The 57,367-nt window shown below is 67.4% G+C and carries 50 protein-coding genes and 1 tRNA gene (1 of these 51 only partly in view); 21 read left to right on the top strand and 30 right to left on the bottom strand.

Translation table 11 applies throughout. The annotated features are described in order from the left end of the window. From selB to KIT25_07065, 5 genes are all read right to left on the bottom strand, one after another. Positions 1–387: the beginning of a selenocysteine-specific translation elongation factor gene (gene selB / locus KIT25_07085; GenBank protein ID UYN96688.1), read on the bottom strand. Its footprint begins 1,512 nt before the window's first position; 387 of the gene's 1,899 nt are visible here — the first part of the coding sequence; its start codon is at positions 385–387; its stop codon lies beyond the left edge, outside the window. A 129-nt stretch (positions 388–516) separates the two neighbouring features. Beyond that, on the bottom strand, positions 517–1,854 hold the full coding sequence (gene selA / locus KIT25_07080; GenBank protein ID UYN96687.1) for an L-seryl-tRNA(Sec) selenium transferase: 1,338 nt from the start codon (positions 1,852–1,854) through the stop codon (positions 517–519). Between the two features lie 161 nt (positions 1,855–2,015). Beyond that, positions 2,016–2,168, bottom strand: coding sequence for a hypothetical protein (locus tag KIT25_07075; GenBank protein ID UYN96686.1), 153 nt, complete (start codon positions 2,166–2,168; stop codon positions 2,016–2,018). 162 nt (positions 2,169–2,330) lie between these two features. Further along, positions 2,331–3,590, bottom strand: coding sequence for a hypothetical protein (locus KIT25_07070; GenBank protein UYN96685.1), 1,260 nt, complete (start codon positions 3,588–3,590; stop codon positions 2,331–2,333). Continuing rightward, complete coding sequence (locus KIT25_07065; protein UYN96684.1) at positions 3,587–5,884, bottom strand: xanthine dehydrogenase family protein molybdopterin-binding subunit; 2,298 nt, start codon at positions 5,882–5,884, stop codon at positions 3,587–3,589. The genes KIT25_07070 and KIT25_07065 overlap by 4 nt, the downstream gene beginning before the upstream one ends. A 159-nt stretch (positions 5,885–6,043) precedes the next feature. Between KIT25_07065 and KIT25_07060 the strand changes: the two genes are divergently transcribed. Continuing rightward, the gene (locus tag KIT25_07060; GenBank protein ID UYN96683.1) at positions 6,044–6,466 is read left to right on the top strand and encodes a putative toxin-antitoxin system toxin component, PIN family; all 423 of its coding nucleotides are present in this window, start codon (positions 6,044–6,046) and stop codon (positions 6,464–6,466) included. Between the two features lie 47 nt (positions 6,467–6,513). Next, on the top strand, positions 6,514–6,708 hold the full coding sequence (locus KIT25_07055) for a hypothetical protein (protein ID UYN96682.1): 195 nt from the start codon (positions 6,514–6,516) through the stop codon (positions 6,706–6,708). 271 nt (positions 6,709–6,979) lie between these two features. Here KIT25_07055 and KIT25_07050 read toward each other — a convergent pair whose 3' ends face one another. Next, on the bottom strand, positions 6,980–7,777 hold the full coding sequence (locus tag KIT25_07050; GenBank protein ID UYN96681.1) for a 5-oxoprolinase subunit PxpA: 798 nt from the start codon (positions 7,775–7,777) through the stop codon (positions 6,980–6,982). A gap of 38 nt (positions 7,778–7,815) precedes the next feature. Between KIT25_07050 and pxpB the strand changes: the two genes are divergently transcribed. After that, complete coding sequence (gene pxpB / locus KIT25_07045) at positions 7,816–8,550, top strand: 5-oxoprolinase subunit PxpB (protein ID UYN96680.1); 735 nt, start codon at positions 7,816–7,818, stop codon at positions 8,548–8,550. Between the two features lie 130 nt (positions 8,551–8,680). Continuing rightward, positions 8,681–9,727 carry a biotin-dependent carboxyltransferase family protein gene (locus KIT25_07040; GenBank protein UYN96679.1) on the top strand — a complete coding sequence of 349 codons (1,047 nt, stop codon included), beginning with the start codon at positions 8,681–8,683 and terminating at the stop codon, positions 9,725–9,727. Between the two features lie 35 nt (positions 9,728–9,762). Here KIT25_07040 and KIT25_07035 read toward each other — a convergent pair whose 3' ends face one another. From KIT25_07035 to KIT25_07020, 4 genes are all read right to left on the bottom strand, one after another. Further along, the gene (locus KIT25_07035; protein ID UYN96678.1) at positions 9,763–10,428 is read right to left on the bottom strand and encodes a hypothetical protein; all 666 of its coding nucleotides are present in this window, start codon (positions 10,426–10,428) and stop codon (positions 9,763–9,765) included. Next, positions 10,425–10,856 carry a helix-turn-helix transcriptional regulator gene (locus tag KIT25_07030; protein ID UYN96677.1) on the bottom strand — a complete coding sequence of 144 codons (432 nt, stop codon included), beginning with the start codon at positions 10,854–10,856 and terminating at the stop codon, positions 10,425–10,427. Before KIT25_07030 ends, KIT25_07035 begins: the two co-directional genes overlap by 4 nt. Positions 10,857–10,920: 64 nt before the next feature. Beyond that, positions 10,921–11,394 (bottom strand): hypothetical protein, encoded by a 474-nt coding sequence (locus tag KIT25_07025; protein ID UYN96676.1) that lies wholly within the window; start codon positions 11,392–11,394, stop codon positions 10,921–10,923. Positions 11,395–12,129: 735 nt separating this feature from the next. Next, positions 12,130–12,657, bottom strand: a complete 528-nt coding sequence (locus KIT25_07020) for an ATP-binding protein (GenBank protein UYN96675.1) — start codon at positions 12,655–12,657, stop codon at positions 12,130–12,132. 116 nt (positions 12,658–12,773) lie between these two features. Between KIT25_07020 and KIT25_07015 the strand changes: the two genes are divergently transcribed. Beyond that, positions 12,774–14,324, top strand: a complete 1,551-nt coding sequence (locus KIT25_07015; GenBank protein ID UYN96674.1) for a methylmalonyl-CoA carboxyltransferase — start codon at positions 12,774–12,776, stop codon at positions 14,322–14,324. Positions 14,325–14,469: 145 nt separating this feature from the next. Here KIT25_07015 and KIT25_07010 read toward each other — a convergent pair whose 3' ends face one another. Together KIT25_07010 and KIT25_07005 are read right to left on the bottom strand one after the other, a co-directional pair. Then, the gene (locus KIT25_07010) at positions 14,470–15,825 is read right to left on the bottom strand and encodes a hypothetical protein (protein ID UYN96673.1); all 1,356 of its coding nucleotides are present in this window, start codon (positions 15,823–15,825) and stop codon (positions 14,470–14,472) included. Positions 15,826–15,834: 9 nt separating this feature from the next. Then, positions 15,835–17,184, bottom strand: coding sequence for a hypothetical protein (locus tag KIT25_07005; GenBank protein UYN96672.1), 1,350 nt, complete (start codon positions 17,182–17,184; stop codon positions 15,835–15,837). Positions 17,185–17,273: 89 nt separating this feature from the next. Between KIT25_07005 and KIT25_07000 the strand changes: the two genes are divergently transcribed. Next, a complete protein-coding gene (locus tag KIT25_07000) occupies positions 17,274–18,080 on the top strand; it encodes a class I SAM-dependent methyltransferase (GenBank protein ID UYN96671.1) in 807 nt (268 codons plus the stop codon). Between the two features lie 12 nt (positions 18,081–18,092). On the opposite strand, the gene KIT25_06995 is transcribed toward KIT25_07000, so the two are convergent. Then, complete coding sequence (locus KIT25_06995) at positions 18,093–18,890, bottom strand: hypothetical protein (protein ID UYN96670.1); 798 nt, start codon at positions 18,888–18,890, stop codon at positions 18,093–18,095. An 85-nt stretch (positions 18,891–18,975) separates the two neighbouring features. Further along, entirely contained in the window at positions 18,976–19,977 is a 1,002-nt protein-coding gene (locus KIT25_06990; protein UYN96669.1) for an SDR family oxidoreductase, read from the bottom strand. Between the two features lie 69 nt (positions 19,978–20,046). Between KIT25_06990 and KIT25_06985 the strand changes: the two genes are divergently transcribed. Continuing rightward, a complete protein-coding gene (locus KIT25_06985) occupies positions 20,047–21,849 on the top strand; it encodes a cation:proton antiporter (protein ID UYN96668.1) in 1,803 nt (600 codons plus the stop codon). Positions 21,850–21,856: 7 nt separating this feature from the next. Further along, entirely contained in the window at positions 21,857–22,543 is a 687-nt protein-coding gene (locus KIT25_06980; GenBank protein ID UYN96667.1) for an endonuclease/exonuclease/phosphatase family protein, read from the top strand. On the opposite strand, the gene KIT25_06975 is transcribed toward KIT25_06980, so the two are convergent. From KIT25_06975 to KIT25_06965, 3 genes are read right to left on the bottom strand one after another with little or no spacing between them, the layout of a single operon-like run. After that, on the bottom strand, positions 22,534–23,940 hold the full coding sequence (locus tag KIT25_06975; protein ID UYN96666.1) for a PLDc N-terminal domain-containing protein: 1,407 nt from the start codon (positions 23,938–23,940) through the stop codon (positions 22,534–22,536). The two genes, KIT25_06980 and KIT25_06975, sit on opposite strands and share 10 nt — an antisense overlap. A gap of 55 nt (positions 23,941–23,995) precedes the next feature. Further along, complete coding sequence (locus KIT25_06970) at positions 23,996–25,327, bottom strand: aspartate aminotransferase family protein (GenBank protein UYN96665.1); 1,332 nt, start codon at positions 25,325–25,327, stop codon at positions 23,996–23,998. Positions 25,328–25,376: 49 nt separating this feature from the next. Then, a complete protein-coding gene (locus KIT25_06965; GenBank protein ID UYN96664.1) occupies positions 25,377–26,372 on the bottom strand; it encodes an oxidoreductase in 996 nt (331 codons plus the stop codon). Here KIT25_06965 and KIT25_06960 point away from each other — a divergent pair. From KIT25_06960 to KIT25_06935, 6 genes are all read left to right on the top strand, one after another. Further along, complete coding sequence (locus tag KIT25_06960) at positions 26,363–29,584, top strand: CesT family type III secretion system chaperone (GenBank protein ID UYN96663.1); 3,222 nt, start codon at positions 26,363–26,365, stop codon at positions 29,582–29,584. The two genes, KIT25_06965 and KIT25_06960, sit on opposite strands and share 10 nt — an antisense overlap. A 34-nt stretch (positions 29,585–29,618) precedes the next feature. Next, positions 29,619–30,458: a TauD/TfdA family dioxygenase gene (locus tag KIT25_06955; GenBank protein ID UYN96662.1), complete on the top strand. Its 840-nt coding sequence runs from the start codon at positions 29,619–29,621 to the stop codon at positions 30,456–30,458. Between the two features lie 56 nt (positions 30,459–30,514). Continuing rightward, a complete protein-coding gene (locus tag KIT25_06950; protein UYN96661.1) occupies positions 30,515–31,198 on the top strand; it encodes a glutathione S-transferase N-terminal domain-containing protein in 684 nt (227 codons plus the stop codon). 20 nt (positions 31,199–31,218) lie between these two features. Continuing rightward, positions 31,219–32,082, top strand: coding sequence for a folate-binding protein YgfZ (locus tag KIT25_06945; protein UYN96660.1), 864 nt, complete (start codon positions 31,219–31,221; stop codon positions 32,080–32,082). A gap of 472 nt (positions 32,083–32,554) precedes the next feature. Then, positions 32,555–34,264, top strand: coding sequence for a gamma-glutamyltransferase family protein (locus KIT25_06940; protein UYN97854.1), 1,710 nt, complete (start codon positions 32,555–32,557; stop codon positions 34,262–34,264). Between the two features lie 13 nt (positions 34,265–34,277). Further along, on the top strand, positions 34,278–35,003 hold the full coding sequence (locus KIT25_06935) for a DUF1028 domain-containing protein (protein ID UYN96659.1): 726 nt from the start codon (positions 34,278–34,280) through the stop codon (positions 35,001–35,003). Between the two features lie 40 nt (positions 35,004–35,043). Here the strand turns inward: KIT25_06935 and KIT25_06930 are convergent, their stop codons facing one another. The 3 genes from KIT25_06930 to KIT25_06920 are packed head-to-tail and all read right to left on the bottom strand — an operon-like array spanning position 35,044 to position 37,545. Continuing rightward, on the bottom strand, positions 35,044–35,610 hold the full coding sequence (locus tag KIT25_06930; GenBank protein ID UYN96658.1) for a GNAT family N-acetyltransferase: 567 nt from the start codon (positions 35,608–35,610) through the stop codon (positions 35,044–35,046). 11 nt (positions 35,611–35,621) lie between these two features. Next, positions 35,622–36,245 carry a GNAT family N-acetyltransferase gene (locus tag KIT25_06925; GenBank protein UYN96657.1) on the bottom strand — a complete coding sequence of 208 codons (624 nt, stop codon included), beginning with the start codon at positions 36,243–36,245 and terminating at the stop codon, positions 35,622–35,624. A gap of 1 nt (position 36,246) precedes the next feature. After that, a complete protein-coding gene (locus KIT25_06920) occupies positions 36,247–37,545 on the bottom strand; it encodes a hypothetical protein (protein ID UYN96656.1) in 1,299 nt (432 codons plus the stop codon). Positions 37,546–37,783: 238 nt separating this feature from the next. Between KIT25_06920 and KIT25_06915 the strand changes: the two genes are divergently transcribed. After that, complete coding sequence (locus tag KIT25_06915; GenBank protein ID UYN96655.1) at positions 37,784–38,743, top strand: LysR family transcriptional regulator; 960 nt, start codon at positions 37,784–37,786, stop codon at positions 38,741–38,743. Here the strand turns inward: KIT25_06915 and KIT25_06910 are convergent. The 6 genes from KIT25_06910 to KIT25_06885 all read right to left on the bottom strand — a co-directional run bounded on the left by KIT25_06910 (position 38,740) and on the right by KIT25_06885 (position 46,611). Beyond that, entirely contained in the window at positions 38,740–39,168 is a 429-nt protein-coding gene (locus KIT25_06910) for an HIT family protein (GenBank protein UYN96654.1), read from the bottom strand. The two genes, KIT25_06915 and KIT25_06910, sit on opposite strands and share 4 nt — an antisense overlap. Then, positions 39,165–40,112 (bottom strand): ATP/GTP-binding protein, encoded by a 948-nt coding sequence (locus KIT25_06905; protein ID UYN96653.1) that lies wholly within the window; start codon positions 40,110–40,112, stop codon positions 39,165–39,167. Before KIT25_06905 ends, KIT25_06910 begins: the two co-directional genes overlap by 4 nt. After that, positions 40,109–42,796, bottom strand: coding sequence for a pyruvate, phosphate dikinase (ppdK, locus tag KIT25_06900; GenBank protein UYN96652.1), 2,688 nt, complete (start codon positions 42,794–42,796; stop codon positions 40,109–40,111). Before ppdK ends, KIT25_06905 begins: the two co-directional genes overlap by 4 nt. 2 nt (positions 42,797–42,798) lie before the next feature. Then, entirely contained in the window at positions 42,799–45,246 is a 2,448-nt protein-coding gene (gene glyS / locus KIT25_06895; protein UYN96651.1) for a glycine--tRNA ligase subunit beta, read from the bottom strand. A gap of 105 nt (positions 45,247–45,351) precedes the next feature. Beyond that, complete coding sequence (locus tag KIT25_06890; GenBank protein UYN96650.1) at positions 45,352–46,257, bottom strand: glycine--tRNA ligase subunit alpha; 906 nt, start codon at positions 46,255–46,257, stop codon at positions 45,352–45,354. Between the two features lie 87 nt (positions 46,258–46,344). Beyond that, positions 46,345–46,611 carry a hypothetical protein gene (locus tag KIT25_06885; GenBank protein UYN96649.1) on the bottom strand — a complete coding sequence of 89 codons (267 nt, stop codon included), beginning with the start codon at positions 46,609–46,611 and terminating at the stop codon, positions 46,345–46,347. A 63-nt stretch (positions 46,612–46,674) separates the two neighbouring features. Here KIT25_06885 and glpD point away from each other — a divergent pair, with 63 nt between their 5' ends. Beyond that, positions 46,675–48,198, top strand: a complete 1,524-nt coding sequence (gene glpD, locus KIT25_06880) for a glycerol-3-phosphate dehydrogenase (protein UYN97853.1) — start codon at positions 46,675–46,677, stop codon at positions 48,196–48,198. 61 nt (positions 48,199–48,259) lie between these two features. Next, complete coding sequence (locus KIT25_06875; protein UYN96648.1) at positions 48,260–48,832, top strand: Spy/CpxP family protein refolding chaperone; 573 nt, start codon at positions 48,260–48,262, stop codon at positions 48,830–48,832. Positions 48,833–48,841: 9 nt separating this feature from the next. On the opposite strand, the gene KIT25_06870 is transcribed toward KIT25_06875, so the two are convergent. Beyond that, a complete protein-coding gene (locus KIT25_06870; GenBank protein UYN96647.1) occupies positions 48,842–49,678 on the bottom strand; it encodes an aspartate dehydrogenase in 837 nt (278 codons plus the stop codon). Between the two features lie 122 nt (positions 49,679–49,800). Here KIT25_06870 and KIT25_06865 point away from each other — a divergent pair. From KIT25_06865 to KIT25_06850, 4 genes are all read left to right on the top strand, one after another. Beyond that, a tRNA-Pro gene (locus tag KIT25_06865) sits at positions 49,801–49,877 on the top strand. Positions 49,878–50,077: 200 nt separating this feature from the next. Beyond that, positions 50,078–51,706, top strand: coding sequence for a twin-arginine translocation signal domain-containing protein (locus KIT25_06860; GenBank protein ID UYN96646.1), 1,629 nt, complete (start codon positions 50,078–50,080; stop codon positions 51,704–51,706). Positions 51,707–51,724: 18 nt separating this feature from the next. Beyond that, positions 51,725–52,675 carry an ABC transporter permease gene (locus KIT25_06855; protein UYN96645.1) on the top strand — a complete coding sequence of 317 codons (951 nt, stop codon included), beginning with the start codon at positions 51,725–51,727 and terminating at the stop codon, positions 52,673–52,675. A gap of 10 nt (positions 52,676–52,685) precedes the next feature. Next, positions 52,686–53,618, top strand: a complete 933-nt coding sequence (locus tag KIT25_06850) for an ABC transporter permease (protein UYN96644.1) — start codon at positions 52,686–52,688, stop codon at positions 53,616–53,618. Between the two features lie 356 nt (positions 53,619–53,974). Here KIT25_06850 and KIT25_06845 read toward each other — a convergent pair whose 3' ends face one another. The 3 genes from KIT25_06845 to KIT25_06835 all read right to left on the bottom strand — a co-directional run bounded on the left by KIT25_06845 (position 53,975) and on the right by KIT25_06835 (position 57,146). Beyond that, positions 53,975–54,973 (bottom strand): dipeptide ABC transporter ATP-binding protein, encoded by a 999-nt coding sequence (locus tag KIT25_06845; GenBank protein ID UYN96643.1) that lies wholly within the window; start codon positions 54,971–54,973, stop codon positions 53,975–53,977. After that, the gene (locus KIT25_06840; protein UYN96642.1) at positions 54,970–55,950 is read right to left on the bottom strand and encodes an ABC transporter ATP-binding protein; all 981 of its coding nucleotides are present in this window, start codon (positions 55,948–55,950) and stop codon (positions 54,970–54,972) included. The genes KIT25_06845 and KIT25_06840 overlap by 4 nt, the downstream gene beginning before the upstream one ends. 431 nt (positions 55,951–56,381) lie before the next feature. Next, entirely contained in the window at positions 56,382–57,146 is a 765-nt protein-coding gene (locus tag KIT25_06835) for a sulfite exporter TauE/SafE family protein (GenBank protein ID UYN96641.1), read from the bottom strand. Positions 57,147–57,367 lie beyond the last annotated feature (221 nt).

The raw sequence follows: 57,367 nt of genomic DNA, 5'->3' as shown, positions 1-57,367 counted from the left end.
GACCTCGGCCATGCGCTCGAGGATCCCGTCGTCGTCGGCGAGGTCGGACTTGGTGAGCGCGACCAGGCCGCGATCGAGGCCGAGCAGGTCGACGATCTGCAGATGTTCCACCGTCTGCGGCTTGATGCCCTCGGCCGCCGACACGACCAGCAGCGCCGCGTCGATGCCGGTGGCGCCGGCCAGCATGTTGTGCACAAAGCGCTCGTGGCCCGGCACGTCGACGAAACCGAGCTGGCGGCCGTCGCCGAGGTCGGAATAGGCGTAGCCGAGATCGATGGTGATGCCGCGCGCCTTCTCCTCCTTGAGGCGATCGGCGTCGACGCCGGTCAATGCCTTCACCAGCGCGGTCTTGCCGTGGTCGATGTGGCCCGCCGTGCCGACGATCATGCCGATCTCCGCAGCATCCTTCTCCTGCCCGCGTCATACGGGGGGAGGTGGCCGAAGGCCGGAGGGGTCGTGACCCCTCCGTCGCGGTTCGACCGCGACACCTCCCCGGCTCCGCCGGGGAGGGACAGGCTATGCGACATCGAGCGTCTCGAGTTGCGCGGCGAATGCGGGCTCGTCGTCGAGGGTGCGCAGGTCGAGGAGCAGCGTGTCGTCCGCGATTCGGCCGATCACCGGAATGGCCAGCCGGCGGAAGGCGTCGGCCAGCTTCTGCAGCCCGTGGCCCCGCGCGGCGAGCGCGAAGGACGGCAGCAGGTCGACCGGCAATGCGCCGGAGCCGATCTGCCCGCGCACCGGCTGGATGCCGGCCTCGAAGCCGTCGCCGAGCGCCGACGCGAAGGCGGGCAGCAGGCGTTCGGCCTGGGCGCGGATATCGGCGGCCGGACGCGCCAGCGCGCGGATCGTCGGCAGCCGGCGCACCAGGCGCTCGGGATCGGCATAGAGACGCAGCGTCGCTTCGAGTGCCGCGAGCCGCACCTTGTCGAGGCGCAACGCGCGCTTCATCGGATTCCTGGCGATGCGGCCGATCAGCTCCTTGCGGCCGACGATCAGCCCGGCCTGCGGGCCGCCCAGCAGCTTGTCGCCGGAGAAGGTGACGACGTCGACACCGGCGGCGATCGCCTCGCGCGCCGTCGGCTCGTGCGGCAACCCCCAGGTCTCGAGATCGACCAGGGTGCCGCTGCCCAGATCCTCGATGACGGGCAAGCCCCGGTCGCGCGCCAGCGGCACCAGCTCGGCGGCCGGGACGGACTTGGTGAAACCCTGGATGGCGTAGTTCGACGGATGCACCTTCAGGAGCGCCGCCGTCTCGGGACCGATCGCCTCGGCGTAGTCGCGCAGGTGCGTGCGGTTGGTGGTGCCGACCTCGACCAGCCGGCAGCCGGCGCGCGCCATGATGTCGGGGATGCGGAAGGCGCCGCCGATCTCGATCAGCTCGCCGCGCGAGACGATGACCTCGCGGCCCCTTCCCTCCTGCCCACCGGCCAGCGCGCCCAGCGCGATCAGCACGGCGCCGGCATTGTTGTTGACGGCGGTCGCCGCCTCCGCGCCGGTCAGCCGGCAGAGCCAGGGCGCGATATGGTCGTCGCGTTCGCCCCGGCCGCCGTCCGCGAGGTCGTATTCCAGCGCGGTCGGCGAGCGCATCGCCTCGACCGCGGCCTCTATCGCCTCCTCGGCCATCACCGCGCGGCCGAGATTGGTGTGCAGCACGGTGCCGGTGAGGTTGAAGACGCGGCGCTGCGAGGGCCGCACCAGGTCGGCCAGCCGTGCCTCGCACCAGCGCGCGCAGGCCGCCTCGTCGGCGACCTCGGGTGAGCCGCGCCGGGCCTCGGCCCAGCCGCGCAGGACCTCGATCACGAGCTTGCGCCCGGCGCGCTCCAGCAGCGGCGCCAGGGCGGGCCAGGCGGCCATGCGGTCGATCGATGGCGGACGCCCAATGGTCGATTGGGCCACGGATGCGCCTTGGGCGCGGTCGGCACGCGACACGGGTTCGATCCCCTCTTCGGAAGCCGGACTGTGGCCCAGCTTCCGCACCGGATCAATCGGCCGGCGTCAGCCGCCGGCGCGGCGCCTCAGGAGGCGGCGACGGCGGTGCCGACGCGCACCAGCACCAGTACGGCCGAGGCCGACAGGCCGATCATGAGGGCGAGCCGGGTCGAGGCGCCGCCGAACTCGTCGGTGGCCAGCACACGGGCAAACGCGAAAGCGCGATCGATGATCGTCATGGAAGACCCCCAATTCCCACCGGCCGGACGGGATCCCTGTCCCGCAAGGCCGCAGACACCCACTCAATTCGTCGGCGGCGTCCGGGACCCCTCCCGTCGGCCGCAACGACGGTATAGGCCAACCGCTTGTATCCGTGGTGTCGCGACGCGCGCGAATTTGTATCAGTTGTTTCCGCTGCGCTCGAGCTTCCAGGTCTGGGCCAGCAGCTCGGCAACGCGCGCCGCCATCAGCCGGTAGCCCTTGCTCTGGCCGTCCGGCGCGCGCGCGAAATGGATGTGGTCGGCATAGATCGTGTCCTTCTCGTTCTCCAGCAGGTCGCCGAGATCGTGGATGGCGAGGCCGCGCTCCCCGAGCGTCAGCAGCCCGCCGACCATGCGCCGGTAGAGGTCGCGGTACGACAGGTCGCCGACCACCTTCTTCTCCTCCTCCGTCAGCGTCTTGCCCCAGGCCGGCATGGGCTGGATGAAGTAGGCAGTCTTCACGCCGTAGTCGCGGCCGATCGCCTCGATGCCGCGCGCATATTTCTGGTAGAGCGCCATCTGGGTCTCGAAGAACAGCTCCCTGTCCTTGCGGATGTCCTCCGGCATGGCGAACAGGCCGGCGAGCGTCGTCTTCTTGGTCGACTTGAAGACGTCCTTGCTCTTGGCCATCGCCTCGATGCCGCGCACGATCATGTAGACGGCGTGGCTGCGGCCGAGCACCGGCGTGATGGCGAGCGTGCCGGCGATGCGGCCCATCACCCAGCCGATGGCGGCGTCGCCGAAATTCTCGTCGGCGACGAAGGGATTGACGTCGATGAAGTTGGAGAGCGGCCGCTCCAGCCGCTCCTGCGTGCCGTGCACGAACATGTAGTGCTCGTTGAAGCCGTCGAGCGTCAGCACCGCGTCGACCGAGGTGGCGTAGAGCGAGAACAGGATGAGCTGCTGCGGCTGCTTCCAGGCGCCGTCGCCGCCGTTCAGCACCAGGAACGGTTTGCCGTTGGGGCTGCGGTAGCGCCGGTTCAGCTCCTCCTCGAGATAGCGCGGCGCCGGCGCGGGCCAGTTCTGGCCGAGCTGCGAGGCGACCGAGCCGCCGACGATCAGCACGGTGTAGCGGTCCTGCCGCTTGAGCGTCGGGAAATCGTCGTTGAACAGGCCGATGTTGTTGACGTTGGGGATGCCGCACGGCGGGTTGCCGTGATGGACGAAGGCGACGTAGGGATGCGGATAGAGCGTGTCGACATAGCGGCAGGCCGAGCCGCGCGTCATGTCGCGCACGTAGGTGTTCTGGGTGCGCTCGAACAGCTCGGAGGCGGGCGTGTAGCGGCCGTCCTCGATCGTCAGCCAGGCGATCGCAGTCACCTCGATGAGCGCCAGCGCCATGACGACGCCGATCAGACCGGAAATCCAGCCGAAGACCCGGCGCTTGGTCGTTTCCCTCACTTGTGCGCGTCCCGAATGGCCTGCCAAACCCGCTGCGGCGTCGCCGGCATCTGGATGTTGCGCACGCCGAGCGGCCACAGCGCGTCCATGATGGCGTTCATCACCGTCGGCGTCGAGCCCACTGTGCCAGATTCGCCCACGCCCTTGGCGCCCAGCGGGTTGGTCCGGGCCGGCACAGAATCGTCGAGCGTGTTGGAAAAGTCAGGGAAGGTGTCGGCGCGCGGCATGCCGTAGTCCATGAACGAGCCGGTGACGAGCTGACCCGAATCGCGGTCGTAGACGTTGCCCTCGACCAGCGCCTGGCCGATGCCCTGGGCGCAGCCGCCGTGGATCTGGCCGAACACGATCGGCCGGTGCAGCGGCGTGCCGACGTCGTCGACCGTGGTGTAGCGCTTGAGCTCGACCAGCCCGGTGTCGGGATCGATCTCGACCTCGCCGACATGGGCGCCGTTCGGCCAGGCGATGCCATCCACCGTGCCGACGTTCTCGATGAAGATGCGCTTGTCGGGCTGCCGCGCGGCCAGTTCGCCGAGCCCGATCGAGCGGTCGGTGCCGGCGATGGTGAAGCGGCCGGCGGCGTAGGCGATGTCCGCCGCGCTCGCCTCGAGTGCGTCGGCCGCCAGGTCCTTGCCCTTGGCGACCAGCTTCTCGCTGCCGCCGAGCACCGCCGAGCCGCCGATATAGGCCGAGCGCGAGCCCATCGAGCCGACGCCGCCGACGCGGTCCGAATCGCCCATGGCGATCTCGATCTTCGAGGGATCGATGCCGAGCAGCTCCGAGGCGAGCTGGGTGAAGGAGGTCTGCAGCCCCTGCCCCATGCCCTGGGTGCCCATCCAGATCGTCACCTTGCCGTCGGCGTCGACCTCGTAGTGCGCCATCTCGTTCATGACGTTGGCGCTGGTCCATTCGACGTAGGAGGCGAGGCCGCGGCCGTAGAGCCGGCCGCGCCTGGCTGCCTCGGCCTTGCGCGCCTCGAAGCCCTGCCAGTCGGCGGCCTCGAGCGTCCTGGTGAGGAAGAGATCGAAGTCGCCGGAATCGTATTTCTCGCCCATCGCCGTGGTGTAGGGCATCTGCGCCGGCGTGACGAAGTTGCGCCGCCTGAGCTCGGCCGGATCGATGCCGATCTGGCGTGCCGCGGTGTCCATCAGCCGCTCGAGATCGAGGATGCACTCGGGCCGCCCGGCGCCGCGATAGGCGCCGATCGTGGCGGTGTTGGTGAGCACGCAATGCAGCCTGAGGTCGACCACCGGCACGTCGTAGGTGCCGGTGCTCACCTTCGGGCCGACGAACAGCGGGATCACCACGCCGGCGCGCGCCGGATAGGCACCGATGTTGGCGAAGGCCTCCATGCGCAGCGCCAGGATCCTGCCGCCCTCGTCGAGCGCCAGCGCGCACTTGTGGAGCTGGTCGCGGCCGGCCGTGGTGGCGGCGAACTCCTCGCCGCGCTCGGCGCGCCACTTGACCGGCCGCTTCAGCATCTTGGCGACCCACACCGCGACCGATTCGTCGGGCTGGATGCCGACCTTCATGCCGAAGCCGCCGCCGATGTCGCGCACCAGCACGCGCACTTTGTCCTTCGGCATCTTGAGGATCACGTCGCAGAGCGTGTCGCGCGTCACCGACGGGTTCTGGCTGCCGATATGGACGACCAGCCGGTCGCCGTCCCATTCGGCCATCACCGCGCGCGGCTCCATGGCGTTGACGATCAGCCGCTGGTGCACGATGTCGAGCGACACGACATGCGCGGCGGCCTTGAAGGCGGCCTCGGCCTTTTCGTGGTCGCCGAAGCGATTGAAGCCGACGCGATTGCCCGGCGCGCCCTTCCACACAAGTGGTGCGCCGGGCGCCAGCGCATCGTCGATCCCGGTGACGGCCGGCAGCGGGTCGTAGTCGACCTCGACCAGCTCGGCCGCGTCCTGCGCCTGCTCGCGCGTCTCGGCGACGACGGCCGCCACCGCCTCGCCGACATGGCGCACCGCCTCGTGCGCCAGCGAGCGGCGCGGCGTCATCTCGGGCTTGCCGCCGTCCTCGTTGGCGAACATGGCCGGGAAGTCGAAGCGGCCGACGCCGTCCTTCTCCATGTCGGCCCAGGTGAACACCGCGACCACGCCCGGTGCCTCGCGCGCCGCCGTCGTGTCGATCCTGGCGATCCTCGCGTGGGCGTGCGGCGAACGCACCAGCACCACGTGGGCCATGTCGGGTCGGGAGAGATTGTCGGTGAAACCGCCGGTGCCGGTCAGCAGCCTGTTGTCCTCGACACGCTTGATGTACTGCGCCTTGCCAAACACCGCCATACGCCACTCCTCGCCGATCCGTACCCTTCAGGTCGGCGCGGACTATAGCGGCGAGAGGGTGGGCGACAAGCGGACTTCCTCGCTCACCAAAACTCACCGGGACTCGGCGCGCCGGCGGTTCAATTGTAATATTTCATATCATATGACATCATATGTAATATGAGATTAGTTCTCGACACGGACGTCATCGTCGCTGGCATGCGAAGTCCGCGCGGGGCTTCGGCGGCGTTGCTCCTGGACGCCCTGGCTGGGCGTTTGACCCTGCTTCTGGGCGTGGCTTTGGCGATCGAGTACGAGGCCACATGCATGCTTGCGGAGCATCGCCTTGCGGCAGGCCTGAGCGAAAAGGAGGTCGGCGTGTTTCTCGATGCGATCGTTGCGCTGGCGGAACCGGTCGAGAGTCACTTTCTATGGCGACCGAGCCTGCGCGATCCAGCCGACGAGATGGTGCTGGAAACCGCAGTCAGCGGCCGCGCAGAGGCGATCGTGACGTTCAACTTGCGCGACTTTGGCATCGCGCCGCGTCGGTTCGGCATTGAGATATTGCGGCCGGCCGAGGCCATGAGGAGGATAAGAGGATGACAGCTACAACCTATCCGCTTCGCTTGCCTCGTTCGGTGAAGGCGGCCGTGGAAAAGCTCGCCAAGGCCGAGGGGATCAGCGTCAATCAGTTCGTGGCGACCGCAGTTGCAGAGAAGCTGGCGGCAATGAACACCGCCGCCTTCTTTGCCGAGCGGCGCGGCCGCGCCGACTTCGCCGCATTCAAGCGGATCATGAAGCGGAAGGGTGGAGAGCCGCCACGTCCGGGCGATGATCGACGCTGAGCTCGGATGACCTGCGAGTCAGCGAGTCCTCGGGCTCTGTGTCTCTGAATGGCAGTCCGAAACGGCGGACCCATTCTTCATGCAAATCCCGCAACGGATCCGGTCCGTCAGATGTGCGGGCATAGTTGTGTGATTTCGCTAGCCAGGCGCTGCGTTGCCTCGATCGACTCCATGTTTCCCATCTCATCGCGAATGCGCTCCGACAAGAAAAGCAACATTTGCTCCAATAGGTGCATGCTTTCGCCCCTTGGTGTCCTCTGTCGCTAGGCAATCAGTGCTTCAGCGTCGGCAGGTCGGGCAGCGGGACGATGCGGATGCCCGCCGTTTCGAGGCCTTGGCGGACGGCCGTGGACACCGTGACGGCGGTCGGACCGTCGCCGTGCACGCAGATCGAATCGACCTGGCACGGAATGCGCTTGCCGCTGGTCGAATAGATCGCCTGCTCGTCGACCATGCGGCGCACGTGCGCGACGGCCTGTGCCGGATCCTTGATCATCGAGTTGGGCTCGCGGCGCGGCGTCAGGAAGCCCTTGTCGGTGTAGGTGCGGTCGGCGAACACCTCCTCGGCGACGCGCAGGCCGAGCTTGCGCGCGGCCTTGCCCTGCTCGGTGTTGGCCTGGGCGAGCACGATGAGATCGCGGTCGACCGCCCTGGTGGCGCGGCAGATCGCCTCGGACATCTCGGCACTCTCGGCCGACATGTTGCCCATCATGCCGTGCACCTTCATGTGGGTGACCTTGGCGCCGTGCAGCGCCGCGATGCCCATCAGCGCGCCGATCTGGTAGGCGATGTTGGTCTCGAGTTCCCTGGTCGAAAGGTTGATCACGCGCCGGCCGAAGCCCTGCAGGTCGGCGAAACCCGGGTGAGCGCCGATCGAGACGCCGTTCTCGACGCAGAGCTTCACCGTATCGGCCATCACCACCGGGTCGCTGGCATGGAAGCCGCAGGCGACGTTGGCCGACTTGACGATCTTCAGCACGTCGGCGTCGTTGCCCATGACCCACGGGCCGAAGCTTTCGCCGAGATCGGAGTTGATGTTGACGTGTCCTGCGTTGGTGCCGGCGGCCATGCGAGACTCCCTTGCTGCGAGCCGTTATCCTAGCAGACGTGAGCGTACGGTACCTCAACTGCGGCGACACGGCCTTTACTGTCGAGTTCGGCAACGAAATCTCGCCTGCGATCAACGGCCAGGTGATGGCGCTGCATGCGGCGATCGGCCAGGCCAAGGCGGACGGCGGCCTGCCGGGCGTGGTCGAGACCGTGCCCAGCATGCGCTCGCTGATGGTCACCTACGATCCGTTGGCGACGTCGCGGGCCGAGCTGCAGCCCGGGATCGACGCCCTGATCGCGCACGGACTGCCGACCGGGAGGGTGACACGGCGGGTGACCATCCCCTGCTGCTACGACGATCCGGAATTCGCGCCCGATCTCGACGAGGTGGCGAAGCGCACGAAGAAGACCCGCGAGCGGGTGATCGCGGACCATCTTTCCTCGGCGTTCAAGGTCTATGTCCTGGGGTTCATGCCCGGCCTCGCCTACATCGCCGGCCTCGAGCCCTCCCTGTATCTGCCGCGCCGCAGCGAGCCGCGCGTGAGGGTGCCGCGTTCCTCGGTCGCCATCGCCATGGACATGACGACCATCTATCCCTTCGAGAGCCCGGGCGGCTGGCACATCCTCGGCCGCACGCCGCTCTGGATGTTCGACCAGCGCCGCGAGCAGCCGGTCTTCCTGGCGCCGGGCGATTCGCTCACCTTCCAGCGCATCGACCGCAAGACGTTCGACAGGATCTCGCGCGACGTCGAAGCCGGGACGCTGGACTGGTCGACGTTGATCAGGACATGACCGCGCCTGACCCCTCCGTCGGCTTCGCCGACACCTCCCCACGTATGACGTGGGGAGGAATAAGAGTCTGCTTCTCCTCCCCATGCGCAAGCATGGGGAGGTGTCGCGGTCATACCGCGACGGAGGGGTCATGACCCCCGCCCTCAAGGTCATCCGCGCCGGCCTGTTCGACACCGTCCAGGATCTCGGCCGCATCGGCTTCATGGCGCTCGGCATGCCGACGGCGGGCGCGATGGACAGGATCGCGCTGACGCTTGCCAACGCGCTGGCCGGCAATCCCGCCAACACCGCGGGGCTGGAGATCGGCGTCATGGGGCCGGACCTGCTGATCGAGGCCGACTCGGTGCGCGTGGCGCTGGTCGGGCCGCTCTCGCCGTCGCTGATCGACGGGCCCGACGCCCAACCCAAGCCGATCGAGTCGAACCGCAGCCATCTGCTGAAGCGCGGCCAGACCTTGCGCGTCGGCATGGTCGAGGGCTCCAGCACCGCCTATCTCGCGATCGCGGGCGGCCTCGCCCTGCCCCCCTTCATGGGCAGCCTCGCGACCTACGCCCGCGCCGGCATCGGCGGCTTCGAGGGTCGCAAGCTCGCATCAGGCGACGCCCTGCCGCTCAGGCTCGGCGCCGCGCCACCGGGCGACGAGCGCAAGCTCGCCGCACCCTTCGACTACGGCAGTGGACCCATTCGAGTCATCTGGGGACCGCAGGACGATTATTTCAGCGCCAAGGGCCGCGCCACGTTCGTCGGCTCGGAGTACCGCGTCTCCAGGGAAGCCGACCGCATGGGCATCCGCTTCGAAGGCCCGACCATCGAGCATTCGGTAAGCGTGGATAAGGGGGGCGCCGACATCATCTCCGACGGCATCGGCCCCGGCGCCATCCAGGTGCCGGGCGCCGGCCTGCCGATCGTGCTGCTCGGCGACCGCCAGACCGTCGGCGGCTATTCCAAGATCGCCACGGTGGCCTCGGTCGACCTGCCGCGGCTCGGCCGCCTGCTGCCCGGCCAGACGGTGCGCTTCACGGCGATCGTCGTCGAGGAAGCCGAGAAGCTGCGGCGCGACCAAGAGGCGCAGCTCAAGCGAGCCATCGCCGAGTTGCAGGTCGCGCGCCCGCCGGGCGGCATCGACCTCGCCAAGCTCTACGAGGAGAACCTGATCGACGGGGTGGTGGCAGAGTAGTCAGCCGTACGAGGAAGCCGCACGACCACGGTTAGCTACTTCAAAACGTTTGCTTCAATCTCAGAAAGCAGTTGGATGTGTTCCTCAGTCTTCAACGGCGCCGTACAAAAGAACCGGTTCAACGCATAAGGCGCTCCCCCGCGGCGATCCATCGCGTAGTCGGTGAACGTGTGCAACGGAAGAGTGGAGGGATCAACGTTGAACGATACGCGATGGAACTGAAAGTCGAGCTTCATTCCGTAGGCTCTTTCGTGGGCCGCCGTGATCAATCCCTTCATGATTGCGAACTTCGCCACGAGCTTGGCGATCGGCTCGTCAAAATCGACGACTAACCAACTCGAATAGAGGCGAGGCGGTGGAGAGGCTGGTTGCCTTACCTGGAATGCTAGTTGCCCCCAAGAGATAACGTCATCAAGAACGATATCGGCTTCGGTTGTCGTACGGCAAACGACGAGGAGGCCATCGTTGTAAACGTCAAGGTTCTCGATCGCGATTTCGGCCTCGCCTTGGCGCTGGAGGCGCCCTGACTGGAACTTGACGCCAGCGTCGGCTGATGTCCGGAGATCGGAGTTGGTCAAGAAGCCATATCTTGCTTTGATCATGTCGACGGCAGTGGGCAGATAGGTCGACTGATGACTCCGGGCTTCGTCTGGATTGAAGCCCTGCATTGCGCGGCCGTGCAGCGAGGAAACTAGTTTCATTTCATTACCTCGGGCTGCGCAAAGACGCTCGCCCTACCAAAGGCACGATTCGCGCTTGCAAGGATCGAATCCAACGGCTGCTCAGGACTTTGATCAGGTCTGGCTATTCCCATCGAGGCGATATTGCTTTGACTTGGCAACATCCTGTCCGGGAGGGCTGTCTTGATGGACGCAAGCGGCACAGCCGCTGGTACGATTGGCTCTGCGATCTCGGCGTTGCTACCGACACGGGCTGGTGGCCGTTCCGCTAGGGTCACCTTGACACTGCGATCAAGTGCAAATGCGAGATCAGCCAGTGTTTCCAAGGTGAAGTTATGACGCCCATCAAACTTCTTGCTTATGGCGCTTCGGCCAAGTCCAAGGAGCTTGCCAATCGCGGTCTTCGTCAGGTCGCGCTTCTTCTTCTCCTCCGCCAGTGCTTGGTTCAAGGCGTGGTGGATTTCTCCGATCAAACGGACATATGTTCGACGCCGCTTGTCGAGGCGGGGACTGCTAGCAGATGTCATTGGCTTGCACTCCCATCAGGAACTTCGGGCGGTCGAGATCGAGCTTGTCGCGGAATGCGACCACGCGATCGACGAAAGGTTTGTACCTTGAGCTAGGTTTGAGGTGTCGCTTCATCTCGCCGCAAACCAGCACCAAGTGCCGACGCATCGGCAGCCAGCCGAAGAGTCGAACGTCCAAGGTCTTCATCTCCCAGACGTGGAACCCGACTGGCTCCAGCAGACGGCGATCTCTTGCGTAGATCATTGGCCGACCCACGGCATAGTCGAACAGCAGCTGCTCGACCTGTTCGAAGGGCGACAGGTTGCGCGGCTGGTCCGGCTCCTCTTCTTGAAGCTTGCCCAGCCAAGCTGGGAAATCCGGCGCCTGATGAATCCAACGGGAGGGAAACTCGTCGTGCTCAAAGTCGGGCTCGTAAGGAAGGAGGTCCCCCTTGGCCTCCAATATGGGGATTGTTGCCATATAAGTCACCATCCCCCAAGGGGGTTGCGACCCTATTTTGCCTCTTTTTGCGAGCCACTTGGAGCGGTTCGCCACGCAGACCGCGGATAAATGGGGAAGGTCTGCTGGAGCTAGTGAACTTACTCATAGACAAGAACGTATAGAGAACGTACAATCACGTCAAATGAACCCGTCCAGCAATTCACCCGCATGTGGATCGGGCCGGTCGACGCTCAAGACGGCAGCCGCCGCTTGCCCACCTTACTGGTCAATTTCTGCATCTACTGCATTTGGTTTTGATTCCGTGACAGGACCATTTGTACGGTTTCCGCAGTTCGCGCAGTTCCCACAGTGGGAGACGGATCCGCTTTGGGACCATTTGTACAGTTTCCGGTATTTGCGGTATTTCCGCCGCCCACTCCGTCCCGATCCGGAACTACTTCGACAGGTTTCTGCGGTTCCTGCGGTTTCTGCGACGCCTCACCGGCAACGCGCACTCGCAGTCATCGTACTGTCGCCGTCAGATCCCCGTCTGATTCTCGTCAGATGACATGCGGTGCGCGAGCGATGCGGGGATCACGGGCCACTCATCCGCCCACACAACATCTGGGATCGACCGTCGATTTGAACGAACCGACGGCCGTCAACCGTCGTCACCTTGAAACGATGTTGCGCGCGTCCGGCAGGTCGCTCGAGATCGCGCATCGCCACCTCGAAGACGCCGCGCTCGACGATCCGGTGGGCCGCGCGCCCCGACTACGTCGCGCCGTAGACCACCGTCTGGAATCCCTCGCCCGGCGACGGCGGCACGAAATAGGCGGTGATCCGGTCGAACTCCGCGTCGCTCACGGTGAATTCGTGCGCGCCCGACTCGTTGCGCCGGTGCAGGCGCTGCCTGCAGAGCTCGTCCGGCATGTCGAGGAAATGCAGGCGATGGTCGGCGCCCGCCCGCTCGAAGAGGCCGCGCATCCATTGCCGGCCGGCCGGCGTGTTGGCGGGGAAATCGAGCACGACCGAGAGCCCGGCCTTCAGCAGCGCCTCGACGTGCGGGCCCATCGCCTCGCGCAGCCGGCGCGACAGGCGGATGTAGTCGTCGACCGTCTTCAGCTCCGGCCCGAACAGGCGCGACGTCCAGAAATCCTCGCTGATGAGGATCGCGGCGGGCGCGGCGGCAAGCCGCGCCGCGAGCGTCGACTTGCCCGACGCCGCCTTGCCGCAAAGCATGTGCAGGGTCGGCCGCCCGCGCGGCGCGCGCGGGCCGGTGCTCCGGTCGGTTTCGTCCATCGGCCCGGCTCCCCTCCTCCACCGTCATTCACTGTAGCCGCTGGGCAGCCCCGTTGGTACGACACGAAGGGCCCCCGGCATCGCGCCGGGCGACGCTGGAACGGGACGAACGCGACATGAGCTGGCAACCGGAGATGGACGAGCTGCGCCGCCGTCAGGAGATGACGCGGCAGATGGGCGGGGCCGACAAGGTCAAGCGCCAGCACGACGGCGGCCGGCTGACGGTGCGCGAGCGCATCGACCGGCTGGTCGACAAGGAGAGCTTCCGCGAGATCGGCAGCGTCGCCGGCAAGGCCGAGTACGACGGCCGCAACGACCTCGTCCACCTGATGCCGGCCAATGCCGTGATGGGCCGGGCCAGGATCGACGGCCGCCACGTCGCCGTCACCGGCGACGACTTCACGGTGCGCGGCGGCTCGGCCGACGCCACCATCAAGGAGAAGGACATCTTCATCGAGCGCTACGCCAACCAGTATCGCGTGCCGCTGATCCGCATGATCGAGGGCTCGGGCGGCGGCGGCTCGGTCAAGACCATCGAGACCACCGGCCGCGCCAACGTGCCCGGCGTGCGCGGCTGGGAATGGGTGGTGCGCAACATGGGTGCCGTGCCGACGGTGGGACTGGGCCTGGGCTCGGTCGCCGGGCTGGGCGCGGCGCGGCTCGCCGCCACGCACTACTCGGTGATGGTCAAGGAGATCTCGGCGATGTTCGTCGCCGGCCCGCCGGTGGTGAATCGCCTGAGCCCCAGGCAGTTCGACAAGCAGGAGCTGGGCGGCTGGGAGATCCAGTTGCGCGCCGGCGCGATCGACGAGGCGGCCGACAGCGAGGACGAGGCGTTCGCGCTCACCCGCCGCTTCCTCTCCTACCTGCCGTCCTCCGTCCACGAAGCGCCGCCGCGCGGGCCGCAGGACGATTCGCCCCATCGTCGCGAGGAGTCTCTGTTCGACGCCATCCCGCGCGACACCCGCAAGGTCTACCGCATCAGGCCGATCGTCGAGAAGATCGTCGACCAGGGCAGCTTCTTCGAGATGGGCCGGCTCTACGGCCGCTCGGTCGCGACCGGGCTGGCGCGGATCGACGGCTGGCCGGTGGCGGTGATGGCGAGCGACCCGATGTTCTACGGCGGCGGCTGGACCGCCGACGCCTGCCAGAAGGTGGCGCGCTTCGTCGATCTCGCCGAGACCTTCCATCTTCCGGTCGTCTATTTCTGCGACTGCCCGGGCTTCCTGATCGGTCTCGAGGCGGAGAAGAGCGGCGTCATCCGCCAGGGCGTACGGGCCATGTCGGCGATGTTCCAGACCACCGTGCCGTGGTGCACCTTCATCATCCGCAATGCCTTCGGCGTGGCGGGGGCGGCGCATCAGAACGGCGGTCGGCTCAACTGGCGCTATGCCTGGCCGTCGGGCCGCTGGGGCTCGCTGCCGCTCGAGGGCGGCATCGAGGCGGCCTATCGCGCCGAGATCGACGCCGCACCCGACGCCAAAGCCAAGATGGCCGAGATCGAGGAGCGGCTGAACAAGCTGCGCTCGCCGTTCCGCTCGGCCGAGAGCTTCTGGATCGAGGAGATCGTCGACCCGCGCGACACGCGCCGCATCCTCTGCGAGTTCGTCGAGCTCGCCGCGCCGGTGCGCGGCTCCGGCCCGACGTCGTATTGGATGAGGCCTTAAACGAACTCTCCCCTCCCCGGTCTTCCGGGGAGGTGTCGGCGTCTTCGCCGACGGAGGGGTCATGACCCGACGCCCGTTGCGACCCTCGACCCCTCCGTCGCGGCATGACCGCGACACCTCCCCGCGCTTCGCGCAGGGAGGAGTCTTACTTCCCGCCCCAGCGGTAACCGTCGAGGCGCGGCAGGGTCCCGCAGCGCGAATCGAACGGCATGGTGTCGGAGGGCCCCTCCGGGCCGAGCACGACGACCTGGCCGGGCGCGTCGCGCAGCACCGAGGTCAGTGCCGGGAAGGTCCATTCCTGGCTGAACAGGCGATAGGGCCAGTCGCGCGTCGGCAGATCCCGGAACGGGATCGTGCCGCTGCGCGAGGAGACGAGGTCGCGCAGGTAGGCGAGATGGTCGCTCCACAGGCGCGTCAGCGCGACATCGGGGACCGCGGCCCCCAGCAGCAGGGCGAGCGTCGCCGTCGCGAGACGGCGGCCGACCGTGGGTTCGCGCAGCACGGCGAGCAGCCGCGGCGGATCGCGCCGCCACGCCGCGAGCAGCCACATCGCGGCCAGGAAGGCCCACACCGTGCAGCCGGCCGCCGTGCGCGCGACATAGTGTGCCGGCGGAAACAGCATCGCCTCGGGGTCGAGCTGGCGCGTCAACGGCAGGGCGGCGAGCAGCAGCGCGGTGAGGCCGATCACGACAAGCGGTCCGGCGCCGCGCAGCCAGGCCGGATGGACGAGCGAGACCAGGCCGAACAGCGCGAGCGCCGAGATCGGCACGACGAACTGCAGGTTCTGCCAGAAGTCGAGGACGGCGGCGCGCACCAGCGTGAAGTGCGGATGGTTCCAGTATTCGACGACGGTGAAGCCCGCGACCGCGGCGCCGCCCATGAAGCCGATCGCCGCCGCCAGCCCCATCGCGCGGGCGGGCGCGTCGTCTCGCGGCACGCGCTCGGTCCACCACAGCGCCGCCAGCGCGAGCAGCGGGCCGAGATAGATCATCGCCTCGTAGGATCTGAGGCAGAGCGCGGCCAGCAGGCAGAGCAGCAGTCCGTCGCGCCGCGCCCGCGCGCCGCCCGTCAGCACGATGGCGATGGCGGCAGTGGCCGCCGCGTAGGTGGCATTGTATTCGCCGATGATGAAGAACGAGGTGGGCAGATAGACCAGGGCGAGGATGGCGAGGACGGCGGCGAGCAGGGTGGCGTCGGAGCGAACCCGCCACAGCGCCAACTGGTAGAGACCGAGTGGCAGGGCGAACAGCGCGGCCGACTGGATCATCGCCAGCAACCGCGTGTCGGTGAGGCCGAGCTTGACCGCGAGCAGGACGGGCAGCTGAGTCACCCAGCCGACATGGGCGCGGGCGGGGTAGAAGTCGTGGAAGCCGCGCTTGTCGATGACGTTGACCAGGAACGCCGCGCCGTCCCAGAACAGGCTGCGGCAAACGGCGCTGTCGTAGACGGCGAGCGCCCACAGCAGGACCGTGGCGCATCGATAGACAAGGACGGTCGGCATCGCTCGCCGCTAGTCTTGCCAGAAATAGCGTCCGAGGTCCGGTGGTTTGTCGAGCGTGTAGGGTGTCCAGCCCGTGTAGTCGCGCGGCGGCGCGATGATGCCGTCGCCCGGCCGCGAGCGCAGCAGCAGGCTCTGGCTCGTCAGCACCCAGTTCTCGACCAGCAGGCTGTGCGGGCGCGTGGCGAACGGCGTGTCCTCGAAGGCGACCGGTCCCTTGTTGGCAACCACGACCTGGCGCATGGCATCGAGATAGGACACCCATGTCCGCGTCAGGAAGATATCGGACGGCAGGCCGGCCAGCAGCATTGCGAAGGCGAAGGCGAGGAAGCGGCGTCCGGCCTGCGGCGTGCGCAGCGCGGCGAAGACCGGAACGCGCTCGCCGGCACGCGACCGATAGAGCACGACCAGGATGATCAGGGCGGCGACGATCAGCCCCGAGACCGTGCGCGCAACGTACTGCGACTTGGCGAGCGGGCGAACCAAGGTGTCGCCGAGCGCCAGCAGCGGCGACAGTGCCAGCAGCGCCAGCAGCAGGCCGCCCCAGCGATAGGGACGCACGGTGGCGAGCGCGGGCGGCCTCAGCAGCCCCCACACCACGACGATCAGCGCGGCGCCGAGCACCAGGTCGAACTGGATATTCTGCCAGAAATCCAGCGCCATATCCCAGGTCTCCTCGAGATGCTCCTCGGAATAGGGATTGACCACCGAGTCGAGCGCGACGACATGGGCGAAGCCGTAGCAGACGATCGATACCCCGTAGAGCAGTGCCGGCACGACGGGCCGGAAAGAGGCGAGCCACAGTTTCCAGATCGTCAGGCCCGCCAGGATCGGGCCGAGATAGAGCATCGTCTCGTAGGTGCGGATCGCGAGGAACGACGCCAGGGCGACGACGACGGCGTCGCGCAAGGTCAGGCCCTGCGCCGTGGCCAGCCACACCGCGATCATCAAGGTGAGGGCGTAGAGCGTGTTGTACTCGCCGACGATGAAGAACGACGTCGTCATGAAGACGATGGCGATGGTGGCGATCACGGTGGCGAGCAATACGGGATCGTCCTTCGCCCGCCACAAGGCCATCGTGTAGAAGATCGTCGGCAGGCCGAACAGGCCGAGCGACAGGAGCTGGCCCAGCAGGTGCAGGTCGGTGACGCCGAACTGCAGCGCGATCCAGATCGGGATCTGCCCCAGGAACATGGCGTAGACCCGGGGCGAATAGAAAAGGAAGAAGCCCTCGTGGATCGTGATGTGGACGAGGAAGTTCGCCCCGTCGACGAACAGCCCGCGTGCCGTCCACGCATGCCACAGCGCCAACACCCAGATCAGTCCGACGGTGGTTCGAAAGGCAGTCTTGGTCGAGATCATCCCTTGGGTGCGGCCTCTACAGGAGGGCCGAATGTGCCGCAAGCGGGGACAACTTGCAGCGGCAATCGAGCGCTGTTAGCAAGGGCGCGATGCTCTCGTGGGAAAAGATCGACGCCATCCCCGGCTGGTTCGGATTCCATTCCTATGCGCTGTGGCGCGGCCTGCTCGACCATCAGGCGACCGTCGGCGGCGACCTGTTCGAGATCGGCGTGTGGCGCGGCCGCTCGGCGGCGGTGCTGGCGACCTACTGCAAGCCGGGCGAGAAGCTCTATCTCTGCGATCTCGACCTCGACGAGGCGGCCGTGCGGCAGGCCATCGCCTCGGTCGGCGCCCCACCGCCGGCGATCGTGCCGCTCTCCGGCCCGTCGAGCGGCCTGCCCGGCAAGCTCGACCTGCGTGCCATGCACCAGACGGTGCGCTGGATGCACATCGACGGCGAGCACACCGGCACCGCGGTCTATGCCGAGCTCGAGCTCGCCCATCGCATCGTCAAGCGCGAGGGGCTGGTGGTGATCGACGACTTCTTCTCGCCGCGCTATCCCGCCAACACCACCGAGGCGGTGCGCTACATCGAGAAGAATCCGTTCCATTTCCGCCTGCTCGCCGTGGCCTTCAACAAGGCCTATTTCTGCCGGCCCGAGGCGCTGGCGGGCTACATGGACTTCGTGCAGGCCCGGCTCGGCGAGGCGCTGCTCGGCTACGACTGCAAGACCACGATCTTCAAGACCACCGGGCCGTGGGACACCGACGCGGTCGGCATCACCGGCTTCGTCGACGCCGCCGGCACGATCGCCGGGCCCGACACCAACCCGCACTACTGGAACATGCTGCGCGAGAAGAAGGTGGTCTCGCTCGGGTCGCGGCTGCGCAACGCCTGGCGCGAACTGACGCGCTGAGGACGCGTTCCCTCAAGGATCTCCCCATGTCAGGACAAAGCTGGACTCCGCGGGTATGTCGCTGGCCTGGAGGGAGATCACCAGTCCGCCCGAAAAGTCCAAGCGCGTCGGATAAATGAAGCCGGTACGCTGAACACCCCCCTCCACGGGAGTTTCAATGTGCCCCTTCACCTGCTTCGTCGGCTTGAACCCCAAGGCCCTGAAATCCACGATCATCGTAGCCTTCCTCGTGTAATACGGAAGGTGCGCGCCGATCTTGCCGCGCTCCGGCGACAGAACATTCAGGAGAGTGAGTTCTGCCTGTGCAACGAGCACGCGCCCGCCCGGCTTTTGCGGCTTGATCGCGAACTGGAGGAAGGTCGGATTGCCGGGAAACTGATTGGGAATGAGATTGTCGTAGGGCGGCACGGTCTCGAAACTGTCGATCCGGCCGCCGGTCTTGATGCGATCCACGAAGCGCGCCTCGCTAAAGGGAGGCGTACGAAACTCGCCGGTGATGAAATACCGGACGCGGCACTGTCCCGCCCGGCAAGGCGCCTCGTTGCCATGAAGCACGACATGCGTCGTATGGTCGATAATCGTCGGCTTTAAGACCGGCCCCCCCGGCGCAGCTTCCAAGAAAAGATACAGACCCAGGAAAACTACCAGTGCCCCGACCGCGGAGAGCACGATCTTTCCCGACGTTGTCGGTGGCTGAAGAGAGAAGGTCCCGAGCTGAATCGGCAGCCATGCAGCGACCAAAATTCCGACGCCCAACAGAAGAAGCGCCAGTCCCGTTTGCTCGGAGACGAATTTGAGAGCCGTATCCATGCTGCCTCCCCCCAGAAGCGGAGCATGGCCACGCTACCATAGAGTGCAGGAGAGTTCGCTAGCTTCCATGTCAGGTGGTTCGCGGCTAGGCCGCCTGGGCGAGCTTGAGCTGCTCGTCGAGATCGTCGGCGATGAAGTTGCGCACGACTTCGTCGAGGTCGCGATCGGTCTCGAAGCCGAGCCGGCGCGAGCGCGCCGAATCGATGCCCTGGGGCCAGCCGTCGCAGATCTTCTGGATCGCCGGGTCGTGAGTCCACGTCACCTTTCCGACCTTGCGGTTGCCGGCATGGCGGCCGACCGCCTGCTCGAGCTCCCGGGCGGTGACGTTGATGCCGTTCAGCAGCAGGGTGCGGCCCGGGCCGAAGGCGTCGGGCGGCAGGTCGTGCAGGCGCAGGAAGGCGTCGACCGTCTTGCGCGGGCTCAGCACCACCATGACCGTCTGCGGCGTCACCGGACAGACCACATCGACGCCGGTCATCGGCTCGCGCACGACGGAGCTCGCCCAAGTCGAGGCCGCCTTGTTGGGCAGGCCGGTGCGCACGCAGATGGTCGGCAGGCGGACCGCGGTGCCGCGCAGATAGCCCTTGCGGGTGTAGTCGCGCAGCAGGAACTCGCCGATCGCCTTCTGCGAGCCGTAGGAAGTCTGCGGCGTGAGCGGCGTGTCGTCGGTGACGGCAGGCGGCAGGTCGCCGCCATAGGCCGCGAGCGAACTGGTGAAGACGACGCGCGGGTCGGTGCCGAGCGCGCGGCAGGCCTCGAGCACGTTGCGCGTGCCGTCGAGGTTGACCCGGTAGCCGAGGTCGAAGTCGGCCTCGGCGCCGGCGCTGACCACGGCGGCGAAGTGGAACACCGTCGACGCGCCCTGCACGATCGACTGGACGGTGGCGAAATTGGCGATGTCGCCGGCCAGCGCCTTGACGCGCGGCTCGTCGAGCCCGGGACCGCTCGCCTTGGCGACGTCGAACAGCAGCAGCTCGCTCACCTTCTGCGGCGAGCCGTCGGGGCCGGCGAGGGCGCCCTGCTGCAGGATGCGGCGCGCCAGCTTCTTGCCGAGAAAGCCCGCACCGCCGGTGATCACCACTTTCATGTCGCTTCCATCCCTCGTTGCCGGTGCAGACAGTGCACAGACACACCGCCGCAGTCTATGGTGGCGGCAATGGCGGGACCAACCGATGTCTGGGAGTTCAAGGATGCCCTGATCATTCTGGGCACCGCCGCCGTGGTCGCCCCCGTGATGCCCCGCCTCAAGGTCAGCCCGGTGCTGGGCTACCTCGCGATGGGCGCCCTGCTCGGCCCGCACGGGCTCGGCCAGCTCGCCGAGTATTCCCGCTTCGTCGACTGGGTCACCGTGACCGGCGAGCGCCAGGTGAGCTTCATCGCCGATTTCGGCATCGTCTTCCTGCTGTTCTTCATCGGCCTCGAGCTGTCGTGGCGGCGCCTTCTGACGATGCGGCGCATGGTGTTCGGCCTCGGCGGCCTGCAGATCGGCCTGACGACGGGCGCCATCAGCCTGGTCGCGCTGTGGCTCGGCCTGCCGCCCCAGGCGGCCCTGGTGATCGGCGCCTGCCTGGCGCTGTCCTCGACGGCCATCGTCATGGAGCTGCTGTCCGGGCAGCGGCGCCTGCTCAGCACGACCGGTCGCACGAGCTTTGCCATCCTGCTGGCGCAGGACCTCGCGGTGGTGCCGCTGCTGCTGCTGGTCGGCGCGCTGGGGGCCCAGCAGGATGTCTCGGTGTGGCACGGCATCGGCCGCGCACTCGCCGAAGCGGTGCTGGCGGTCGCGATCATCGCCGTCGTCGGCCGCCTCCTCCTGCGGCCGCTGTTCCGGCTGGCCGCCGGCACCGACAACCCCGAGTTCTTCATGGCCGCTACCCTGCTGGTGGCCGTGGGCTCGGGCGTGATCGCCGCCTACGCCGGCCTGTCGATGGCGCTGGGCGCCTTCATCGCCGGGCTGCTGCTGGCCGAAACCGAGTACCGGCGCGCCGTCGAGGCGATGATCGACCCCTTCCGCGGCCTGCTGCTCGGCGTCTTCTTCTTCTCGGTCGGCATGCACATCGACCTGAACTTCATCTGGCAGCACCCCCTGATGGTCGCCGCCGGCGTCGCCGGCATGACGGCGCTGAAGTCGCTGCTGCTGGTGCCGATGTGCCGGCTGTGGGGCCTTTCCGTGCCGGCCAGCGTCGAGACCAGCCTGCTGCTGGCGCCGGGCGGCGAGTTCGCCTTCATCGGCATCGGCCTGGCCGTCGCCGTCGGCGTCGTCGCGCCCGACGTGGCCGGCGGCGTCCTCGCGATCGTCTCCGTCACCATGGCGCTGCTGCCGATCGTCGGCATCATCGGCGACCGGGCCGCCTCGCGCCTGCGCGAGAGCCTGCCCGGCGCGGCGCCGTCGACGGCCCTGCCACCGGAGGACCGGGTCAAGCGCGTCCTGGTGGTCGGGCACGGCCGGGTCGGCCAGCTGGTCTGCGATCTCCTCGATACGCACGAGCTGCCCTACATCGCCATCGACCGCGACGTGGTCACGGTGGCGCGCTGGCGCGGCCTCGACCGGCCGATCTACTACGGCGACGCCGCCAATCCCCTGTTCCTGCGCCGCTGCGGCCTCGACGAGGCGACGGGAGTCATCGTCACCCTGGACACCGCGGCGGTGGACGATGTCGTGCGCGCCATCCGCTCCAGGCGCCCCGACATCATGATCGTGGCGCGGGCGCACGACGCCCAGCACGCGCGCCACCTCTACACGCTCAATGTCACCGACACCGTGCCCGAGACGATCGAGGCGAGCCTCCAGCTCGCCGAGTCGGCGCTGGTCGGGCTCGGCGTGCCGATGGGCCTGGTGATCGCCTCGATCCACGACCGGCGCGAACAGATCCGCAACGAGCTGCAGGCGGCGGCGGGAGGCGAGACCTCGCTGACCGAGCGCATTCGTCGCGCGCGCCGCGACCGCCTGTCGGGTACATGATCGTGCCGTGAAGGTCATCAGCTGGAACCTGCTGCGCCTCGAGGGCGCCGCCGTCGCCGACGTCGCCGCGCTGCTCGAGCGCGAGCGGCCCGACGTGCTTCTCATGCAGGAGGTCACCCAGCACATGGACGCGCTGCCCGGCGTGGCGAGCGGCCACTACAACCGCATGCCGTGGCCCGGCCGCATCCACGGGCTGGCGGCGTGGAGCCGGCACAATTTCCCGACGCCGCGCATCCTGCCGCTGCCCGCCTCGCGCCTGCCCGGCCGCCTGCCGCGCCGGCGCGCCCAGCTCGTGCTGGTGAACGAGATCACCTTCGCCAATGTCCATCTCTCGCACGGCCAGCTGCTCAACCGTCGCCAGCTCGCACGCATCGCATCCGCCCTGCGCGGGCAGCCCTCGGCGATCGTCGGCGACTACAACGCCGTCGGCCCGGTCATCCTGCCCGGCTTCTCCGACGTCGGGCCGCGCGAGCCGACGCATTTCGGCGGCGACGTCGTGCCCTTCCGGCTCGACCGCTGCCTGGCGCACGGCCTCGCCTGCCGCTCGGCCACGACGCTCGATTTCGGGCCGAGCGACCACAAGCCGATCGTGCTCGAGCTGCAGGTCGCCGAAGCGGGCGCCGCGCACGGCCCGTGGACCACGGCGCGCCGCCGCATGGCCGAGTTCCGCGCCTCGCTGCGGGCTCAGAGATAGGGCTGGAGCAGGCGCGCGGCGCTGTTGCGCAGCTTGATCGGCAGCGGATCGGCGTCGAGCTCGTCCGCCGCCAGCCGCCGCCCGCCCTCGGTGAGATCGGCGATGCGGCGGGCGAAATCGGCGCCATGGACCTCGACGTTGAGCTCGAAGTTGAGCCGGAAGCTGCGCGTGTCCCAGTTGGCGCTGCCGATCAGCGACCAGGAATCGTCGATCGTCATCAGCTTGGAATGGTCGAACGGCGGCGGCAGCAGCCGGACCCGGCAGCCGGCCTCGAGCAGGTTGCGGATCGGCACGCGGCGCGCCCAGTCGAGAACGGCGTGATTGGATCGTTCGGGCAGCACGATGTCGACCGCAAGGCCGCGCATGGCGGCGAGGCCGAGCGCGGTGGTCAACACGTCGGGCGGCAGGAAATAGGGCGTCACCACGCGGATCGACTGACGCGCGCAGGAGATGGCGTGCAGGGTGACGAACTCGATCCGCTCCATGTCCTCGTCGGGTCCCGAGGTGACGACCCGGGCCGACAGCGTCCCCGTCGGCTCGATGGCGGAGAACCAGTCGTCCTCGCGCAGCGCCTCCTCGGTGGTGAACTGCCAGTCGTGGAGGAAGGCCTCGACCAGTTGCTCGACGACCGGACCCTCGAGCCTAAAATGGGTGTCGCGCACCGGGTGCGCCGGACGAGACGTCAGCAGGTTCTCGTCGCCGATGTTGATCCCGCCGGTGAAGCCGACGCAGCCGTCGACCACCAGCACCTTGCGATGGTTGCGCAGATTGAGGAAGGGCATCCGCCACGGGAAATAGGAGTGCAGGAAGCGCGCCACGGGCACGCCGGCGCGCCGCAGCTTCACGTAGGTTCCCGACCAGAAGTAGCCGCCGCCGACGCCGTCGATCATCACTCTGACTTCGACGCCGCGCTGACGGGCGCGCGCCAGCGCGTCGATGAACCGCGCGCCGGCCGAATCGTCGCGGAAGATGTAACTGCACAGGCCGATGCTCCTGCGCGCGCCGTCGATCGCCTCGAGCATGGCGGGGTAGGTCTCTTCCCCGCTGCGCAGCATCCGGATGTCGTTGCCCGGCTCGCACGACAGGCCGGTCAGCCGGCCGACCGCGAATTCGAGCGGCCTCAAGGGATCGACATCGGGCGCATAGGACCGCGAGTCGCCGGCGAACAGATGCGAGCGCCGGCGGCGCAACCGCAGGGCGCGCCGCTTGACCCGATTGACGCCCATGGTGACGTAGAGCAGCCCGCCGACGAACGGCGACAGCCAGGCGATGCCCATCCAGGACAGCGCCGACCCGACGTTGCGCTTGTAGAGCAGCACATGGATCGTCACCGCCGTGGCGATCGCGATGTGCAGGATCGTGGCCGAAAGGGCGGTGAAGCTGAAGGTGACGGTCACACCCCCAGCCTACACGAATTCGCCCCGTCGGCGGCGATCCGCGGGCGGCGCTCCGTCAGGCCGCCGCCTTGAGCGCCTTGCCGGCGATGTCGATGATCTCGTCGATCTGGCCCTTCTCGATGACCAGCGGCGGCGACATGGCGATGCAGTCGCCCGACTGGCGCACCATCAGGCCGAGCTCGAAGGCCTTCACGAACGTATCGTAGCCGCGCGCGCCGGGCGCATCCTTGCGGCCCTCGAAATCGATGCCGCAGGCGAGCCCGAGGTTGCGGATGTCGGTGACGCCGGGCAGCCCCTTGAGCGAATGCACGCCGTCTTCCCAGTAGCCGGAAAGATCGGCGGCGCGCTGGAACAGGCCCTCCTCCTTGTAGATGTCGAGCACGGCCGAGGCGGCGGCGCAGGCCAGCGGATGGGCCGAGTAGGTGTAGCCGTGGAACAGCTCGATCACGTTCTCCGGCCCGCCCATCAGCCCGTCATAGACGTGCTTGCGCACGAACACGCCGCCCATCGGCACGGTGGCGTTGCTGATGCCCTTGGCGACCGTCATCAGGTCGGGGATGACGCCGAAATATTCCGCGGCGAAGCCCGCGCCGAGGCGGCCGAAGCCGGTGATGACCTCGTCGAAGATCAGCAGGATGCCGTGCTTGTCGCAGATCTGGCGCAGCCGCTGCAGGTAGCCCTTGGGCGGCGGCAGGTAGCCGGTCGAGCCGGCGCAGGGCTCGACGATGACGGCGGCGATGGTCGAGGCGTCGTGCAGCGCCACGATGCGCTCCAGCTCGTCGGCGAGCTCGACGCCGCCGTGCTCGGGCAGGCCGCGCGAGAAGGCGTTCCTCGCCAGGTGCGTGTGCGGCATGTGGTCGACGCCCGGCAGCAGGGCGCCCCATTGCTTGCGGTTGTTGACCATGCCGCCCACCGAGATGCCGCCGAAGCCGACGCCGTGATAGCCGCGCTCGCGGCCGATCAGCCGGGTCCGCGTGCCCTGCCCGCGGGCGCGCTGCCAGGCGAGCGCGATCTTGAGCGCGCTGTCGACCGCCTCCGAGCCGGAGTTGCAGTAGAAGGCGTGGTTGAGGTCGCCCGGCAGCATGGCGGCATGGCGCGCGGCGAGCTCGAACGACTTCGGATGCCCCATCTGGAACGAGGGCGCGTAGTCCATCTCCTCGAGCTGGGCGGCGATCGCCGCCTTGATCTCCTCGCGGCCGTGGCCGGCATTGACGCACCACAGGCCGGCCGTGCCGTCGATCACCTTACGGCCTTCCGGCGTCCAGTAGTGAACGCCCTTGGCGCGGGCCAGCAGCCGCGGGTTCTTCTTGAACTGCCGGTTCGCCGTGAACGGCATGAAGAAGGCTTCGAGATTGTTGGCGGCGGGCGCGGTTTTCGGCGGAGTCATGGGCAGGACCCTCGAGGTGTGGCAACGATGATGCTCGAGGCCGAAGCTATCACTTGTTCACGTCGACAACCACGCGGCCACGTATCTCTCCCTTGAGGATTTTTGAGGCGAGGCTCACGACATCGCCTAGCCCCGCCTCGCTCACAGTGCGGTCGAGCCTGTCGAGCGGCAGGTCGGTGGCGAGGCGACGCCATGCCTCCTCGCGCGGCGCCCTGGGCAGCATCACCGAATCGATGCCGTACATCGTCACGCCGCGCAGGATGAAGGGCAGGATCGAGCCGGGGAACGCCGCGCCGCCCGCCAGACCGCACACCGCGGCCGCGCCGCCGTACTTCACCTGCAGGAGCGCCTTGGCCAGCATCACGCCCGAGACCGTGTCGACCACGCCGGCAAAACGCTCCGAGAGCAGCGGCCGGTCGGGAGCCTCGGTCAGTTCCTTGCGATCGATCACTGTCGCGGCGCCGAGCGCCTTCAGGTAGTCCGCCTCCTGTGCGCGCCCGGTCGCCGCCACGACCGTGTAGCCGAGCCTGGCGAGGATGGCGACGGCGACGCTGCCGACGCCGCCCGCCGCACCGGTCACCAGCACCTCGCCCGAGCCGGGCTTCACGCCATGCTTCTCGAGCGCCATCACGCAGAGCATGGAGGTGTAGCCCGCGGTGCCGATCGCCATGGCGTGCCTGGTCGAGAGCGCGGCCGGCAGCTTGACCAGCCACTCGCCCTTGACGCGCGCGCGGGTGGCGTAGCCGCCCCAATGGAGCTCGCCGACGCGCCAGCCGTTCAGCACGACCCTGTCACCCGGCTTGAAGCCCGGATTGTCGGACGCCTCGACTGTGCCGGCGAAGTCGATACCGCCGACATGCGGCCAGGTCTTCACCAGCCCGCCGCCCGACGTGAGCACCAGCCCGTCCTTGTAATTCAGGGTCGAGTACTCGACGGCAACCGTGACGTCGCCCGACGGCAGCCTGCCGTCGTCGAGCGCCTCGACGGCGCCGCTCACCTTGCGGTCGGCGCCCTGGGTGAGAACGAGCGCGCGGAATGACGTCATGGCTGGTTCCTCCGTTGCGGCCGGCGCGTTCTAGCCTGCCGCGAACGCGTCGTCCCAATCAATCCGCGAGGGCGACAGCTACTCCGCGATGCAATACGCGGCCGACCGGATGGCGGAGGAATGGGCCGGCCGATCGCGACAGGGTCCAGAAGATATTCGCCGACTTCGGCCGGACCACCGGACCGGACGGCCGGGCGCTGGACGAGGACGGCTATTGCTGCGTCGCCATCGACGAGAGCCTCATCATCGACATCGAGCACGACGAGCCCGGCCAGCGTCTCATGTTCCACAGCGTCGTCGGCCGGGTCCCGGCTGAACGGCTGGCCGGCCTGCTCGAGGCTAACGATCTCGACCGCAGCACCGGCGGTGCGATCCTCGGCTTGCAGCGGGGTAGCCGCAACGCCGTCCTGTCGCTCGAGTTGCCGGTCGGCGACGCCATACCGGCGGCCGGTTCCTCGGCCCGCCGGAGCGCTACAAATTCTCCGCCTGAAATGTGCGTTTACGCACGTACCGCGAGCAAAGGCCGGGCTCTACTCTCTCCCGAAACACGCGGCGGGGGAAACATGCTGGCCCAGATCGCGGCTTTCCTGCGGGATGCCATCGACGTCATCAGGCAATCGCTCACCTGGATCTTGCAAAATGGGCTCGTGGCCACACTCGCCATCGTGTGGTGGGGAACCGTCGCCATCGCCCGCGTGCTCTGGGCCTGCCGCGCGGCGGCCTTGTCGGTCCTGCTGGGCGGCGGATTGATCGTCGGTACCGACCAGGCCCGCGACATCGTCATCTCGGCCGGGCTGCCGAGCCTGCGCGCCTGGCGCGTGCCAGTCGCCGTGGCCGTTTGGGCCCTGCTCGCCTGGTATTGGGCGCGTCTGACGTTGAGCTACGATTTCATCACTGCCTGGATCCGGTTGGAGACGGGATGGCGGCGCGCCTGGTGCGCGTTCTGGCAGGCCCAGGTGCCGCGCCTGCTGGGCACCTTGGCGGTGTTGTCCGTTGCCGCCGCCAACTGGTCCGCCGCCGGCATCTACCGCGCCGCCGGCGACACCGACGGCGCACGCGAGTTCAACACCGCCGGCTGGGTCTACACCGGATGGGCCCTGCTCTTCTTCCTGTTCGTAGCGTCCCGCCGCCATGTCGTGCCGCGCCTCGTCGGCTTCGTCACCAAGTCCACGAGCGGAACGGCCAAGACCCTGACGCCGACCGCGGCACCCATGACCGGCTTGTTCGATTTCCACAGTCCGCTGGTCGCGACCTTCTTCGTCGTGACCTCCGTGCTGGCGCCGCTCGCGGCGCTCGGCGTCGCCGCCGACCCGGTCGCCATGAACGATGTTTTCGGCGGCGCCGTGCCGGGCGTCCTCGTCGGGCTCGCCCTGATCGTGCCGATCGCCAGCCTGCTGGTGATCCTGTCGGCCCGCTACGGCCTGCCGATCTTCGCCGCCGTGCTGCTCTGGATCGTCATGACGCCGGTCTGGTTCGGCGACATCCACGACGTGAGGCGCTGCAGCGACTGGGACAACTCCCCGAACAAGCCGAACAACTGCAACGCCGCGGCGATCGCGAAGCGTCCGTCGCTCAAGCAGGCCTTCCTCGCCTGGTGGGAGGCGAACGCCGCCAACGCACCGGACCTCGGCAACGGCATCAAGGCGCCGCCGATGGTGGTCGTGGCGACAGCCGGCGGCGCCAGCCGCGCCGCCTTCTGGACGGCGCAGGTCCTGTCGAGCATCGCCGAGCGCGAACCCGGCTTCGTCGACCGCGTTTTCATGATCAGCGGCGTGTCGGGCGGTTCGCTGGGAGCGGTCGCCTTCCGCTCGCTGGTCGAGGTCGACCGACTCGACCAGCACAAAGCGACGGGCAGGAAGGCGAGCTCGCCGACACTCGCGGACGCCGCGAAGCGAAGCGACAAGCTCATCACCGGCGACTTCCTCGGCCCGCCCCTGCTGGCCGGCCTCTATGTCGACCTGCCGGCCAGCGGCACGTCGTTCCTGTTGCCGCGGAGCATCCGGCCCGACGACCGGGCGGCGGCCTTGGAAAAGTCGTGGGAGGCGGCGTGGAAGAAGCAGGGCCTCGGCACGGGCAAGTTCGAATGGCGCGACGGCCTCAACAGCGTCTTCAACGGCGAGCGTGCCTGGCCCTACCTCGTGCTCAACGGCACCTCGGTCGAGAAGGGCAAGCGCATCGTGACCTCGACCATCGATTTCGGCACCGAGACCAACATGTCGGGCCCGATCAACCGCTACGACGCGTTCGACATCATGAAGTCCGACATCCCGATCAGCACCGCGGTCACGATGAGCGCGCGCTTCCCCGTGGTGTCGCCGACGGGAGCGATGCGCGGCCCCGACCCGGTCACGTCCGAGACCGCGAAGGTCTGGGGGCGCGTCACCGACGGCGGGCTTTTCGAGAATTTCGGCGCCCTGACGGCCGACGAGGTCATCCGTTACCTCGCCTTGCGCATCAAAGAGGTGCAGACCGGAATCCAGCAGATCGTGCCCATGGCGATCCTGATCAGCAGCGATCCCTCGCTCGATCCGTTGCACCTGCGCTTGCCGCCGAACAGCTCGCTCCCCGACTGCGCCGCGCTGGGCGACGTCCGGCTTCCCACGCTCGCGAAGCATCCGGGCAATGGCCGGCTCGAATGTCCGGTCTCGGCCAACAACCACGAGCGGCTGCTCACCGATCCGGCGATCGCCCTCTACGGCGGGCGTGTCGCGCGTGGCGAGGCAGCGGCGACGGCGCTCGCCGACCGCATCGTCGACACCAACATCCCGATCCGCGATCGTCTGGTGAGGAAGACAGGCAAGTCCGTCGACGACGTGCAGGCGAGGGTCGGGCTGGACGATCACTCGGATTTCTTCCATTTCCGCCAGTGCCGGGTGTCCGGCGAGAAAACGCCGACCATGAGCTGGCACGATTCCAACGGGGCCTTCCAGGCGATGCGGACCATGCTGGGGATCGGCGACAACGCCGTCGATCACTGCGGCAACTTCGCGGAGTTCTTCCGCCTGTGCCTGCGGCTCGAGCGCGTGTCGGGGCGGGCCGACGACGACATGGCCGCCACCCGGGCGTGCCGGGGCCGCTGGGGCAAGGAGCCGGTCGGCTGGAACTGCTGCGACCCCGAGCCCGGTTCGCGGATCAAGCGGCCCTACTGCGGCATCAACGCCATCGAATACGTCACCAGGCGGCACACCGCCAACCGGTGCAAACCGACCTGAGGCGGCCTATGCTTCCCTCCGGGAGGAAGCGCTCATGGCCTACCAGACAATCGAGGTGCGTAAGCTGACGCCCACCATCGGCGCCGAGATCTTCGGTGTCGATCTCGCCCAGCCGCTCGGCAACCAGCAGTTCCAGGAAGTGCACGACGCGCTGATGGACAATCTGGTGATCTTCTTCCGCGACCAGAAGATGACCATCGACCAGCACAAGGATTTCGGCCGCCGCTTCGGGCCGCTGCACGTCCATCCCAACGCCCCGATCGCCTTCCCGGAGCACCCCGAAATCCTCGTCATCAAGGCCGACGAGAAATCCAGGCACGTCGCCGGCGAGGAATGGCACTCCGACGTCTCGTGCGACCCCGAGCCGCCGATGGGCTCGATCCTCTACCTGACCGAGGTGCCGCCCGACGGCGGCGGCGACACGCTGTTCGCCAACACCTACCGCGCCTACGAGACACTCAGCGAGCCGATCAAACGCATGCTGGCCGGCCTCACCGCGCTACATGACTCGTCCAAGGCGCACTACTATCGGGTCAAGGCGACGGACCGCGACGATCTCGAATTTCCCAACGCGGAACATCCCATCGTGCGCACCCATCCGGTGACCGGCCGGCAGGGGCTCTACGTCAATCGCGGCTTCACGCTGCGCATCCCGCAATTGCGCAAGCACGAAAGCGACGCGCTGCTCGAGATGCTCTACCGCCACATCGAGACGCCCGAGTTCCATTGCCGCTTCAAGTGGCGGCCCAACTCCGTCGCCTTCTGGGACAATCGCTGCGCCCAGCACCACGCCCTGTTCGACTATTTCCCACATCGCCGTTACGGTCATCGCGTGACGGTGTGCGGCGACAAGCCGTTTCATCGCGCCACCTGACTCGGCGACGGCGTTTGAGGTAGGCTCGCGGCCTGCTTGGAGGGAAACGCACGCCGATGATCAAGTTCTACTACAACCTTGCGCCCAACCCGACGAAGGTGGCGCTGGCGCTCGAGGAGATGGGCCTCGCCTACGAATTGGTGCCGGTCGACACGCGCAAGGGCGACCAGCACACGCCGGCGTTCCTCGCGATCAACCCCAACGCCAAGGTGCCGGCGATCGTCGACGGCGACGCCACGGTGTTCGACAGCAACGCCATCCTTCTCTATCTCGCGGAGAAGACCGGCAAGTTCCTGCCGGCCAAGGGCGACAAGGCGCGCGGCGAGATGCTGTCGTGGCTGATGTTCGTCGCCTCGGGCATCGGCCCCTATTCGGGCCAGGCCGTCCATTTCCGCAACTTCGCGCCGGAGCCCAAGGAGTATGCGGTCACGCGCTACACCTTCGAGGCGCGCCGCCACTGGGGCATCCTCGACGAGCGGCTCGCCCGGCGCCGCTTCATGCTGGGCGACGACTACGGCGTCGTCGACATGGCCGTGTGGGGCTGGTCGCGCCTGGTGCCCGTCGTGCTCGGCAACGACGCCTTCGCCGCCCTGCCCAACGTCAAGCGCCATCTCGACGAGATCTCGGCGCGGCCCGCCGCGCAACGCGCGCTGGCGCTGAAGGACCGCCATGCCTTCAAGACGGAGATGGACGACGACGCCCGCCTCAACATGTTCCCGCACTTGAAGAAGGCGAGTTGAGCGGCCATGTCGACGGGACCATGAGCGCGCCCGCCTTCAGCGTCCTGCCCCATCGCGGGGTCATCGCCGTGTCGGGTCCCGACCGGGTCGAGTTCCTGCAAGGGCTGATCTCCAACGACGTCACCAAGGTGGCGCCGGGCAAGGCGATCTGGGCCGCGCTGCTGACGCCGCAGGGGCGGTTCCTGAACGACATGTTCGTGGTCGATGCGGGCTTCGGCACGCTCCTGCTCGAGACCGAGCGCGAGCGCGCCCCCGCCCTGGCCAGGAAGCTTTCGCTCTACAAGCTGCGTACCAAGGTGACGGTCGAGGATCGCAGCGCCGGGATGGACGTCGCCGCCGTCTTCGGGCCGGGTGCCGAGACATGCAACGCGGTGCCCGGCGCCCTGTCGTACGTCGATCCCCGCCTGCCGGCGCTCGGCGTGCGCGTGCTGCTGCCGCGGGGCGAGGCCGCGCGGCTGCTGCGTCTGCCCGAGGCGCCGGTCGCGGAGTACGAGGCGTTGCGGCTCCGCCTCGGCGTGCCCGACGGCAGCCGCGACCTGCCGGTCGAGAAGGCGCTACTGCTCGAAAGCGGCTTCGACGAGCTGAACGGCGTCGACTGGAAGAAGGGCTGCTACATGGGCCAGGAACTCACGGCCCGCACCAAGTATCGCGGCCTCGTCAAGCGCCGCCTGTTCCCGGTGAAGGTCGAGGGTGCGCTGCCCGCGCCCGGCACGCCCGTCCATCTCGACGGCCGCGAGGTCGGCGAGATCCGCTCCGGCCAGGGCGACCGCGCGATCGCCATGCTGCAGATCGAGGCGCGCACCGGCGCGCTGACCGCCAACGACGCGCGGCTCACGCCCGAGCCGCCTGAGTGGATGCGCCTGCCGGAACCCATCGCGACCTGAGGCGCCCCGCAAGCCTTGCATCGGGCACGCGCTAATGTATATTTTATCAATACGACTCTAGACGCCGGATGCGAAAGGAACGCCACGTGGAATGTCGCGATTCTGCCGGCATCATGAAAGGAGCCTTGCAGGCCGCGCAGGGCTCGGCAGCAGCCATGCACGAATTGCAATCGCCTGTTTTTGTACATACCTTGGCGGCAATTCCCGCAATTTCCCTCAGTGCGCCAGCACTCTCGATGCCGGAAAATTTGGTCCAAGTCGGGCGAGCGTCTCGCATGGCTCCACCGTTCGACGCATGGCTGTGGCAGACAGGGACAGGCCGGCTTAAGGTCGCGTCATCCCGCAGCCTCCGCCGACGTTCCAGGAGCCGCCCGTGAGACTCATCAATCCCAATCCATTCACGACCCGGCCCGAGGTCACCGGCACGTTCGGCGTCGTGACCTCGACGCACTGGATCGCCACCGCCGTCGGCATGGGCATCCTCGAGCGCGGCGGCAACGCCTTCGACGCCGCCGTCGCCACCGCCTTCACCCTACAGGTGGTCGAGCCGCATCTCTGCGGGCCGGGCGGCGACGTGCCGCTGATCCTGCATGCGGTAAAGCACGGCCGAACCGAGATCGTGTGCGGCCAGGGCTCGATGCCGGCCGGCGCCACCATCGCCCATTACAAGGGCCATCTCGGACTCGATCTCATCCCCGGGACCGGCCTGCTGCCGGCCTGCATCCCCGGCACGTTCGACGCCTACATGACGGTGCTGCGCGACTACGGCACGATGCGCGTGGCCGACGTGCTGACGCCCGCCATCGGCTACTGGCTGAACGGCCATCCGCTGGCCGAGCGCGCCTCGGCCACCATCGCCACCGTCGCCGACAATTTCCGCCAGCACTGGCCGAGCTCGGCGGCGATCTTCCTGCCGGGCAACGAGGTGCCGAGACCGGCGTCGCTGTTCCGCAACGTCGCGCTCGGCAACACCTATGCGCGCCTCCTCGCGGAAGCCGAGGCCGGCGGCGGCGGGCGCGAGGCCGAGATCGAGCGCGCTCGCAGGGCGTGGAGCCAGGGTTTCGTCGCCGAGGCGATCGACCGCTTCTGCTCGGCCGAGGAGGTGATGGACGTCTCGGGCCGGCGCCACCGGGGCGTGCTGCGCGGCGACGACATGGCGCGGTGGCAGGCCACGGTGGAAACGCCGCTCGCCTACGACTACGGCCGCTACACGGTGTGCAAGGCGCACAGCTGGACGCAGGGGCCGGTGGTGCTGCAGCAGCTCGCGCTGCTCAAGGGCTTCGACCTCGACGGCATGGACCCGACCAGCGCCGACTTCATCCATCTGGTCGTCGAGGCGAGCAAGCTCGCCTTCGCCGACCGCGAGGCCTTCTACGGCGATCCGGCGTTCGTCGACGTGCCGATGCAGACCCTGCTGTCGGACGCCTACAACGCCAACCGGCGCCGGCTGATCGATCCGACGCGCGCCTCGCTGGAGCAGCGCCCGGGCAGGGTCGACGGCTATGGCGGCGTGGTGAAGCTGCGCCGCGCCGACGGCCAGCGGCTGGGCGTGGCGGCGAGCGGCGCCGGCGAGCCGACGGTCGGCCGCGTCGGCCAGACCAGCGGCGACACCGTGCATTTCGACATCGTTGATCGCGACGGCAACATGATCTCAGCCACGCCCTCGGGCGGCTGGCTGCAAAGCTCGCCGGTGATCCCCGAGCTCGGCTTCCCGCTCGGCACGCGCGGCCAGATGTTCTGGCTCGAGGAAGGTCTGCCGGGATCGCTGGCGCCGGGCAAGCGGCCGCGCAGCACGATCACGCCCACGCTCGCCCATCGCGACGGCGAGCCCTACATGGTGTGGGGCTCGCCCGGCGGCGACCAGCAGGACCAGTGGATCACCCAGCTCTTCCTGCGCCACGTCCATTGCGGCATGAACCTGCAGGAGGCGATCGACGCGCCGGCCTGGCACAGCGAACATTTCCCCTCCTCCTTCTGGCCGCGCACTGCCCGGCCGGGCGTGCTGGTGCTGGAGGGCCGCGTGCCGAAGGAGACGGTCGACGAGCTGAGGAAGCGCGGCCACGAGGTCGAGCTGAACGACGACTGGTCCGAAGGCCGGCTCACGGCGGCGTCGCGCGAGGATCCCTGGCGCCGGGCCGCGGCCAACCCGCGCGGCATGCAGGGCTACGCGGCGGGACGCTGAGGTCGGCACCCTCATGACCTGGTCGATCATCCTGCACGAGCGCTCGAGCGGCCGCATCGGCGTCGCCGTCGCCACCAAGTTCTTCGCCGTCGGCGCGCGCGTGCCGCATGTCGAGCCGACCCGCGGCGCCGTCTGCACGCAGGCGCTGACCAACCCGCTCTACGGCCGCCATGGGCTGCGGCTGATCCGCGACGGCGTCGGCGCCGCCGACATCGTGCGGATCCTGACGGCGCCCGACGCCGGCCGCGAGCACCGCCAGCTCCACGTCCTGGGCGCCGACGGCCGCTTCGCCGCCCACACCGGCGCCGAGTGCGTGCCGTGGTGCGGTCACTGGATCGGCGACGACATGTCGATCGCCGGCAACATGCTGGCCGGTCCCGACGTCATCGCCGAAACGGCGCGGGCGTTGCGGGAGAACGCCGCGCTACCGCTGCCGCGCCGGCTGATCGCGGCGATGAAGGCGGGCGAGGCTGCCGGCGGCGACAAGCGCGGCAAGCAGTCGGCGGCGCTGCTGATCTACGGCAACCAGGAATATTCCGAGCTCGACCTCCGGGTCGACGACCACGTCGATCCCCTCGCCGAGCTGGAACGCCTCGAGGCGGTGAGCCGCGAGCGGTGGACGCATTTCCGCGCCTTTTCGCCGACCCGCGAGAACCCGTCGGGCATCTTCGATCGCGCCGCGATCGAGGCCGGAGTCGAGCGCAGCCTGGCGGCCGAGCGCGCGGTGGGGAAAGGCTAGGAGATCGACCGCTTTCTCCCGACAACGGCCGGATCCGGCCTCAGTTGGTGACGGTGCCGAGCGGCAGTCCCGTCGCGTCGAGTTGCTGCTCGCGGCGCAGCACGATCGCCTCGGGGGCCTCGACCTCCGGCAAGGGCTTGCTCGGGTCGACCGCGCGCACCATGGCGACGATGCGCTTCATGCCGCTCGACGCCTCCTCCGGGATCAGGCGCCGCCAGCCCTGCTTCTCCCAGTAGCCGACGTCCGTCGGCAGGGCCTGGGTATAGAGCATGTTGCAGCCGCGGCTCTGCGCCAGATGCCGGCAGCGCTCGAGCAGGAGCTGGCCGATGCTGTGGCCGCGGAAGCGCTGGATGACGGCCAGCCGTTCCGGCATGGCGAAGGACTGGAACCAGCGCACGCGCACCGCCCCGACCGGCTCGTCGCCGACATAGGCGATGACGTGGGTGGCGCCGAAATCGTGGCCGTCGAACTCCTCCGAGTAGGGCACGTCGAGTTCGCCGATGAAGCAGGCGGCGCGCACCGCGAAGGCCTGCAGCGAGTCCTCCATCTTCATGGCCAGCTTGGTGGTGACGGCTTCGCCGCCGATCGTTCGAGTCGTGTCAGACATCTCGGTCCCCCTCAGTTCGCCCGGCGCTCGGTCCATGCCGCGTGCGGATTGCTCGCCCCCCGCTTGACCGACTCCTCCAGTATTCCCGGCATGTCGAGACGATCCTCCGGCCTGTTCAGCAGGAGAGGATCGCTGTGCATCGTCGGCGCTTCCTCCGGCCGGTCGGTGAGGTCGTAATAGAACGCCCCGTACTCGTGGTCGGAGAAGTAGAAGACCTTGTCGTCGACCCGCTTGAAGCCCATGCGCTCCATGATCGGCCACAGCCGGTGCTGCGAGTGAAGGTAGACCTTGGCGAAGCCCTTGCTCCGGGCGAAGTCCTTCGCCCATTCGATGAAGGGCTGCCACAGCCCCATCGAGCGGTAGCGCTTCAGCACGACGGCGCGCTCGAACTTCACGAAGGACTGGAACCAACGCAGCCGCATGCACGACGCCGGCTCGCCGTCGACATAGAGGATGAGATGGCTCGCGGTGTAGTCGTTGCCGTCGAACTCCTCCCGGTACGGGCACTGCTGCTCGCCGATATAGACCGCCGAGCGCAGCATGAAGCACTGCATGAGCTCGTCCGACGTGGATGCGAGCTTGATGGTCACGACCGGCCGGTTCGTCCCGCGGCCCGCCGTCTCTTGCACGGTCATGCTAAACCCCCTCGATCAGTACTCCGTTGTCGTTCCGGAAGCGGCGGCCCCCAGCCACCACCACCGGCACGTTCGCCGTCAATTGCGTCATCACGTCGGTCACGACCGACGCGGTCATGCCCTTGGCGCCGCGACGGATCGCGGTGGCCGACACCGCGTCGCGCCGCAGGATGCGCCACGGATAGATCCAGCCGCTCTCGTCGCAGATCTGGCGCACCGTCATGCCGCCGATGTCGGTGCCGTGCAGTGCATGCAGGCGCTTGCCCGGATGGCGCTTCTTCACCTCGGCGATCACGCCCTGGAAGCCGCGCTTGTCGTAGGTTTCGCGAAAGAACGCGACCTCGACCCGGTTGCCCAGCCCGGCTTCGGCCACCGCGAGCTCGATCAGCGCCTTGCGCGTCTCGGGAGGCAGGAATTGCCGGCCCGACGGAAAGTAGTCGACGTTCACGTCGGCCTTGTCGGTGGCTTCGTAGATCTGGAAGCCGTTCTCGAGCCGCGCCACCCGGATCTGGCCCTTGCGGAAGGCGTCGGCATGCAGGCGCGGCACCAGAGTGGGATGGATGATGATCCTGTCGAGGTCGCGTTCCTCGATCGCCCGGCGCACCATTTCGAGATGCGTGTTGTGGAACGGATTGAAGGTGCCGAAGAACAGGCCGATGCCGCCCCTGGGCGCGGCGACGGAGCGGATGTCCGACAGGAGGCCGAGCCCGAAGAACAGCGCGCCGAGCACGAAGCCCGCGATCAGGAAGGCTTCCCGCGCATAGGGCAGGCCCGCCGTGCCGAGCGCGGTGAGGCCGAGATTGATCGACAGGCCGATCAGCACGTTGCGGTTGGCGTCGCCGATGCCGCGCTGGAAGAGGTAGAGGCCGAGATACTGTGCGCCCTGCGAGGCGAGCGTAGTCACGAGGGCGGCGCCGGCGATCCCGCCCACCGATGCAATGCCCGCCTGGATGAGCGCACCCCCCCATAGCATGACCCAAAAGACAGCGAGATTGAACGCGAGCTGAGGCAGAAAGCGGCCCAGCTTCCCCGCCGTCACGAAACCGAACCGGTTGTTCGCCCACAGCTCCGCCTTGTTGCTGAGCTTGGCGTAGCTCGGCGCGAAGACGCCGACGAACAGTGACACCCCGATCAGCGCCGGGTTAGTCCAACTGCCATGCGCATACGCATAACTGACGTAGGAAAGCACGCCGAGGAAGGCGGCGATTCGGGTCGACGGGCTGCGCACATAGCGCCGAACCCGGGCAGCCAAAACCGCCAGGCCGATCGATTTGCCGTTGTCCGAGCCGATGACGGCCACGTTGCACCCTGCCCCGTTGCGACGTGTCAATCTGGAAAACCACTAGGGATTGATTGACTAACCAATGCAGGAGCTAGATACATACCGTCAGGGTGTAGCCGTTTGTTGAAGAAGACGGCTAATGCCCTATAAACGAGACAAAAAACGACAGTGCACAATTAATGGTATAAGATAAACCATGCTGCCTACTTAAAGTAAACTTTGAGCCCGAAACTCATTTGTATCGATTGTTGCAATTATGGCCACGCCTACTCCCCGCAAGACCAAGGTGCCGAATATTCTCGGCGATTGGGACGACGTCCGCTTCTTCTTGGCCGTCGCGAAGACGGGTAGTTTCAGCGCCGCTGCAACCCAACTCAATACCAAGCAGACGACGGTAGGGCGCCGCATCCAGGCGCTCGAACGCCGGCTGGGCGCCAAGCTGTTCGACCGCCATCGCCATGGCATGGAGGTGACGCCCGCGGCGCGCGGCGTGCTTGTGCAGGCCGAATCGATGCTGTCGAACGCCACCGCCATCGAGCGCCACCTGGCCGGCCTCGACCGCGAGATGTCGGGCGTGGTGCGCATCGCCTCGACCGAGGGCTTGGCGGCGCACTGGCTGGTGCCGCGCCTCGACCGGCTGCGCCGCTCGCATCCCGACATCATCGTGCAGGTCATCGCCAGCGACCAGGTGCTCGACCTCGCCACGCGGCAGGCCGACCTCGCCATCCGCTTCTTTCGCCCGACCTCCAACCAGCTCGTCGCCGCTCGTGTCGGGCAGTTCAACATGTCGGTGTTCGCTGCGCCGTCCTATATCGAGCAGTACGGCCTGCCGCAGAAGCTCGAGGATCTGCGCGAGCACCAGATCGTCGACCACACCACGCTGCACAATCTGCCGGTGATGAAGCCATGGAGCGAGGTGGTCGAACGCAGCCCCAGCGTCGTGCTGCGCACCAACTCGTCCTACGCCGCCATGGAGGCGGTGAGCGTCGGCTACGGCATCTCGGTGTTTCCCGACTACGTCACCAAGATGTCGAACCTCGTGTCAGCGCCGATCGACCTCGGGATCGTGCGCGACATCTGGCTGGTCAGCCACGAGGAGACCAACAAGGGCGCGCGCATCCGCACCGTCATCGACTACGTGCGTGAGCAGTTCCGCCAGGACGAGCGCGAGTGGTTCAGCCCGCCGACCGGCCGCTCGTCGCTGGTCGCCGCCTAGGGCAGCACGGCCTTGAGCCGCTTGTAGATCGCCTCGACCTCGGCCTTGTCGCCGGGCCTGTATTCCCAGTTGAAGGCGAGATTGTCGCCCTGCCGGCGCGGTAGGATGTGGAAGTGCAGGTGCGGCACGCTCTGCCCCGCTCCCGGGCCGTTGGCCTGGATCAGGTTCACGCCCGCGGGCTTCAGCTCGCTGACGACCGCCTTGGCGACGCGCTGCGCCGCGCGCGCTGTGGCCGCCAGCACGTCGGGCGGAATGACGTCGACCGTCGGCCAATGGCCCTTGGCGACCGCCAGCGAATGGCCGGGGTTGACCGGATTGATGTCCATGAAGGCGATGGTGTCGGCATCCTCGAACAGCTTGAAGCACGGGATCTGCCCGGCGACGATCTTGCAGAAGATGCAGTTGGAATCGGTCGGGTGAGTCATCGTGCTTCCTCCAGGGCCGCCGACAGGGCGCGCAGGTGCCCGAACGGCTGGACGCCAGGCGGCAGCGACGCATCCAAACCGAGCCTGTCGAGGCGCGCAAGCCCGCGCCGGCCGAACCGCTCGCGCAGCGCCTCGCGCACCCAGCCCTCGCTCTGGCGATGGCGGGTGATCTCGAGGCGGCCCTCCGTCGACAGGTGCATACGATGCTCTTCCAATGCCACCATGAGCCGATCGATTCCCGCGCCGCCGCGCGAGGAGGCGGCGAGCACGCGCACCGGCCAATCGTCGCCGCCGGCCGACGCCAGCGACAGCGCCCCCGCCACGTCGGCGCGCGCCCGTTCCGCCGCGGCGCCGAGATCGCTCTTGGTCACGACGACGAGATGCGGGATCTCGACGATGCCCGCCTTCATGAACTGCAGCGAATCACCCGATCCGGGCTGGACGCAGAAGACGACGGTGTCGGCCACGCCTGCCACGTCGGTCTCGGACTGGCCGACACCGACCGTCTCGATCAGCACGCGGTCGAAGACGGCACGCATCACCACCATCGCCGCCAGCGTCTGGTCGGCGAGCCCGCCGAGCCGTTCGCGCGCCGCCATCGAGCGCACGAAGCTGCCGTCGTCGGCCGCGTCGTGGGCGATCCGCACGCGATCGCCCAGCAGCGCGCCGCCGCTCGTCCGCGACGACGGATCGACCGCGATCACGCCGACCGACCGGCCGTCGCGGCGCCACGACGCGACCAGGGCCGCGCAAAGCGACGACTTGCCGACGCCCGGCGGACCGGTGACGCCCACCACATGCGCGCGCGCCCCGCGCCACGCTGCGTCGAGCAGTGCCAGCGCCGTCTCGCTTTCGGGATCGCGCTCGAGGCCGGCGAGCGCCGCGGCGAGCGCGCGCTTGCCGCCTCCGCCCTCGGCGACGGGCCGGAGCGCGTCGAGGTTCATTCCGTCCTGAGCGGCCCGCCCAGCGCCGCCTGCGCCGCCGCCAGCCGCGCGATGGGCACGCGGTAGGGCGAGCACGAGACGTAGTCGAGCCCGGCCTTGTGGCAGAAGAAGACCGAGGCCGGGTCGCCGCCATGCTCGCCGCAGATGCCGAGCTTCAGGCTGTTGCGGGTCTTGCGGCCGCGCTCGAGCGCGATCTCGATCAGCTCGCCTACGCCCTCGATGTCGAGCGACGCGAACGGATCGTGCTCGAAGATACCGCGCTGCTGGTACTTCTCGAGGAACGACGCCGAATCGTCGCGGCTCAGCCCGAAGGTGGTCTGCGTCAGGTCGTTGGTGCCGAAGGAGAAGAACTCGGCCGATTCCGCGATCTCGCCGGCACGCAACGCCGCGCGCGGCAGCTCGATCATGGTGCCGACGAGGTACTCGATCTTCTGGCCCGACTGGTCGCCAACCTCCTGGGCAACCTGATCGACCACGGCCTTCATCAGGTCGAGCTCCTTGCGGGTGGCGACCAGCGGGATCATGACCTCGGGCACCACCGTCTTGCCGCTCTTCTTCTGGACCTCGGCGACCGCCTCGAAGATGGCGCGCGCCTGCATCTCGTAGATCTCGGGATAGGAGATGCCGAGCCGGACGCCGCGATGGCCGAGCATGGGGTTCGATTCGTGCAGCTTGTGGGCGCGCGCCTCGATCTCGCGCGTCGCCAGACCCAGCTGCTTGGCCAGCCCCTCCATGTCAGCCTGGGTCTTGGGCAGGAACTCGTGCAGCGGCGGATCGAGCAGGCGGATCGTCACCGGCAGGCCGGCCATGATCTCGAACAGCTCGACGAAGTCCCGGCGCTGCATGGGCGCGATCTTGGCGAGCGCGGCGCGCCGGCTCTTCTCGTCGTCGGCCAGGATCATCTCGCGCACCGCCAGGATGCGGTCGCCGTCGAAGAACATGTGCTCCGTGCGGCACAGTCCGATGCCCTCGGCGCCGAACGTGCGCGCCTGTGCCGCGTCGGTCGGCGTCTCGGCGTTGGCGCGCACGCCGAGCCTGCGCACCTCGTCGGCCCACGCCATCAGCTCCGCGAATTCGCCGCTCAACTCGGGCTGCACCGTCGGCACCACGCCCAGCATGATCTCTCCGGTGGCGCCGTCGAGCGTGATCCGGTCGCCGCCCTTCACCACCGTTCCGCGCACCGTCATCGTCGCGGCCGGCTCGTCGATGCGCACGTCGCCGGCGCCCGCGACGCACGGCTTGCCCATGCCGCGCGCCACCACGGCGGCATGGCTGGTCATGCCGCCGGTCGAGGTCAGGATGCCCTCGGCCGCGTGCATGCCGTGGATGTCCTCGGGGCTCGTCTCGCGGCGCACCAGGATGACCTTCTCGCCGCCATGTGCACGCTTCTCCGCCTCGTCGGCCGAGAACACGATCTTGCCCGACGCTGCGCCCGGCGACGCCGGCAGACCCTTGGCGATCACCTTGCGCGGCGCTTTCGGATCGAGCGTCGGATGAAGAAGCTGGTCGAGGCTCGACGGCACGATGCGTGCAACCGCCTCCTTCCTGTCGATCAGTCCCTCGCGCACCATGTCGACGGCGATCTTGAGCGCGGCCTTGGCGGTGCGCTTGCCGTTGCGCGTCTGCAGCATGTAGAGCTTGCCGCGCTGCACGGTGAACTCGATGTCCTGCATGTCGCGATAGTGCTTCTCCAGCGTCTCGCGCACGCCGGCGAGTTGCCTGAAGACCTCGGGCATTACCTCTTCCATGGCCGGCGCGTCGGACTTCTGCGCCTGCTTGCCCTCGATCGTGAGGTGCTGCGGCGTGCGGATGCCCGCCACGACGTCCTCCCCCTGGGCGTTCACGAGGTACTCGCCGTAGAACAGATTGTCTCCCGTCGACGGATCGCGCGTGAAGGCGACGCCGGTGGCGCAATCGTCGCCCATGTTGCCGAACACCATCGCCTGGACGTTGACGGCGGTGCCCCAGCTCTCCGGGATCGAGTGCAGGCGCCGATAGGTGATGGCGCGCTGGTTCATCCACGAGCCGAACACGGCGCCGATCGCGCCCCAGAGCTGCTCGCGCGGCTCCTGCGGAAACGGCTTGCCGGTGCGCTTCTCGACGATCTTCTTGTATTCGCCCACCACCATGCGCCAGTCGTCGGCCTTGAGATCGGTGTCCATGTGGACGCCGATGTCCTCCTTGCGCAGCTCCAGCGCCTCCTCGAAATAGTGATGGCCGACGTCGAGCACGACGTTGGAGAACATCTGGATGAAGCGCCGGTAGCTGTCCCAGGCGAAGCGCTCGTCGCCCGACGACTTGGCGAGGCCGAGCACAGTGCGGTCGTTGAGGCCGAGATTGAGGACGGTGTCCATCATGCCCGGCATCGAGGCGCGCGCGCCGGAGCGTACCGACACCAGCAGCGGATTGACCGGGTCGCCGAACCTCGCGCCCACGATCTTCTCGATCGACGCCAGCGCCTGCTCGACCTGATCCTTGAGTTCGCCGGGATAGGAGTTCCCGTTGGCGTAGAAATAAGTGCAGACCTCGGTCGTCACGGTGAAGCCCGGCGGCACCGGCAATCCCAGGCTCGACATCTCCGCGAGATTGGCACCCTTGCCGCCCAGCAGGTCGCGCATCTCGGCGCGCCCCTCGGCGATGCCGTTGCCGAAACTGTAGACCCACTTGGCCGTCGTCTGAGCCATCTTCAGCCCTCGATCCGAGAAAAATCCGCCACCGCATCCATGGTGGCCCGTATCTGGTTGAGCAGTTTGAGCCTGTTCAATCGCAATTCGGGCTTATCGGTGACGTTCACTGTGACCTTTTCGAAAAATGCGTCGATAGGGGCACGCAATCCCGCCAACGCCGCCATCGCGCCGGCGAAATCCTCCCGTTCCAGAGCGGCTCTTGCCGAGCGTCCGACATCGGCCAGGGACGAGGCAACGGCCTTCTCCTCTGCTTGCTCCAGAAGGGCGGCATCGGCGACCCCGGCGATCCGTGCCAACAACGTCTTGTCCTTCTTCTCCTCGGCACGAACGATGTTGGCCGCCCGCGCATAGGCGGTGAGCAGGTTCTTGCCGGCATCGGTCTCGACGAAGGATTGCACCGCCCCGACGCGCGCCAGCAGGCGCACGAGATCGTCTTCGCCGCCCAGCGCGAAGACGGCATCGACGATGTCGTGCCGGACACCCTTCTCGCGCATCTGCACCTTCAGGCGATCGGCGATGAAGGACAATAAAGAATCAAGACATTTGGCACTATGAGCGTCGATTCGAGCTTTGTAGGCGTCAAGGTCTTCCTCGGCGTCCGTATTCGTGAATAACGCCCGTTGCGCCAACATTCGCGGCGTTCGATTCCCTACGTTCGAAGAACCCGACATACGCTGAATGTCTTCAGCTCGATCAACCAAAATATCCACATGGGGCGACGCATCGAATATGCTCATCGAAGACTCATCGGTACGCTCAAACAGCTTAATGACATTGTCCAGAACAAGCCCTTCCGCCAAGTAGCTCCTGAACGTCGATGCGTTAATCAGTGAAATTAGACGACGTTCCTCCTGCATGTCTCGACCGTCTCTATTGAAGTAGTCGATCAATCGGTCGGCCACGGAGGGATCGCGATAAGCGATGTGTTCATAGTGCGTCTTAAGAAGCTGAGACAGAGGAACCCTGATCCCTGTCTCAGTTATCAAGCGAATACATCCTAAAGCGGCTCGACGCAGGGCGAACGGATCCCTAGAACCTGTCGGCTGTTCACCAATAGCCCAGAATGAAACAAGAGCGTCGAGCTTGTCGGCCAGCGCCACGGCGATCGACACCGGCGCGCTCGGGCAGCGGTCGTTCGGGCCGGCGGGTGCATAGTGGTCGCCGATCGCCTCGGCGACCTCCATCGGCAGCTCCTCGCTGAGCGCGTAGTAACGGCCCATCACGCCCTGCAGCTCGGGGAACTCGCCCACCATGCCGCTCACCAGGTCGGCCTTGCAGAGCAGCGCAGCCTGCTCGACGTGGCCGCGCTCGGCGCCCGGTACGAGGCCGGCGATCTCGACGGCTAGCCTGGCGATCCGGCCGACGCGATCCGCCTGCGACCCGAGCTTGGCATGGAAGACGACATCCTTCAGCGCCAGCAGCCGGTCTTCGAGCCGCACCTTCCGGTCCTGGTCCCAGAAGAACTTAGCGTCGCTGAGACGCGCGCGCAGGACGCGCTCGTTGCCGTCGACGATGGTGCGCCCGCCGTCGGCCGCGACGTTGTTTGCAACCACCACGAAGCGGTTGGCGAGCTGGCCGTCCTTCTTCTCGGTCGAAAAGTAACGCTGATGCGTCTTCATCGACACGATCAGCACTTCCGGCGGCACGTCCATGAAGGCGGCATCGATCGTACCCATGAGCGGCACCGGCCACTCGACCAGGCCGGCCACCTCATCCAGCAGGGCCGCGTCGTTCTTCAGCCCCACCTGCGCCGACCGGCAGAGCCGCTCGGCGCCTTCGATGATGATTTTCTTACGCTCGGTCGCATCGATCAGTACATGCGCGTCCCTGAGCTTGGCCTGGTAGTCGGCAAAGCTCGACACCCTGATCTCCCCGTTGCTCAAGAAACGATGGCCGCGTGTGGTGTCGCCGAACTTCACCGGCGCCATGTCACCGCCGATGGGGAAGTCACCATCTAGCACTTTGCCGTCGAACACAGCTACGATCGACTGCACCGGCCGCACCCACTGAGCTGTGCCACTGCCCCATTTCATCGATTTCGGCCATGACAGAAGTCGGGCGAACTCGATCACGCCAGGCAGGGCCTCGGCGGTTGGACCACCGTTCTTCTTCACGGTAGCGAACCAAAACTCGCCCTTGCCGGTGTCACGCTTCTCGGCCTGATCGAGCGACGCGAGGCCTACGGCTCTCAGAAAGCCTTGAATTGCCTGATCCGGCGCACCAACCCGTGGTCCACGTTTCTCTTCCGTCACGTCGGGCCGCACAGTCGGCAAGCCATCAACCACGAGCGCCAGCCGCCGTGATGTTGCGAAGGAGCGCATGTCGGTAAAGGGCAGTCCAATTATCTTCAGGCCGTCGGCGATCAGGCGCTTGAGGTCCTCAGCCGCGCGCGCCTGCATGCGCGCGGGAATCTCCTCCGACAGAAGTTCCAGGAGCAGCTCAGCCATTGCTGTACCCCTGTCGTCCTGAGCGCAGCGAAGGACCTAGCTGCTCGACTAGAGGCCCTGTCGAAGCACTAGATCCTTCGCTGCGCTCAGGATGACAACGGGCCTTCATGCCGCCCCCGCCGCCTGCTTCTGGGTGGCAAGCCAGATCTCGCAGCACGCCTTGGCGAGGCCGCGCACGCGCAGGATGTAGCTCTGCCGCTCGGTGACGCTGATCACGCCGCGTGCTTCGAGCAGGTTGAAGCAATGCGAGGCCTTGATGCATTGCTCGTAGGCGGGCAGCGGCAGCTTGCGCTCGATCAGCCGCCCGCATTCCTTCTCCGCATCGGCGAAGTGGCGGAACAGCATGTCGGTGTCGGCGTGCTCGAAATTGTAGGCCGACTGTTCCTTCTCGTTCTGCAGGAACACGTCGCCGTAGGTCAGCGGTACTTCGGAATCGACCCGGTTGAACGGCAGATCGTAGACCGACGTCTTGTCGAACAGATACATGGCCAGCCGCTCGAGACCGTAGGTGATCTCGCCGGCCACCAGGTCGACCTCGATACCGCCCACCTGCTGGAAATAGGTGAACTGGGTGATCTCCATGCCGTCGCACCACACTTCCCAGCCCAGTCCCCAGGCGCCGAGCGTCGGACTCTCCCAGTCGTCCTCGACGAAGCGGATGTCGTGCAAAGTGCCGTCGATGCCGATCGCCTCGAGCGAGCCGAGATAGCGTTCGACGATGTCGGTTGGCGACGGCTTCAGAATCGCCTGGAACTGATAGTAGTGCTGCAGGCGATTGGGGTTTTCGCCGTAACGCCCGTCGCCGGGCCGCCGCGACGGCTGCACATAGGCCGCCCGCCACGGTTTGGGGCCGAGGGCACGCAGGGTCGTCGCCGTATGGAAGGTGCCGGCGCCCATTTCGATGTCGTAGGGCTGGAGGATCACGCAGCCCTGGCGCGCCCAGTATTCCTGCAGAGTCAGGATGAGTTCCTGAAAGCACTGCGGCTTGCTCGCGAGGGGTGACTTCGACACGGGCGTCCCGGGATTAAGAAGGCCTTGTGTTTCCGTCACTTAGGCCGTTTTTGCGGTGCGGCAAAATAGGTGCCACCCCCAACCCGGTCAAGCACGCCCGAGGGGACAATCGCCGCGCCCGCAGCGGGTCGAGGCTGCAGAAATATAGGCACTGCAAACCGGGCAGGGCTGGGTGTCCTCGACGACGACGCCGCGGGGAGGCGGTTGCTGGCGGGCCGGCGGAGAATCGGGCGGTCGGGGCGCGGGCGGCGGCGGTGCCGCACCGCCGCCGAACAACCGGTACCAGCGGCGCACCGTCATCCAGACGCCGTACACCGCCATCGCCAGCAGCGCCAGTTTGAGCAGCCATCCCATGCGGCCTTTTGCGGGCCACGCGCAGGACGGTCAAGCGCGCTATATGTCGGGTGCATGAATGGAATGGACAGCCGGCCGCTCGACCTGTTCGTGGTCGGCGGCGGCATCAACGGGGCGGGAATCGCCTGCGACGCGGCGGGGCGCGCACTCAAGGTCGGACTCTGCGAAATGAACGATTTCGCGAGCGCCACCTCGTCGGCGTCGACCAAGCTGATCCATGGCGGCCTGCGCTATCTCGAGCACTACGAGTTCCGGCTGGTCCGCGAGGCGTTGCAGGAGCGCGAGGTCCTGCTGGCCAAGGCACCGCACATCTCCTGGCCGCTGCGCTTCGTGCTGCCGCATGAACCACACCTGCGGCCGCGCTGGCTGCTGCGGCTCGGTCTTTTTCTCTACGATCATCTCGACTGGCGGATGCGGTTGCCCAAGTCGCAGGCCGTCGACCTCGCGAACTCGCCGTTCGGGGCAGGCCTCAAGCCGGATTTCGCCAAGGGCTTCGTCTATTCCGACGCCTGGGTCGACGATGCCCGGCTCGTCATCGCCAACCTCAAGTCGGCGCGCGAGATGGGAGCGCGCATCTTCGCCCGCCATCGTTGCGTTTCGGCACGCCGCAGCGACGACGGCAGGCTGTGGCAAATCGAGCTCGCAGGCCCCCACGGCACCTCCGTGCATCTGAGCGCGCGCGGCCTGGTCAACGCCACTGGCCCCTGGGTCAAGCGCTTCCTCGACGAACAGACTCATGTGCGCACGGCCAAGCGGGTACGGCTGGTCAAGGGCAGCCATATCGTCGTGCCGCGCCTGCACGACGGCGAGCACGCCTTCATCCTGCAGAACAGCGACAACCGCATCGCCTTCATAGTCCCCTACGAGCGCGAGTTCTCGTTGATCGGGACGACGGACATCCAGGTCGACGAAGGCGCGGCACCGGTCTGTTCGCCCGAGGAGGTCTCCTATCTCTGTGAGCTGGTGAACCACTATCTCGCGCGGCCGGTGTCGCCGTCTGACGTCATCTGGACCTATTCCGGCGTGCGCCCGCTGTTCGACGACGGCGATGACGACCCCTCGGCGGTGACGCGCGACTACCATCTCGAGGTCGAGTCCGGCACCGGCGGCGCGCCGCTGCTCTCGGTGTTCGGCGGCAAGATCACGACCTATCGGCGGCTCGCCGAGCACGCCTTGCGCGACCTGCAGCCCTATTTCCCGTCGATGGGCGGGCCGTGGACGGCGGAAAAGCCACTTGTCGACGGCGAGTTCGCCGACGCGCCGAGCTTCGAGGCGGCGTTCGAGCAGTTCGTGTCGGGTGCACAGGCCGTGAAGCCGCAACTACCGAAAGCCCTCGTGCGCGTTCTCGCGCGGCGCCACGGCGCGGGACTGGACGAACTGCTCGGAGGTGCGAGGACGGAGGCCGACCTCGGCCGGCATTTCGGCGGCCATCTCTACGAGGCCGAGGCACGCTACCTGATGCGCGAGGAATGGGCCTTCGAACCCGACGACGTCCTGTGGCGGCGGACCAAGGAAGGCCTCCATATGACGGCCGAGCAACGATCGGAATTCGCCCGGTGGATGAAGCAACAAATTCCCAACACCTGACGGGCACGTCCTACCCGTCCGGCGCGTATGCGATGTCAGGAGCTTCCTTCGGAGTCAGTTCATGCGCTTTCGTCCCTCGCTTCTCGCCGGATCGGCCGTTCTCGCGGCGATGGCCGTCATCGCCGGCGCGACCGCCGCCAGCGCTCTCGACCGCGGCTTCCACGGACCGCTTTTCGCCCAAGCCACGCCGCCGGTTGCGCCGCCGCCGGTGGCGGGCGCACCGGACCGGCCCGTCGGTCCACCTGCGGACCGGCCGGCCGGCATGCACGGCATGCGCTCCTTCTCGCCCAAGGCGATGTGCCAGGAGCAGGTCGCACGCCGGGTCGGCAACCGCGCCTATCTGAAGACGCGTCTCGACCTGAAGCCCGAGCAGATGGCGGCCTGGACCGCCTTCGAGACGGCGGCCGACGAGGCCGCGGCCAAGAGCAAGGCGCGGTGCGCCACCCTGCCCGACGACATCATGAACGTGGCGAGCTTCGCCGACCGGATGGCGTTGCGCGAGGACGCCATGAAGGCGCGGCTGGACGCGTTCCAGACGGTGCGGCCATCGCTCGAAGCGCTCTATGCCGTGCTCACGCCGGAGCAGCAGGCCCTGTTCGAACGTCCGCGCGGCCGTCGTCACGGGCCGCACTGAAGGCCGCCGCTACCAGTCGCTCGAGCGCACCAGCTTCATCAGGTCGTCGGCCATCGTCAGCGCCGTCAGAACGCCGGTCTTGGGATTGTCCGGCATGGCGCGGCCGGTGCGGTACATGGTCATCTCGCCCGAATCGCTCACGACATCGAGGCGGTTGGCATTCACGCCCGGCGGCAGGGTCGGATCGGCCACCAGTTCGATGTCGGTGTGATCGAGTCCCGCGCCGCACAAGGCGACGGTCACGGCGAGATTGGCGTTCTTCGGATAAAGCCGTCCGGCGTCTGCCGGCGAGCCGCGGAAGATCACCGTCGGCTCCTTGATTGCCGGCAGGTCGAAATCGGTCTCGGCCGGCGTGCCGGCCCACGCGTGCGGCGGCTTGATGGAGGTGTATTTGACCCTCTCGAGCTTGCCGAGCCGCATGGCGAGCAGGCCGTCGAGGCCGGCAATGGCACCCGACGGCAGGCGCAGCCGCGCGCCGCTCCTCGCGGCGACATCGCGGTGCCTCTTCCACAGCTTGGGGTCTCCGTAGGCACCGGTGGCGATCACCATGAAGTCGAAGCCCTTCTTCAGGATCTCCTCGCCCCAGTCGCGCACCGCTTGCTGACTCGCGGCCTCGACCACCACGTCGGGACGAAGCTTCAACAGATCCTTCAGCTTCTCGACCACGACGGCTTTGCGCCCGACCTTGCGCTTCGTTTCCTTGGCGCGCCCGGGCCGCACCAGCACGCCGACGACATCGATCGGCGGCTTCTTCTCGCGAAAGACGTCGAACAGCGTCTGGCTGATGGCGCCGTAGCCGATCAAGGCGATCTTGAGCCGCCCGGCCTTCTTCTTTTTCTTCGCCATTTCCTCACCCGGAAGGTCGCTTCGAGTCGCGACTATAGCGGCCCGGCCCGAGCCTTGCGACCATGGGAGGGCGCGGCTATAACCCCGCGTCCCGAGCGGAGGCAGACTCCGATCTTCACCGACGGAGTGTAGCTCAGCCTGGTAGAGCACTAGCTTCGGGAGCTAGGGGCCGGAGGTTCGAATCCTCTCACTCCGACCAATCGGGAGTTGCAGAACGGCGCGTCGCGAGACGCGCCGTTCTTTATTTTGCGCGTGGTTGACCTTACCATCGAATGACGGCAGGGTGTTTCGCAGCGCATGCAATATGTGCGCATCTCTTCAGGAGCCATCGAATCGAACAGGCATGACTTCACATAGCCGCGTTTGACCCAAGAACAACGCATTAGGGAGGCGACGTCCATGACCGACGAAGCACGTAGCAAGGGTCTCGAGAGTACACGGCGTAAGTTCCTCACCGGCACGACGGCGCTGACCGCCGCCGCGCTTGCCGGACTGCCAGCCGCCGCGCAGCAGGCGGGCAAGAAGCATCCGACGCGGGGCGGCACGCTGCGCTTCGGCACGCGCGACGATTCGGTGGGCCTCGATACCCATCGAAACATCATCTATTTCGTCTCTCATCCGCTGACCGGCATCACCGGCGGCCTCGTCGATTTCGACGACAAGATGGAGGCCAAGCCGGCCGTCGCGACGTCGTGGGAACCCTCGGCCGACCTCAAGACCTGGACCTTCAAGCTCCGGCGCGGCGCGGAATACCACAACGGCCAGACCATCGACGCCGAGTCGGTCAAGTGGAACATCGAGCGCATCAAGGATCCCAAGATTGGTCACGCCTTCACGCGCTCGGTGCTATCCGACGTGGAGCGGGTCACGGTCGACAACAAGGAAACCGTGCAGTTCCATCTCAAGGAGCCGCAGGCGGCGTTCGACATCAACATGGTCTACTACCCGGTGAACCTGATGGCGCCGGGCGCGGTCGACAAGGTCGACACGCACCCCGTCAATTGCGGGCCGTTCAAGTTCAAGTCGTGGCGCCGCCTCGACGTCTGCGAGATGGAGCGGTTCGGGAATTTCTGGGAGACGGACGCCCAGGGCAACTCGCTGCCCTACCTCGATGGACTGGTCGGGCATCCGAAGAAGGAAGACCGCGTGCGCCTCACGGCGTTGAGGGCGGGCGAACTCGACCTCATCGACAACGTCGCCTATGCCGATGCGCCGGCCTTCAAGAAGGACATGGCCGCCACGTTCGACACCTTCCCGGTGGCGCAGGTCGGCACCGCCATGCTGTTCTTCAATCTCAAGAACGGGTTGCTGGCCGACAAGGACAATCCCGACGCCCATCTGCTGCGCCAGGCCATAGCCCACGCCGTCGATCACGAGGGCATCCACCAGGCCGTGTTCAACGGTATCGGCTCGGTTTCCAAGGGCTTCTACAGCTCCGCCAGCCCCTGGCACTCGGACGCCATCGAGTCGTGGCCGAAATTCGACCTCGACAAGGCCAAGGCGCTGCGGAAGAAGGCGAAGGGCGGCGACCAGCGGCTCACCATCATCGCCAATGACACCTTCCCCTACATGCAGCAGTCGGGCGAGCTGGTCCACGCCATGCTCAAGGACGCCGGCTTCAACGTCGTGCTCGAGATCGCGCCGACGCCGGTCATGAACGAGAAGATCGGCAAGGGCGACTTCAACATCGACTCGACGGCCAACTCCTACCGTCTCGACCCGGATGGCTGGTTCGCCCGCAACATCCTGTCGAGCGCGCCGGAGAACCGCCGCCGCATCGGCTACAAGAACGAGAAGGCCGACCAGATCATCATGGCGGCCCGCAAGGAGCGCGACCGGGCCAAGCGCAAGCAGATGTACGCCGACGTCGAGACGCTGGTGAACAAGGACCTGCCGATGCTCTACACGCACTTCGTGCCGCTGATGATGGCCGGCAACCGGGCCAGGGTGAAGGACTACCAAGTGTCCTTCTCGGGGCCGTGGAGCTTCGCGGGCGGCGGCATGCGCCGCACCTGGATCGCGAGCTGACGAAGGACGAGAGGGGCGATGCTCGCCTACACGCTGCGCCGCATCGCCCAGCTCGTCCCCGTCCTGTTCGTGCTGACGGTGGCGGTGTTCGGCTTCGTCGAAGCACTGCCGGGTTCCGTCCTCGACACGATCATCGGCACCGAGGGCGGAGACGACGCCGAAACGCGCGAAGTGCTGGCGAAGGAGTACGGGCTCGACCGGCCGGTGCACGAGCGCTATGCGCTCTGGCTCGGTCGGGCGCTCCAGGGCGATTTCGGCCGTTCGCTGGTGACGCGACGGCCGATATCGACCGAGCTGCTCAGTCGGATTCCGGCCACGGTGTATCTCGCCACGGTCGGGATCGTGCTTTCCATGCTGATCGCGATTCCGCTCGGCACCTTCGCCGCCGTGCGACGCAATTCCCCGGTCGACTACACCGCGCAGGTGTCCTCACTGGCCGGAATCTCGATCCCCGAGTTCTGGTTCGCGATCCTCTGTGTGCTGCTGTTCTCGCTGTATCTCGGCTGGCTGCCGTCGTCCGGCTACATCAGCCCGTTCGACGATTTCTGGGGCAGCCTGAAGTTCCTGATCCTCCCCGCGGCCGCCATCGGCTTCCGGCAGGCCGCCTTCACGACCCGGCTCACGCGCTCGAGCATGCTCGACGAGATGAGCAAGGAGTACGTCGACACCGCGCGCGCGATGGGCTTCCCCGAGCGGCGGGTCATTTTCCGCTACACGTTGCGCAATGCCATGATCCCGACCCTCACCATCTCGGGCCTCCAGCTCGCCAACCTGCTGGGCGGCACGGTGGTGCTGGAAACGATCTTCGCCTGGCCGGGCATCGGGCGCGCGATCTTCGAGGCGATCCTGCAGCGCGACTACCCGCTGATCCAGGCCGGCGTGCTGGTGCTGGGAGTGATCGTCGTCGTCATGAACCTGCTGGTCGACCTCGCCTACCGACTGCTCAATCCGAGGGTGAAGCTGGGATGAGGCACGCACCATGACGGCAACCGATACGGCAACCGCGGCCGTGCTCGCGCGGTCAGCCACCGTCCGGCGCTCGCGTTGGCGTGAAACGCTGTCGCGCGCCTTCTACGAGCTGCGCAAGAGCCGGACCGCCTCGATGGGCGCGGTGATGCTCGTGCTGCTGTTCGGGGCCTGCGTCGCGACGCCCTGGCTCGCAACCCACAACCCGATCAAGCAGGACTACCGCGCCCGGCTCGCGCCGCCGTCGGAGACACATCTGCTCGGCACCGACCGGCTGGGACGCGACATCTACTCCCGCCTGCTGTACGGCGGACGGCGGCTGGTGACGATCGCCGTTCTCGCCGTCGCGGCCGGGTTGTTGATCGGCGTGCCGTTCGGCGTGCTGGCCGGCTACTGGGGCGGGATGGCCGACTCGATCGGGATGCGGATCGTCGACGGGCTGCTCGCCTTCCCGGGATTGCTGCTCTACCTGCTGTTCGTGACCCTGGCGCAGGCGTGGAAGTTCGAGGGCGTGATGGTCGACGTCGTGCTGGTGAGCGCGCTCGCGCTGGCCTTCATGCCGGAGGTGGCGCGACTATCGCGCGGCTCGGTGCTGGCCGAGAAGCAGAAGGAATACGTCGAAGCCTCGCGCGCCATCGGCGATTCCTCGGTCAGCATCGCGCTCACCCAGATCCTGCCCAACATCGTCTCGCCGCTGATCGTGACCGCGACCGTGCGGCTCGGCTTCGTCATCCTGATCGTGGCCGCGCTGTCATTCCTCGGGCTCGGCACGCCGCCACCCACGCCGGACTGGGGCTCCGACCTCAGTGCCGCCCGCGACTACATGGAAACCCATCCGCTGATGGCCGCCTTCCCCGGACTCGCCATCTGCTACACCGTGCTGGCCTTCAACCTGTTCGGCGACGGCCTGCGCGACATCCTCGATCCCCGGCTCGCCGAGCGATAGGAGGCCGGCAGGCGGCTATCCGCGTGGCGGGACCGTGAATCCGTTGTTTCGGAGTTCCCGTTCCAGCACACGGATCGAATCGGCGGCCCCGGGCAGCGGGTGACGGCCACCTGGGGCAGTAGGCCACGTCCTCCGCCGTCTGGCCCGAGGGCGGGCCGTGCCCTGCGCCGTCGCAACCCACGATCAGAGCCGCTGCGGCCAAAGCCATCGTGGTCGTGCGCACGTACGCTCCCCTTCTCGACGGGTACGAGGATCGTACACGGCACGGCAGGGCACGAGCCCGACGGCAAGCACAAAGTCGTGAGGAACACGCGGGCGCGGCGCAGCCCGTCGTGGTGGCTCGCCGTCGGCCCCGGTCACAGGTTGTGGCAGGCGACCTGGCGGCCGCGGCTGACCTCGCGCAGCGGCGGCGCGACCTCGGCGCAAATCGAGATCTCGCGCGGGCAGCGGCCACACAGCCGGCAGCCGGGTGGTGGATCGACCGGCGTGGCGACCTCGCCCTTGAGCAGCAGCTTGGGCCGCGGCCGGTTGGGATCGGCCTCCGGCGCCGCCGCCAGCAACGCCTGCGTATAGGGGTGAAGGGGGCGCTCGAAGAGCTGGGCGGAGGGGCCGGTCTCGACGATCTTGCCGACATACATCACCGCGACGCGGTCGCTGATGTGGCGCACGACGCTGAGGTCGTGGGCGATGAAGAGGTAGGTCAGCCCGAGCTCCTGCTGCAGGTCGCGGAACAGGTTGAGGATCTGCGCCTGAATCGACACGTCGAGCGCCGATACCGGCTCGTCGCCGATCACCAGTTCGGGATCGACCGAAAGCGCGCGCGCGATGGCGATGCGCTGGCGCTGGCCGCCGGAGAATTCGTGCGGATAGCGGTCGATGTGCTCGATGCCGAGGCCGACGCGGCTCAGCAGGTGCAGCACGCGCTCGCGCCGCTCCGCCCGGGTCTTCGCCAGGTTGTGGATTTGGAGCGGCCGCCCGAGGATCTGGAAGATCGTCTTGCGCGGGTTGAGCGAGCTGTAGGGATCCTGGAACACGAGCTGGATCTCGCGACGCATCGTCTTCATGCGCGCCGGTGAGAACGCCAGCAGGTTCTCGTTCTTCCACCGCACTTCGCCGCCGCTGGGCTCGATCAGGCGCGTTACCAGCCGCGCCGTCGTCGACTTGCCGCAACCCGATTCGCCGACCAGCCCCAGGGTCTCGCCGCGGTCGACGTGGAAGTCGATGCCGTCGACGGCCTTCAGGGTCTGCACCTTCTCGCCGGCCAAGCGGGAGTAGATGTCGCCGTGCAGGATGAAGTGCCGCGACAGGTCCTTGGCGACCAGCAGCGTCTCGCCGGAAGCCCCGCGCGCCGTCATGCCGACCCCCCGTTCAACAGATGGCATGCCGCCTTGTGCCCGGGGGCGATCTCCTTCAGTTCGGGCGCGACGCGGCGGCAGACGTCCATCGCGTGGGCGCAGCGCGGATGGAATTTGCAGCCCGCCGGCGGGTCCATCATGTTGCAGACGGTGCCCTCGATGGGGGTGAGACGCTGGTTCTGCCCATGCAGCGTCGGAATCGAGTTCAGCAGCCCCACGGTATAGGGATGCTGGGGACGGGCGAAGATATCGCGCCGGTCGCCGGTTTCGACCAGATGCGACGCATACATCACGCCGATCCGCTCGCAGAAATGGGCGACGACACCGAGATTGTGGGTGATGAACAGCAGCGACAGGCCGAGCCGCTGGGTCATGTCGGCGATCAGCTCGAGAATGGTGGCCTGGATGGTGACGTCGAGCGCCGTCGTCGGCTCGTCGGCGATCAGGAAGGTCGGGCTGCAGGACAATGCCATCGCCAGCATGACGCGCTGACGCATGCCGCCGGAGAATTCGTGGACATAGGAATCGGCCCGCCTGGCCGGCGACGGGATGCCGACCATGGCGAGAAGTTCGATCACCCGTTCGCGCGCCTCCTTGCGCCCGAGGCCGAGATTGGCCCGCAGGGCGTCGCCGATCTGACTGCTCACGGTGAACACCGGATTGAGCGCGCTCATCGGCTCCTGGAACACCATGGCGATGCGCCGGCCGCGCAGAGCCCGCATTTCGGCCGCGCTCTTGTCGAGCACGTTGGCCCCCTCGAACAGGATGCGGCCCCGCGATATCTCGCCTGGCGGATCTGGGATCAGGCGCATGATGGCGCGCGCCGTCACCGACTTGCCCGACCCCGATTCGCCGACGAGGCCGAACATCTCGCCGCGACGCACCGCAAACGAAACGCCATCCACCGCCTGAAGCGTCCCGCGCCTGAGGCGAAAGCGCACGGATACATCCTCGAGCTCGAGAACCTGCTCGCCCATCAATTGTCACTCTCGTCGCGGTTGTCGTTTTGGCCCTACGCAAACGCGACGGACCGGCTTGTTTACGCGCGGATGACTGTACGCAACTCCCTGTTGGCGAAATCCTAGGCCGCGCGGCGGAAAAAAGAAACCCCGCCGACGAAGGGCGGGGTTTCCGGCATGAGCCTTTGGCTTTCCCGGCAGGAGCCGGGACGAAATCGGGATCGAGTCCCGCGAAGAGTGTCGAATTGTCGGCGGCCCAGGCCGCGCCGGGGTCGTCAGCCGCGGCGCCGCGCGTGGGACCGTTGGCCCCGCCGTGAAGCGAGGCCCCTGGCTATACCAGGTGGAGTGTCTTCCATGCGGAATCCTCCTGTGCTCGATGCGCGGTATCGTCGGACGCATCCGGCGACGACAAAACTCTTCTCCCGCGCCGCGGTCTTGTCAACGCCGAGTTACGCGAACAGCACCGTGCGCAGCAGCCCGAAGCTGCCGGTCCCGAACAGGATGACCAGCGCGACGTTGCGGTAGAGCCGCTCGCTGCCCAGCCCGTGGAACAGGCGGCCGCCCATCCAGGCGCCGAGCGTCATCACCGGGAACAGCACGACCGCGCGCGCCAGCGCATCCCATCCGGCGACGCCGGTCGCCAGCACGATGACGATCAGCAGGAACTGCGTCAGGAAGTAGTAGGTGACGATGTTGGCGCGATTGACCTGCGGCGGGTCGGTGCCCGACAGCAGGTAGAGCAGCACCGGCGGCCCGCCGACGCTGGTCGTCGCCATCATCGCGCCGGAGATCGTGCCGACCGCGGCCGCCGCCACGGGGGAGCGTCGTCCGCGATACTTCCAGCCGGTCCACATCAGCACGACGAAGGCGACGATCACCGCCGACACCGCCGTCACGATGGTATTCTTGTCGACGCTCGCCAGCAGCCACACGCCGAGCGGCATGGCAGCGCAGGCGGCGACGCTCATCGGCGTCAGCGTCTTCCAGTCGGCGTGGTGGCGGACCTGCGGGAAGAGCTGCACCGAGACCACGAGCTCGATGGCGACCACGGTCACCACCATCTCGGCCGAGCCGAACAGGATGGCGAAGATCGGCGCCATCAGCATGGCCGATCCGAAGCCCGCGAAGCCGCGCATCAGGCCGGCGACCAGGGTGACGCCGACGGCCAGCCACAGGTTCGTCTCGGCGAAGAGTTGAAAGGCGTAGTCGATCATGGGGAACTGCTGGCAGGGGGGCGGCGAACGGCGGCGCGATCCGCGAGTCCTCTCCAGGCGAGGCGACGGCGGATCAGCCGGTAAGTCGAAGCGCTTTCAGCCGCTGCATGGCGCGCACCTTGGGTGATAGCCGACTTGGCGTCAATGATTCCAATGTCACCCCGAACGGAGCGAGGGAGCTCTTGCGAGGCAGGCCCCTCGCAAATCAGCGCGGGGAGTTG

Origin of the sequence: Enhydrobacter sp. (assembly GCA_025808875.1) — a bacterium.
Lineage (GTDB): Bacteria > Pseudomonadota > Alphaproteobacteria > Reyranellales > Reyranellaceae > Reyranella.
This window is presented reverse-complemented; position numbering and strand designations above follow the sequence as displayed.

What these genes read in the sequence shown, in the direction of transcription:
- KIT25_07015 (UYN96674.1), top strand. Translation starts at nt 12,774, where the DNA reads ATGAGCTGGCAACCGGAGATGGACGAGCTGCGCCGCCGTCAGGAGATG.
- KIT25_06855 (UYN96645.1), top strand. Translation starts at nt 51,725, where the DNA reads ATGCTCGCCTACACGCTGCGCCGCATCGCCCAGCTCGTCCCCGTCCTG.
- KIT25_07075 (UYN96686.1), bottom strand. Translation starts at nt 2,168, where the DNA reads ATGACGATCATCGATCGCGCTTTCGCGTTTGCCCGTGTGCTGGCCACC.
- KIT25_06915 (UYN96655.1), top strand. Translation starts at nt 37,784, where the DNA reads ATGGCCACGCCTACTCCCCGCAAGACCAAGGTGCCGAATATTCTCGGC.
- KIT25_06870 (UYN96647.1), bottom strand. Translation starts at nt 49,678, where the DNA reads ATGGCGAAGAAAAAGAAGAAGGCCGGGCGGCTCAAGATCGCCTTGATC.
- KIT25_06885 (UYN96649.1), bottom strand. Translation starts at nt 46,611, where the DNA reads ATGGGATGGCTGCTCAAACTGGCGCTGCTGGCGATGGCGGTGTACGGC.
- KIT25_07035 (UYN96678.1), bottom strand. Translation starts at nt 10,428, where the DNA reads ATGAAACTAGTTTCCTCGCTGCACGGCCGCGCAATGCAGGGCTTCAAT.
- KIT25_06840 (UYN96642.1), bottom strand. Translation starts at nt 55,950, where the DNA reads ATGGGCGAGCAGGTTCTCGAGCTCGAGGATGTATCCGTGCGCTTTCGC.
- KIT25_07060 (UYN96683.1), top strand. Translation starts at nt 6,044, where the DNA reads ATGAGATTAGTTCTCGACACGGACGTCATCGTCGCTGGCATGCGAAGT.
- KIT25_06910 (UYN96654.1), bottom strand. Translation starts at nt 39,168, where the DNA reads ATGACTCACCCGACCGATTCCAACTGCATCTTCTGCAAGATCGTCGCC.
- KIT25_07065 (UYN96684.1), bottom strand. Translation starts at nt 5,884, where the DNA reads ATGGCGGTGTTTGGCAAGGCGCAGTACATCAAGCGTGTCGAGGACAAC.
- KIT25_06970 (UYN96665.1), bottom strand. Translation starts at nt 25,327, where the DNA reads ATGACTCCGCCGAAAACCGCGCCCGCCGCCAACAATCTCGAAGCCTTC.
- KIT25_06905 (UYN96653.1), bottom strand. Translation starts at nt 40,112, where the DNA reads ATGAACCTCGACGCGCTCCGGCCCGTCGCCGAGGGCGGAGGCGGCAAG.
- KIT25_07000 (UYN96671.1), top strand. Translation starts at nt 17,274, where the DNA reads ATGCTCTCGTGGGAAAAGATCGACGCCATCCCCGGCTGGTTCGGATTC.
- KIT25_07020 (UYN96675.1), bottom strand. Translation starts at nt 12,657, where the DNA reads ATGGACGAAACCGACCGGAGCACCGGCCCGCGCGCGCCGCGCGGGCGG.
- ppdK (UYN96652.1), bottom strand. Translation starts at nt 42,796, where the DNA reads ATGGCTCAGACGACGGCCAAGTGGGTCTACAGTTTCGGCAACGGCATC.
- KIT25_07050 (UYN96681.1), bottom strand. Translation starts at nt 7,777, where the DNA reads ATGGCCGCCGGCACCAACGCAGGACACGTCAACATCAACTCCGATCTC.
- KIT25_06875 (UYN96648.1), top strand. Translation starts at nt 48,260, where the DNA reads ATGCGCTTTCGTCCCTCGCTTCTCGCCGGATCGGCCGTTCTCGCGGCG.
- KIT25_06945 (UYN96660.1), top strand. Translation starts at nt 31,219, where the DNA reads ATGAGCGCGCCCGCCTTCAGCGTCCTGCCCCATCGCGGGGTCATCGCC.
- KIT25_06955 (UYN96662.1), top strand. Translation starts at nt 29,619, where the DNA reads ATGGCCTACCAGACAATCGAGGTGCGTAAGCTGACGCCCACCATCGGC.
- selA (UYN96687.1), bottom strand. Translation starts at nt 1,854, where the DNA reads ATGGCCGCCTGGCCCGCCCTGGCGCCGCTGCTGGAGCGCGCCGGGCGC.
- KIT25_06935 (UYN96659.1), top strand. Translation starts at nt 34,278, where the DNA reads ATGACCTGGTCGATCATCCTGCACGAGCGCTCGAGCGGCCGCATCGGC.
- KIT25_07025 (UYN96676.1), bottom strand. Translation starts at nt 11,394, where the DNA reads ATGGCAACAATCCCCATATTGGAGGCCAAGGGGGACCTCCTTCCTTAC.
- KIT25_06990 (UYN96669.1), bottom strand. Translation starts at nt 19,977, where the DNA reads ATGAAAGTGGTGATCACCGGCGGTGCGGGCTTTCTCGGCAAGAAGCTG.
- glpD (UYN97853.1), top strand. Translation starts at nt 46,675, where the DNA reads ATGGACAGCCGGCCGCTCGACCTGTTCGTGGTCGGCGGCGGCATCAAC.
- KIT25_06960 (UYN96663.1), top strand. Translation starts at nt 26,363, where the DNA reads ATGACGTCATGGCTGGTTCCTCCGTTGCGGCCGGCGCGTTCTAGCCTG.
- KIT25_06925 (UYN96657.1), bottom strand. Translation starts at nt 36,245, where the DNA reads ATGACCGTGCAAGAGACGGCGGGCCGCGGGACGAACCGGCCGGTCGTG.
- KIT25_06845 (UYN96643.1), bottom strand. Translation starts at nt 54,973, where the DNA reads ATGACGGCGCGCGGGGCTTCCGGCGAGACGCTGCTGGTCGCCAAGGAC.
- KIT25_07040 (UYN96679.1), top strand. Translation starts at nt 8,681, where the DNA reads ATGACCCCCGCCCTCAAGGTCATCCGCGCCGGCCTGTTCGACACCGTC.
- KIT25_06940 (UYN97854.1), top strand. Translation starts at nt 32,555, where the DNA reads ATGGGCATCCTCGAGCGCGGCGGCAACGCCTTCGACGCCGCCGTCGCC.
- KIT25_06965 (UYN96664.1), bottom strand. Translation starts at nt 26,372, where the DNA reads ATGACGTCATTCCGCGCGCTCGTTCTCACCCAGGGCGCCGACCGCAAG.
- KIT25_06850 (UYN96644.1), top strand. Translation starts at nt 52,686, where the DNA reads ATGACGGCAACCGATACGGCAACCGCGGCCGTGCTCGCGCGGTCAGCC.
- KIT25_06995 (UYN96670.1), bottom strand. Translation starts at nt 18,890, where the DNA reads ATGGATACGGCTCTCAAATTCGTCTCCGAGCAAACGGGACTGGCGCTT.
- KIT25_07005 (UYN96672.1), bottom strand. Translation starts at nt 17,184, where the DNA reads ATGATCTCGACCAAGACTGCCTTTCGAACCACCGTCGGACTGATCTGG.
- KIT25_06930 (UYN96658.1), bottom strand. Translation starts at nt 35,610, where the DNA reads ATGTCTGACACGACTCGAACGATCGGCGGCGAAGCCGTCACCACCAAG.
- KIT25_06860 (UYN96646.1), top strand. Translation starts at nt 50,078, where the DNA reads ATGACCGACGAAGCACGTAGCAAGGGTCTCGAGAGTACACGGCGTAAG.
- KIT25_06950 (UYN96661.1), top strand. Translation starts at nt 30,515, where the DNA reads ATGATCAAGTTCTACTACAACCTTGCGCCCAACCCGACGAAGGTGGCG.
- KIT25_06835 (UYN96641.1), bottom strand. Translation starts at nt 57,146, where the DNA reads ATGATCGACTACGCCTTTCAACTCTTCGCCGAGACGAACCTGTGGCTG.
- KIT25_06985 (UYN96668.1), top strand. Translation starts at nt 20,047, where the DNA reads ATGGCGGGACCAACCGATGTCTGGGAGTTCAAGGATGCCCTGATCATT.
- KIT25_07010 (UYN96673.1), bottom strand. Translation starts at nt 15,825, where the DNA reads ATGCCGACCGTCCTTGTCTATCGATGCGCCACGGTCCTGCTGTGGGCG.
- glyS (UYN96651.1), bottom strand. Translation starts at nt 45,246, where the DNA reads ATGGCTGAGCTGCTCCTGGAACTTCTGTCGGAGGAGATTCCCGCGCGC.